The sequence below is a fragment of the Nocardia mikamii NBRC 108933 genome (genome assembly GCF_001613505.1).
GTDB lineage: Bacteria > Actinomycetota > Actinomycetes > Mycobacteriales > Mycobacteriaceae > Nocardia > Nocardia mikamii.
In genome coordinates this window covers 1-55785 of the sequence record NZ_BDCM01000022.1, presented here as the reverse complement: position 1 = coordinate 55785, position 55785 = coordinate 1, and the positions used below count along the sequence as shown (strand labels likewise).

At 68.2% G+C, this 55785-nt stretch carries 59 protein-coding genes and 1 pseudogene (1 of these 60 only partly in view); 22 read left to right on the top strand and 38 right to left on the bottom strand.

Going from position 1 to position 55785, the window contains the following annotated elements; genetic code table 11:
* A protein-coding gene (locus NMI01S_RS29400; protein ID WP_063001965.1) for a TetR/AcrR family transcriptional regulator crosses the window boundary here: on the top strand, positions 1-302 show its 3' end. It extends 322 nt beyond the left edge of the window; the window shows 302 of its 624 coding nt (coding positions 323-624); its start codon lies beyond the left edge, outside the window; the stop codon is at positions 300-302.
* A 14-nt stretch (positions 303-316) separates the two neighbouring features.
* Positions 317-805, top strand: coding sequence for a hypothetical protein (locus NMI01S_RS29395; protein WP_439956313.1), 489 nt, complete (start codon positions 317-319; stop codon positions 803-805).
* Here the strand turns inward: NMI01S_RS29395 and NMI01S_RS29390 are convergent.
* The 4 genes from NMI01S_RS29390 to NMI01S_RS29375 are packed head-to-tail and all read right to left on the bottom strand — an operon-like array spanning position 802 to position 4896.
* Positions 802-1782: an NADPH:quinone oxidoreductase family protein gene (locus NMI01S_RS29390; RefSeq protein ID WP_063002101.1), complete on the bottom strand. Its 981-nt coding sequence runs from the start codon at positions 1780-1782 to the stop codon at positions 802-804. The genes NMI01S_RS29395 and NMI01S_RS29390 overlap by 4 nt on opposite strands.
* 5 nt (positions 1783-1787) lie before the next feature.
* Positions 1788-2585, bottom strand: a complete 798-nt coding sequence (locus NMI01S_RS29385; protein ID WP_063001963.1) for an enoyl-CoA hydratase-related protein — start codon at positions 2583-2585, stop codon at positions 1788-1790.
* A complete protein-coding gene (locus tag NMI01S_RS29380; protein ID WP_063002099.1) occupies positions 2582-3568 on the bottom strand; it encodes a phosphotransferase family protein in 987 nt (328 codons plus the stop codon). Before NMI01S_RS29380 ends, NMI01S_RS29385 begins: the two co-directional genes overlap by 4 nt.
* Before the next feature lie 26 nt (positions 3569-3594).
* Complete coding sequence (locus NMI01S_RS29375) at positions 3595-4896, bottom strand: acyl-CoA dehydrogenase family protein (RefSeq protein ID WP_063001962.1); 1302 nt, start codon at positions 4894-4896, stop codon at positions 3595-3597.
* A gap of 106 nt (positions 4897-5002) precedes the next feature.
* Here NMI01S_RS29375 and NMI01S_RS29370 point away from each other — a divergent pair, with 106 nt between their 5' ends.
* From NMI01S_RS29370 to NMI01S_RS29365, 3 genes are read left to right on the top strand one after another with little or no spacing between them, the layout of a single operon-like run.
* On the top strand, positions 5003-5479 hold the full coding sequence (locus NMI01S_RS29370; protein WP_063001961.1) for a VOC family protein: 477 nt from the start codon (positions 5003-5005) through the stop codon (positions 5477-5479).
* Positions 5476-5640, top strand: coding sequence for an SDR family oxidoreductase (locus NMI01S_RS34495; protein ID WP_084513375.1), 165 nt, complete (start codon positions 5476-5478; stop codon positions 5638-5640). Before NMI01S_RS29370 ends, NMI01S_RS34495 begins: the two co-directional genes overlap by 4 nt.
* Positions 5637-6272 (top strand): TetR/AcrR family transcriptional regulator, encoded by a 636-nt coding sequence (locus tag NMI01S_RS29365; protein WP_063001960.1) that lies wholly within the window; start codon positions 5637-5639, stop codon positions 6270-6272. The genes NMI01S_RS34495 and NMI01S_RS29365 overlap by 4 nt, the downstream gene beginning before the upstream one ends.
* Before the next feature lie 43 nt (positions 6273-6315).
* Here NMI01S_RS29365 and NMI01S_RS29360 read toward each other — a convergent pair whose 3' ends face one another.
* Positions 6316-7110 (bottom strand): acyl-CoA thioesterase domain-containing protein, encoded by a 795-nt coding sequence (locus tag NMI01S_RS29360; protein WP_063001959.1) that lies wholly within the window; start codon positions 7108-7110, stop codon positions 6316-6318.
* A gap of 132 nt (positions 7111-7242) precedes the next feature.
* Between NMI01S_RS29360 and NMI01S_RS29355 the strand changes: the two genes are divergently transcribed.
* Positions 7243-7848 (top strand): TetR/AcrR family transcriptional regulator, encoded by a 606-nt coding sequence (locus tag NMI01S_RS29355; protein ID WP_063001958.1) that lies wholly within the window; start codon positions 7243-7245, stop codon positions 7846-7848.
* Positions 7849-7916: 68 nt separating this feature from the next.
* The gene (locus tag NMI01S_RS33810) at positions 7917-8063 is read left to right on the top strand and encodes a DUF1059 domain-containing protein (RefSeq protein WP_063820473.1); all 147 of its coding nucleotides are present in this window, start codon (positions 7917-7919) and stop codon (positions 8061-8063) included.
* A 145-nt stretch (positions 8064-8208) separates the two neighbouring features.
* Here the strand turns inward: NMI01S_RS33810 and NMI01S_RS29350 are convergent, their stop codons facing one another.
* Positions 8209-9006 (bottom strand): enoyl-CoA hydratase, encoded by a 798-nt coding sequence (locus NMI01S_RS29350; protein ID WP_063001957.1) that lies wholly within the window; start codon positions 9004-9006, stop codon positions 8209-8211.
* A gap of 263 nt (positions 9007-9269) precedes the next feature.
* The gene (locus NMI01S_RS29345) at positions 9270-10028 is read right to left on the bottom strand and encodes an SDR family NAD(P)-dependent oxidoreductase (protein WP_063002097.1); all 759 of its coding nucleotides are present in this window, start codon (positions 10026-10028) and stop codon (positions 9270-9272) included.
* A 94-nt stretch (positions 10029-10122) separates the two neighbouring features.
* Here NMI01S_RS29345 and NMI01S_RS29340 point away from each other — a divergent pair, with 94 nt between their 5' ends.
* Complete coding sequence (locus NMI01S_RS29340; RefSeq protein WP_063001956.1) at positions 10123-10677, top strand: TetR family transcriptional regulator; 555 nt, start codon at positions 10123-10125, stop codon at positions 10675-10677.
* A gap of 113 nt (positions 10678-10790) precedes the next feature.
* Here NMI01S_RS29340 and NMI01S_RS29335 read toward each other — a convergent pair whose 3' ends face one another.
* From NMI01S_RS29335 to NMI01S_RS29290, 10 genes are read right to left on the bottom strand one after another with little or no spacing between them, the layout of a single operon-like run.
* Entirely contained in the window at positions 10791-11624 is an 834-nt protein-coding gene (locus NMI01S_RS29335) for an NAD(P)-dependent oxidoreductase (RefSeq protein WP_063002095.1), read from the bottom strand.
* Positions 11625-11629: 5 nt separating this feature from the next.
* Positions 11630-12448 (bottom strand): NAD(P)-dependent oxidoreductase, encoded by an 819-nt coding sequence (locus NMI01S_RS29330; protein ID WP_063001955.1) that lies wholly within the window; start codon positions 12446-12448, stop codon positions 11630-11632.
* A gap of 29 nt (positions 12449-12477) precedes the next feature.
* Positions 12478-12999, bottom strand: a complete 522-nt coding sequence (locus NMI01S_RS29325) for a DoxX family protein (protein WP_063001954.1) — start codon at positions 12997-12999, stop codon at positions 12478-12480.
* Between the two features lie 7 nt (positions 13000-13006).
* Positions 13007-14053, bottom strand: coding sequence for an alpha/beta fold hydrolase (locus NMI01S_RS29320; protein ID WP_084513374.1), 1047 nt, complete (start codon positions 14051-14053; stop codon positions 13007-13009).
* Complete coding sequence (locus NMI01S_RS29315) at positions 14050-15711, bottom strand: thiolase C-terminal domain-containing protein (RefSeq protein ID WP_063001952.1); 1662 nt, start codon at positions 15709-15711, stop codon at positions 14050-14052. Before NMI01S_RS29315 ends, NMI01S_RS29320 begins: the two co-directional genes overlap by 4 nt.
* Positions 15712-15763: 52 nt before the next feature.
* A complete protein-coding gene (locus NMI01S_RS29310; RefSeq protein WP_063001951.1) occupies positions 15764-17140 on the bottom strand; it encodes a cytochrome P450 in 1377 nt (458 codons plus the stop codon).
* Between the two features lie 11 nt (positions 17141-17151).
* The gene (locus tag NMI01S_RS29305) at positions 17152-17343 is read right to left on the bottom strand and encodes a ferredoxin (RefSeq protein ID WP_030517538.1); all 192 of its coding nucleotides are present in this window, start codon (positions 17341-17343) and stop codon (positions 17152-17154) included.
* A gap of 11 nt (positions 17344-17354) precedes the next feature.
* Positions 17355-18215, bottom strand: coding sequence for a mycofactocin-coupled SDR family oxidoreductase (locus NMI01S_RS29300; protein WP_063001950.1), 861 nt, complete (start codon positions 18213-18215; stop codon positions 17355-17357).
* A 46-nt stretch (positions 18216-18261) separates the two neighbouring features.
* Positions 18262-18966, bottom strand: coding sequence for an SDR family NAD(P)-dependent oxidoreductase (locus NMI01S_RS29295; RefSeq protein WP_063002093.1), 705 nt, complete (start codon positions 18964-18966; stop codon positions 18262-18264).
* A complete protein-coding gene (locus NMI01S_RS29290; RefSeq protein WP_063001949.1) occupies positions 18963-19769 on the bottom strand; it encodes a TauD/TfdA dioxygenase family protein in 807 nt (268 codons plus the stop codon). The genes NMI01S_RS29295 and NMI01S_RS29290 overlap by 4 nt, the downstream gene beginning before the upstream one ends.
* A gap of 203 nt (positions 19770-19972) precedes the next feature.
* On the opposite strand from NMI01S_RS29290, the gene NMI01S_RS29285 reads away from it, so the two are divergent.
* From NMI01S_RS29285 to NMI01S_RS29260, 6 genes are all read left to right on the top strand, one after another.
* A complete protein-coding gene (locus tag NMI01S_RS29285) occupies positions 19973-21451 on the top strand; it encodes an aldehyde dehydrogenase family protein (protein ID WP_157126441.1) in 1479 nt (492 codons plus the stop codon).
* Entirely contained in the window at positions 21451-22668 is a 1218-nt protein-coding gene (locus NMI01S_RS29280) for a CaiB/BaiF CoA transferase family protein (protein ID WP_063001947.1), read from the top strand. Before NMI01S_RS29285 ends, NMI01S_RS29280 begins: the two co-directional genes overlap by 1 nt.
* 24 nt (positions 22669-22692) lie before the next feature.
* On the top strand, positions 22693-23880 hold the full coding sequence (locus NMI01S_RS29275; protein ID WP_063001946.1) for an OB-fold domain-containing protein: 1188 nt from the start codon (positions 22693-22695) through the stop codon (positions 23878-23880).
* A 138-nt stretch (positions 23881-24018) separates the two neighbouring features.
* Complete coding sequence (locus NMI01S_RS29270; protein ID WP_063001945.1) at positions 24019-25179, top strand: thiolase C-terminal domain-containing protein; 1161 nt, start codon at positions 24019-24021, stop codon at positions 25177-25179.
* 1 nt (position 25180) lies between these two features.
* Positions 25181-25564 (top strand): hypothetical protein, encoded by a 384-nt coding sequence (locus NMI01S_RS29265; protein WP_063001944.1) that lies wholly within the window; start codon positions 25181-25183, stop codon positions 25562-25564.
* A gap of 85 nt (positions 25565-25649) precedes the next feature.
* Entirely contained in the window at positions 25650-26588 is a 939-nt protein-coding gene (locus NMI01S_RS29260; protein ID WP_063001943.1) for an alpha/beta hydrolase, read from the top strand.
* A gap of 171 nt (positions 26589-26759) precedes the next feature.
* Here the strand turns inward: NMI01S_RS29260 and NMI01S_RS29255 are convergent, their stop codons facing one another.
* From NMI01S_RS29255 to NMI01S_RS29240, 5 genes and pseudogenes are all read right to left on the bottom strand, one after another.
* Positions 26760-27041, bottom strand: coding sequence for a hypothetical protein (locus NMI01S_RS29255; protein WP_063001942.1), 282 nt, complete (start codon positions 27039-27041; stop codon positions 26760-26762).
* A 797-nt stretch (positions 27042-27838) separates the two neighbouring features.
* Positions 27839-28390 (bottom strand): hypothetical protein, encoded by a 552-nt coding sequence (locus tag NMI01S_RS35155; protein ID WP_157126431.1) that lies wholly within the window; start codon positions 28388-28390, stop codon positions 27839-27841.
* Between the two features lie 162 nt (positions 28391-28552).
* Positions 28553-29419 carry a hypothetical protein gene (locus NMI01S_RS29245; protein ID WP_245717081.1) on the bottom strand — a complete coding sequence of 289 codons (867 nt, stop codon included), beginning with the start codon at positions 29417-29419 and terminating at the stop codon, positions 28553-28555.
* 111 nt (positions 29420-29530) lie between these two features.
* Positions 29531-29710: pseudogene (locus NMI01S_RS36455) on the bottom strand (helix-turn-helix domain-containing protein); the annotation flags it as partial.
* Positions 29711-29719: 9 nt separating this feature from the next.
* Entirely contained in the window at positions 29720-30280 is a 561-nt protein-coding gene (locus tag NMI01S_RS29240; protein WP_063001939.1) for a CGNR zinc finger domain-containing protein, read from the bottom strand.
* 103 nt (positions 30281-30383) lie between these two features.
* On the opposite strand from NMI01S_RS29240, the gene NMI01S_RS29235 reads away from it, so the two are divergent.
* From NMI01S_RS29235 to NMI01S_RS29220, 4 genes are all read left to right on the top strand, one after another.
* Positions 30384-31586, top strand: a complete 1203-nt coding sequence (locus NMI01S_RS29235; RefSeq protein WP_218021151.1) for an epoxide hydrolase family protein — start codon at positions 30384-30386, stop codon at positions 31584-31586.
* A 44-nt stretch (positions 31587-31630) separates the two neighbouring features.
* A complete protein-coding gene (locus tag NMI01S_RS29230; protein ID WP_218021150.1) occupies positions 31631-32086 on the top strand; it encodes an HIT family protein in 456 nt (151 codons plus the stop codon).
* A gap of 278 nt (positions 32087-32364) precedes the next feature.
* Positions 32365-33270, top strand: coding sequence for a hypothetical protein (locus NMI01S_RS29225; protein ID WP_063001938.1), 906 nt, complete (start codon positions 32365-32367; stop codon positions 33268-33270).
* A gap of 71 nt (positions 33271-33341) precedes the next feature.
* Positions 33342-35273, top strand: coding sequence for a M3 family metallopeptidase (locus NMI01S_RS29220; protein ID WP_063001937.1), 1932 nt, complete (start codon positions 33342-33344; stop codon positions 35271-35273).
* 57 nt (positions 35274-35330) lie between these two features.
* Here the strand turns inward: NMI01S_RS29220 and NMI01S_RS29215 are convergent, their stop codons facing one another.
* A complete protein-coding gene (locus NMI01S_RS29215; protein WP_063001936.1) occupies positions 35331-35942 on the bottom strand; it encodes an NUDIX hydrolase in 612 nt (203 codons plus the stop codon).
* Between the two features lie 71 nt (positions 35943-36013).
* Positions 36014-36943 (bottom strand): NmrA/HSCARG family protein, encoded by a 930-nt coding sequence (locus NMI01S_RS29210; RefSeq protein ID WP_063001935.1) that lies wholly within the window; start codon positions 36941-36943, stop codon positions 36014-36016.
* Positions 36944-37035: 92 nt separating this feature from the next.
* Between NMI01S_RS29210 and NMI01S_RS29205 the strand changes: the two genes are divergently transcribed.
* A complete protein-coding gene (locus tag NMI01S_RS29205) occupies positions 37036-37641 on the top strand; it encodes a TetR/AcrR family transcriptional regulator (protein ID WP_063001934.1) in 606 nt (201 codons plus the stop codon).
* Positions 37638-37805, top strand: coding sequence for a LysR family transcriptional regulator (locus NMI01S_RS34490; RefSeq protein ID WP_439956312.1), 168 nt, complete (start codon positions 37638-37640; stop codon positions 37803-37805). The genes NMI01S_RS29205 and NMI01S_RS34490 overlap by 4 nt, the downstream gene beginning before the upstream one ends.
* Here NMI01S_RS34490 and NMI01S_RS29200 read toward each other — a convergent pair.
* The 10 genes from NMI01S_RS29200 to NMI01S_RS29150 all read right to left on the bottom strand — a co-directional run bounded on the left by NMI01S_RS29200 (position 37784) and on the right by NMI01S_RS29150 (position 50430).
* Positions 37784-39034, bottom strand: coding sequence for an acyl-CoA dehydrogenase family protein (locus tag NMI01S_RS29200; protein WP_063001933.1), 1251 nt, complete (start codon positions 39032-39034; stop codon positions 37784-37786). The two genes, NMI01S_RS34490 and NMI01S_RS29200, sit on opposite strands and share 22 nt — an antisense overlap.
* Positions 39031-40164 (bottom strand): acyl-CoA dehydrogenase family protein, encoded by a 1134-nt coding sequence (locus NMI01S_RS29195; RefSeq protein ID WP_063001932.1) that lies wholly within the window; start codon positions 40162-40164, stop codon positions 39031-39033. The genes NMI01S_RS29200 and NMI01S_RS29195 overlap by 4 nt, the downstream gene beginning before the upstream one ends.
* Positions 40165-40320: 156 nt before the next feature.
* A complete protein-coding gene (locus NMI01S_RS29190; RefSeq protein ID WP_063001931.1) occupies positions 40321-40623 on the bottom strand; it encodes an EthD domain-containing protein in 303 nt (100 codons plus the stop codon).
* 47 nt (positions 40624-40670) lie between these two features.
* Positions 40671-41921, bottom strand: a complete 1251-nt coding sequence (locus NMI01S_RS29185; protein ID WP_063001930.1) for an amidohydrolase family protein — start codon at positions 41919-41921, stop codon at positions 40671-40673.
* 308 nt (positions 41922-42229) lie between these two features.
* Entirely contained in the window at positions 42230-43615 is a 1386-nt protein-coding gene (locus tag NMI01S_RS29175) for an amidohydrolase family protein (RefSeq protein WP_063001928.1), read from the bottom strand.
* On the bottom strand, positions 43609-44808 hold the full coding sequence (locus NMI01S_RS29170; RefSeq protein ID WP_063001927.1) for a CoA transferase: 1200 nt from the start codon (positions 44806-44808) through the stop codon (positions 43609-43611). Before NMI01S_RS29170 ends, NMI01S_RS29175 begins: the two co-directional genes overlap by 7 nt.
* Positions 44809-44974: 166 nt before the next feature.
* Positions 44975-46033 (bottom strand): enoyl-CoA hydratase/isomerase family protein, encoded by a 1059-nt coding sequence (locus NMI01S_RS29165; protein WP_063002088.1) that lies wholly within the window; start codon positions 46031-46033, stop codon positions 44975-44977.
* 158 nt (positions 46034-46191) lie between these two features.
* Positions 46192-47619, bottom strand: coding sequence for a FadD3 family acyl-CoA ligase (locus tag NMI01S_RS29160; protein ID WP_063001926.1), 1428 nt, complete (start codon positions 47617-47619; stop codon positions 46192-46194).
* Between the two features lie 40 nt (positions 47620-47659).
* A complete protein-coding gene (locus tag NMI01S_RS29155; protein WP_063001925.1) occupies positions 47660-48841 on the bottom strand; it encodes an amidohydrolase family protein in 1182 nt (393 codons plus the stop codon).
* 35 nt (positions 48842-48876) lie between these two features.
* Positions 48877-50430, bottom strand: a complete 1554-nt coding sequence (locus tag NMI01S_RS29150; RefSeq protein ID WP_063001924.1) for an AMP-binding protein — start codon at positions 50428-50430, stop codon at positions 48877-48879.
* Between the two features lie 111 nt (positions 50431-50541).
* Between NMI01S_RS29150 and NMI01S_RS29145 the strand changes: the two genes are divergently transcribed.
* Positions 50542-51282, top strand: a complete 741-nt coding sequence (locus NMI01S_RS29145) for an enoyl-CoA hydratase/isomerase family protein (protein WP_063001923.1) — start codon at positions 50542-50544, stop codon at positions 51280-51282.
* Between the two features lie 260 nt (positions 51283-51542).
* Here NMI01S_RS29145 and NMI01S_RS29140 read toward each other — a convergent pair whose 3' ends face one another.
* From NMI01S_RS29140 to NMI01S_RS35150, 4 genes are read right to left on the bottom strand one after another with little or no spacing between them, the layout of a single operon-like run.
* Positions 51543-51980 (bottom strand): NUDIX domain-containing protein, encoded by a 438-nt coding sequence (locus tag NMI01S_RS29140; protein ID WP_218021148.1) that lies wholly within the window; start codon positions 51978-51980, stop codon positions 51543-51545.
* Positions 51981-51985: 5 nt separating this feature from the next.
* Complete coding sequence (locus tag NMI01S_RS29135; RefSeq protein ID WP_063001921.1) at positions 51986-53239, bottom strand: DegT/DnrJ/EryC1/StrS family aminotransferase; 1254 nt, start codon at positions 53237-53239, stop codon at positions 51986-51988.
* Positions 53236-54318 (bottom strand): Gfo/Idh/MocA family protein, encoded by a 1083-nt coding sequence (locus NMI01S_RS29130; RefSeq protein WP_084513385.1) that lies wholly within the window; start codon positions 54316-54318, stop codon positions 53236-53238. Before NMI01S_RS29130 ends, NMI01S_RS29135 begins: the two co-directional genes overlap by 4 nt.
* 2 nt (positions 54319-54320) lie before the next feature.
* Positions 54321-54659, bottom strand: a complete 339-nt coding sequence (locus NMI01S_RS35150) for a hypothetical protein (RefSeq protein ID WP_157126430.1) — start codon at positions 54657-54659, stop codon at positions 54321-54323.
* 245 nt (positions 54660-54904) lie between these two features.
* On the opposite strand from NMI01S_RS35150, the gene NMI01S_RS29120 reads away from it, so the two are divergent.
* The coding region (locus tag NMI01S_RS29120; protein ID WP_157126429.1) for an NsdA family TPR-like regulatory protein at positions 54905-55785 on the top strand (881 nt) is incomplete at its 3' end.

The following is a 55785-nucleotide window of genomic DNA, read 5'->3' as shown; positions in this document are numbered from 1 at the left end:
TGATCGGCATGTACGCGGTGCTGCTGATCGAGAATCTGGAACCCGATGCGCCGCTGCACGATCGCCTGCTCGATCGCTATCGCGCGGCGAAAGATCAGGTCGCCGACAGTATCCGGCGCGGACAGCGCTGCGGGCGCTACAGCGCCGATGTGGACCCTGCCGTCAAGGCTGTGGAGATAGTCGCTTTTCTCAATGGAATGGAAACGTCATGGCTGCTCGATCCCTCGATTCCACTGACCAAGGTGTTCCAGGAGTACGCTCGGTCGCTCGAACGCGAGCTGACGCGCAGCGACGTCCATTGAGGTACCGGTTGGGTGTGGTGTCGCCGACGGTGACCGAAGTGGTGCGCTGTGCCGGCGGCTGGCTGTTCGATCGCGGGATGGCGGGCTGGGAGGTCACCGTCATCGTCGGCGATCCCACCCACGCCCGCGCGCTCGAGATTCTCGGTGCTGTCGTACTCGACATGGAGGATTCGCTGTCCTCGCCCGTCCACGGCCCGCATCCGCATGCGGTGGCGCTGGCAGGTGAGTTGTTCGAAACCGATCACCGCATCCGCTGCGGCGTCCTCGACACACTCGACCGCGGACTGTCCGAGGTCACGCTGCTCGGCGAGTTCTGTCCCAGCGAACTCGACTGCCGGGTGGATACGGTGCAGCACCGATTGAGTGTCGCCGCACGGGCTTTCAAGCGTCAGGCCCTCGCCGCCGCGGGGATACCGGCCACCGCGGTGGCTCCGCTGGAGACGTTCCGCAGCGGAGCACCGGTGTGGGCGCCGCCGGTGGATCTGGTGCCGGTGGCCGGTTAACCGCCCGCCCTGTCTTCGTCCATATCGATGACGACTTTTCCGACCGCGCGCCCGTCGGCGACCAGCCGGAGGGCCGCGGCGGAGTCGGACAGCGGGAAGCGGGCGCCGATATGCGGGCGCAGGCCGTCGGTCAGCAGCCGCCCGAGTTCGCGCTCGTTGCGGTCGAATTGGGCCCGGTCGATATCCTGGAACTGGAAGCCCAGTATGTGAATTCCCTTGACCAGCACCAGATTCAGCGGGATGCGGGCGACCGTGCCCGAGGCGAAGCCGACCGTGACGAAACGCCCGCCGCGGCGCAACGACCGCAGCGCCGGTTCGCTGAGCGCCCCGCCGACCGGGTCGACGACCGCATCGGCGCCCTCGGGCAGCGCGGCACGGAGGGCGTCACGCAGATCGCTGTCGCGGTGGTCGATCAGACGCGTGGCCCCCAGGGATGCCGCGACCTCGAGTTTGGCGGGGGAGGAGGCCACCGCGGTCACCGACAGCCCGAGCCGCGCACCGAGTGCCACCGCCGCCGACCCGACGCCGCCCCCGGCGCCGAGCACGATCAGCTCCCCGCCGGCCGGTACCTGCGCCACCGACCGAATGCAGTGGTAGGCAGTGCGATACGTGACACCGATGGCCGCCGCGGCGGCCGCATCGACATCGTCCGGAATGGGCGCGAGCGTGGTGGCCGGGACCACGACCTGTTCGGCGAAAGCGCCGTACAGCCCGGTACCGCGGACCCGGTCGCCGATCGCGACCTCCCCGCATCCGGGCCCGAGGGCGACGATCTCGCCGGCGAATTCGCTCCCGGGCACGAACGGTGGGGGCACGCTGATCTGATACTCGTTCGCGACGAGCAGCACATCGGGATAGTTGACCGCCGCGGCCCGCACCCGCACCCGGACCTGGCCCGCCCTCGGTTCCGGGACGGGGCGGTCGGCGACGCGCACCACCTCCGGCGGGCCGTAGCGCGGGCACACCGCGACCCGCATCGCGGTCACCTGCCCTGCCATCGGGGGGTGCGCCGTTCCAGGAATGCCCGCGCCCCCTCGGCGGCATCCGCGCTGCGGAAAACCTCACGCTGCCACTGCTTCAGCCGGCGCGTGGCCTCGGCGTCGTCGGTGACGGCGAGGCGTGCCAATTGCTTCGAGGCGGCCAGGGCCAGGGGAGCGTTCGCGGCGACGGTGGTGGCGAGGGCGACGGCGGTGTCGAGTACCCGATCCGGTTCGGCCACCATATTGACCAGCCCGATGCGGTGGGCGCGGCCGGCGTCGACCAGGTCGCCGGTGAGCAGCATCTCCAGGGCGATGCCGAGCGGGATCCGGGTGCCGACCGCGGTGCCGCCGCCCGCGGCGAACAGGCCGCGCTTGACCTCCGGGAACCCGAACGAGGCCGCGGCCGAGGCCACGATGATGTCGCAGGCGAGCAGGAGTTCCAGTCCGCCGCCGACGGCGGTGGCATTGGCCGCGCCGATGATCGGAATCGCGGTCCGCCCGGCGGACAGTCGCGCGTAGGCGTCCAGGGCCGCGCGCTGTTCGGGTGAATCCGGTTGCGCGCCCGCGCCGTCGGCGAACTCGCGCAGATCCATCCCGGCGCAGAAGGCGCGCTCGCCGGTCCCGGTGAGCACCAGGGCGCGGATGTCCGGATCGGCCTCCGCCGCCAGCAGCGCCTCGCCGATACCGCGAAGTACGTTGCCGTTGAGCGCGTTTCGCGCTTCCGGGCGATTGATCCGCACGACCAGGACCGCGTCGCGGCGCTCGACGACCACCTGGCCGGTCTCGGGTGTGGTGTTCATCGGTACTCCGTGCTCTCGGCGAGGTCGGCCGCCTCGCGCATCAACTTCGGCACGATCGGGCCGAAGGACTGCAATTTGACATCGTCTCCGGCGCGCTGGAATCCGCGTTCCAGCACGATGGCCAGCTTCCATTTCGCCAGGATCAGGTAGTAGTCCACATCGTCGACCTGCCGGCCGGACACGTCCGCGTAATGGGCGACCAGCCGGTCTCGCGGCGGCATGCCGCGCAGATCCACATAGCTCACCCCGGCGGCCTCCGGGGCGGAGGTGTCGTCCGGCCAGCTCTGCACCATCCAGGCGAGATCGAGTTTCGGGTCGCCGACCGTTCCCATCTCCCAGTCGACCAGCGCCGCCAGCCGGGCGGGCGCGCCGTGTTCGAACATGACGTTGGCGAACTGATAGTCACCGTGCATGAGGCCCGGGATGTAGTCGAGGGGCCGGTGCGCGCGCAGCCATGCGGTGGCCTCGGCCATCCCGTCGAGGTCGCGGCCGCGGTGACGGGCGAAGAAGTCGGTCCAGCGCTGGACCTGCCGTTCGTGGAATCCGTCGGGCCGGCCCAGATCCTGTAATCCCTTGGCGCGCCAGTCGACTCGCGACAGCAGCGCGATACCTTCGGCGAGCTGGTAGGCCAGACCGGCGCGGGCGTCGAGATCGGTGTCGAACGGCGCGGGCCAGCGTTTGCTGTCCATCGGCGACCAGCCGTCCACATAGCCCATCAGATAGAAGGTGCGGCCCAGGACGGAATGGTCGGTGCAGACCGCGACGGCGGGCGTATGCGGTACGTCGGTGCCCTCGAGAGCCGCGGTGAGCCGCCATTCCCGTGCGATCCCGGCGTCGCGTTCGGGAGGTGCGCCGGCGGGCGGGATACGCAGGACGCAGCGGTATTCGCCGCGGCTGATCAGGTAGATCTCGTTCTGGGTGCCGCCGGAGAGGAGCCGGGCCTGCGCCGGTTCGCCGCGGCCGGGCAGGTCGCGGGCGTCCATCCACTCCGCGAGGCGGGCGGTGTCGATCACTGGTTACCTACCTCGTGTTCGAGATGGTCGGCGAATTTCGCCCGGGCGGCGTCGAGCTTCTTCGGAATCCACTGGCTGGGCCACAGATCCTCGCTCGGGCGGTAGTCGCGCAGAACCTGTTTGGCGACGGTGCCCTTGTGCACCTCGGTCGGCCCGTCGGCCAAGCCGAGCACGCCGGCGCCGTGGATCATCGTGAAGAAGGGCATCTCGTTGGTGACCCCGAGCGCACCGTGCACCTGCATCGCGCGCCAGGCGATGTCGTGCAGCACGGTCGGCATCACGACCTTCACCGCGGCGATGTCCTTGCGCACCTTGCGGTAGTCGTTGTATTTGTCGATCTCCCAGGCGGTGTAGAGCACGAACAGCCGGAATTGCTGCAACTGGGCGTAGGAATCGGCGATATAGCCCTGCACGAACTGCTTGTCCGACAACCGGCTGCCCGCGGTTTCGCGGCTCAGCGCCCGCTCGCACATCATGTCCAGGGCGCTGCGGGCGAGTCCGATGGTGCGCATGGCGTGATGGATGCGGCCACCGCCGAGCCGGGTCTGCGCGATGGCGAACGCCTGTCCGGCTCCGCCGAGCAGTGCCGAATCCGGAACGCGCACATTGTCGTAGTGGATCAGCGCGTGCGCGCCGCCGTCGAGCGGTTCCCCGTAGAGTCCGACATTGCGTTCGATGCGCACGCCGGGGGTGTCGGTCGGTACCAGGAACATCGACATGCCTTGATGGGCACTGACATTCGGATCGGTCACCACCATGACGATGAGGAAGGCCGCGGTGGCCGCGTTGGAAGAGAAGAACTTCCAGCCGTTGATGATCCAGTCGTCACCGTCGCGCACCGCGGCGGTGGTGAACCGGGCCGGGTCGGCACCGGCCTGCGGTTCGGTCATCGAATAGCTGGAGAACAGCTCACCCTCGAGCAGCGGCCGCAGATAGCGCCGTTTCTGCTCCTCGGTACCGAAATGCGCGATGATCTCGGCGTTGCCGGTATCGGGGGCCTGGCATCCGAAGATCACCGGCGCCCACGACGATCGCCCCAGGATCTCGTTCAGCAGCGCCAGTTTCAGCTGTCCGTAGCCCTGTCCGCCGAGCTCCGGGCCCAGATGCGTGGCCCACAACCCTTGCTCGCGCACCTGCTGTTTGAGCGGATCGAGCACGGCGCGGCGAGTCGGGTCCGGTGGCACGAACTGCTCGTGCGGCCAGATCAGGTCGAGCGGTTCGACCTCCTCGCGGACGAACGCGTCGGCCCAGTCCAGCTTCTGCTGAAACTGCGGATCGGTCTCGAACTCCCACGCCATTGCGCCTCCTCCCATTCGATGGAAATATGATTCTCGTGACGAAGAATAACATTCTTGACGGAGCTGATGGGATTCCGGCCGAGGGGATTCCGCGGAGGCGCGGCGCATGAGGGCCGGCGACCAGTTCCACATCGGTATCGTCGCCGCGGATATGGCGGCGACGACCGCCACGCTGTCGCGGATACTGGGCTACGAGTGGGGACTCGAGACGGGTGGGCCGCTCACGGTGGTGTCGCCGTCCGGCGAGCAGGCCGTCGACATCCGCTGCGTCTACTCCACGACCGTCCCGCGAGTGGAGGTGATCCGGGCGGTGGCGGGCACAGTGTGGGAACCGGTGTCCGGCAGTGGCATTCACCACCTCGGCTACTGGTCCGACGACGTGCCCGCCGATATCGCGGAACTCGAGGACGCCGGGTACACGGTGGAGGCGGTGCGGCCGGGCCCCGGCGGTGTCCCGCTGTTCGCCTTCTTGAACGGACCGACGGGATTTCGCATCGAATTGCTGAGTCGCGCAGCCGAATCCGCCCTCGCCCGTTGCTGGGCGCCGGGTAACGAACGACGGAACGACGGTGATCGCGGATGACCGAACGCACGCCGCTGCGCCGCGAAGGGCGTGCGGAAGAGGTCGCGGCCGTGGTGGCGTTCGCGCTCTCCGATGTGGCGAGTTTCCTCAACGGCACCGATCTGGTCGTCGACGGCGGCGTGACGGCGGCGCTGCGGGCCGGGCCGGACGGCCGACGATGAACGACGACGTCGCGGCCCGGATCGCGCAGCGGGCCCTGGCCGAACGCGGCGCCGCCTACACCGCGGAGGTCCGGCGGCTGCTGGACGCCGGGCTGGCGGTGATGCGGCGCTGCGGAACCGAGTCGCGCCCGCGCGTCGCCGATATCGTCGCCGTCGCCGGGCTGTCCAACGATGCCTTCTACCGGCATTTCGCCTCCAAGGACGCGCTCGTCGCCGCCCTCCTCGAAGACGGAACCGCCCGGCTACTGGATTATCTGGAGCATCGGATGGGCACGCGGTCCGCACCCGGGGACGCGGTGCGCGAATGGGTGGACGGCGTGCTGTCCCAGGGGGTCGGTGAGGTCGCCGCGACCACCCGGGCGGTGATGTGGAATGCCGGCGGTCTGGCACAGGGTTTGGTGACCGGACCGCCGGAGGCCAGTACCCGGCTCGCCGAACTGCTGCGCGCGCCGTTCGCCGAATTGGGCTGCGAGCAACCGGATGTCGACGCGGCGCTGGCCGCGCACGCGGTGGTCGGCCGGCTCGCCGAACTGCTTTGGCGGCGAGCCGAACCGACCGCCGCGGACGTGCGGTGCGTCACCGAGTTCTGTCTTCGCGCGGCGCGGGCAGGCCGCCGAGATGCGCCGGCATGATCGTCGGCGCCTCCTCGCGCGACCGGGCGCGGGTGCCCGGCGCTCAGACCCTCGTCTCGGCCATATCCACCTGGCGGGCGGCGTTGGCCAGTGCGGTGACGACGCAGGTGCCGATCCGGCCGCCCCGGTCGTAGAGGGTGGCGGTGCCGACCGCGATGCCGTCGGCCGACATATGGTCCTGTGCATGCAATCCCAGCTCCCGTCCCTGGGGGAGCCTGGTCAGGGTGAGGGTCACGTCGCTGTTGATGTAGCCGACGCCCTCGGTGCCCCAGTTGCAGACCAGATTGGTGGTGTCGGCCAGGAACGCCGCGCGCTGGAACGGCGTGATCGGCTCGCCCTCGACCAGTGGCGGCAGATTCTGCCAGACCGATTTGCGTTCCTCGTTCTGCGCGGCGGCGAAGTCACCGGACCAGTCACCGTCACCGCATTTGAACAACGGTGGTTGACCGGTGGGCGCGTCCAGCCGCCGTTCGGGCACCGGCAGGTCCTGTTCGGCCTGCCAGATCCGGCCCGGAGGTTGCTGCGTGGCGGCCAGATACATCACCGACGCCCGCACCCGCACCTCGTCCTGCTGGGTGATCCACGCATCGGCGGCGCGCACCCGGGCACCGGAGCGCACCACCGCGCTGTGCACCGTGATCGGTTCGTTCCGCACCGGGCGGAACAGGTCGGCGGTGAGGCGTGCGGGAACGAAACCGGCTCCCGGGCAATGGGTTTCCAATTCTCGCGCCAGCAGCCCGCAGATGGCGGGTCCGGCCACGTGATCGGGCGACCATTTGCTCACCGCGAAGTCGCCCGCGACGAACCCCCGTTCGTCACGGCTGAAGAATGCCATCATCGCCTCGGCCCTTCCGTTCCCGGCCCCCTCGAATTAGAACACGTTATCGGACGGCATCCGGAGGGTGGCCACCGGTTCGCCCAGTGGCGCGATAGCTGAATGTCAGCAACTGTCGTCACCTAGGATCGGATCATGAGTCGATGGGAACCCAATGCGCGCGGCCGGCTGTCCGAAGCGGCCCTCGAGCTGTACTCCGAGCGCGGGTTCGACGAGACCACGGTGGCCGAGATCGCGGAGCGGGCGGGCCTCACCGAACGCACCTTCTTCCGCCATTTCGCCGATAAGCGGGAGGTGCTCTTCGGCGGCCAGGACCTGCTGAGCAGCGCGATCGCGGAAGCGGTGGCCGCAGCTCCCGCCGATGCGGACCCGATGGCGACGGCGATCGCCGCGATCCAGGCGGCCGGTGCGCGGATTCCCGCTCTGCCGCAGTGGCAGCGGCGGCGGCGGGCGGTGATCGCGGCCAACCCCGGACTCCAGGAGCGTGAGCTGCGGAAAATGGCCGTTCTGGGTGGCGAACTCGCGGACGCGCTGCGGAGCGCGGGCGCTTCGGAGGCCGTCGCGACCGTCTGCGCCCGGGTCGCGGTGACCGTCTTCGGCATCGCCTTCGATCGGTGGCTCGACGGTTCCTCCACGCGCGAATTGTCACACGTTACAGCCGAGGTATACGCCGAGCTCAGGGCCGCCGTCGGCGCCGGACGAGCGGTCTCGGACGAGGTACGGGCGGGTGACCCGGGGTGACGGGCGGCACAGAATGTGCTTAAGGTGACGGGGAACGACACGTCCAGCCCGACCGATGGAGAACAACGTTGAAGACCAGACTGGGCTGCCCCTGCGGTGAACAGATCGTCGGCACCGACGAAGACGACCTCGTCGAGAAGACGCAGAAGCATCTGGCCGAGAATCACCCCGGCCACGACTACTCGCGCGACGAAATCCTCTTCCTCGCCTACTGATCCTCCGTATCGGCGGCCAGATAGCTCGCCGCGTGCAAATGCCCGCGAAGCGTGGACTTCACCACCGAGTTGCCCCGGGATCCGAACGGCGAACTGTGCAAACGACTACTGCGGCAACGCTATTGGCCCGGCCACGAGAGCCGGGTCATCTGGGTTGCCCGCGCATCTGCTCGCGGCCTCGTTCGATCACCCGGGCCCCGTACTCGGCCATGCGGGCGGTGCCGGGCGACCAGGTTTCGGCCATGACACCTTCGAGCAGCTGTGCGCCGCGCCCGTCCTCCTCGGCCAGGGCGCGGTAGTGCCGCAACAGCCGCGTGCGGGCCTCGCTGTCGCCGGTCAGCAGGTCGGCGGCGAGGGAACGCGTGAACGGCAGCAAGTGGGCATGGGGCACAACATGATTGACCAACCCGTAGGCGAGTGCGTCGTCGGCGGTGAGGAAATTGCCGGTGAGCGACAGTTCGACCGCCCGGCGCCGGCCCACCGTCCGGGTGAGTCCGACCGTGACCCCGCCACCGGGCATCATGCCCATCCGGGCGTGGGTGTCGGCGAACCGGGCTCGTTCGGAGGCGACGAGGAAGGTGCACTGCAGCGCCAGTTCCAGCCCGCCCGCGACACATGCGCCGTTGATCGCGCCGATGACCGGAATGTCGACCACCGGCAAGAATCGGAACAGGCCGTCGGGTCCGCGCCCGGGCCCCGATCCGGGGGTGCGGACCGACGCCGGCCCGGACGCGGCGGCGCCGATATCGATCCCCGCGCAGAAGGCCGGATCGGCTCCGGTGAGAACGACCGCGCCGACATCGGGATTCGCGCCCGCTGCGGCGACCGCATCCCATACCGCATCCATCAGCGCGCGATTGAGCGCATTGCGGACCGCCGGACGGTGCAGTGTCACCGTCGCGACGCCGTCCGCGTGCTCCACCGTGACCACGGGTTCGGTCATCGCCCGCTCCGTTCGAATCGAAACAGCAGTATCAGTTTTGAAGAATAATATTCTCACCCCAAAAGGGGGTGATCTGTGCGAATCGACACCACGATCGGTGCGCTGGTGATCGCGGCCGGGTACGGCCGCACCACCGCACTGATGGGTTCGACCTGGAGCTAGCTGATGGCGATCTGCGTGATCAACGGCGGCGTCGGGCTGGCCTACGATGCGATGCCCGCGCTGCCGGCCGCGGCGCTGGCCTGAGACGCTGGTCGGCCGGGTCAACCGGCCGACCAGCCGCCGTCCACCGGGACCACCGCTCCGTTGATGAACGAGGCGGCGTCGGAGGCGAGGAAGACGGCGACCTCGGCCATCTGCTCGGGTTCGGCGACACCGCGCATCAGCGACATCACCGGCTGCAGCCGGGTCACCCCGTCGAGATCCCATTCCGGGGTGGGCTCGGCGATGCCGGTCATCGTCGGGCCCGGCAGGATCGCATTACATCGGATGCCGTCCCCGGCATGGATCCACGCCACATTGCGGGTCAGTCCCACCACTCCGTGTTTGGCGGCGGTGTAGGCGATTCCCGCTGCGCCGCCGCGGATTCCGGCCTCCGAGGCGGTGTTGACGATCGAACCGATGCCCTGGTCGAGCATATGAGGCAGCACCGCCCGGGTCATGAGGAAGGTGCCGGTGAGGTTGACCGCGACCGTGCGTTCCCAGGTGGTCACCGGGGTGTCGGCCGGCAATGCCATCTTGTCCATGATCCCGGCGTTGTTGCACAGCACGTCGATACGGCCGAAGGTGTCCATCGCGGTGCGGGTGGCGCGGGCGACGTCGATTTCGTCGGAGATGTCGACCACTACCGGAATCGCGGCCGCGCCGATCTCCGCGGCGGTACCCTGGGCGCCGTCGGAACTGATATCGGCCGCCACGACCATGGCGCCGCATTTGGCGAATGCGATGGCCATGGCCCGCCCGATTCCGGAGCCGGCGCCCGTGACGATGGCTACCCGGTTGTGAAAGTTACTGGTGCTCAACGGTGTTCCCTCCTCGGTGCGCTGCGGGCCCGCCGGCACGTGTCGACGTCGCCGTTCCAACCGGACATCACTGTCCGGTTGGTAGTGTAGGCCGGTGACCGAGCAGCGTCGAGGGAATCGTGGACCCGGTGCGGCCGCCGCCAATCGAGCGGCTCTGATCGCCGCCGCCCGCGAGGTGTTCGCCGAATCGGGTTTCGAGGCTCCGCTGAATCTGATCGCCCGGCGCGCGGGCGTCGGGCAGGGGAGTCTGTACCGGCACTTCGCCGACCGGGAATCGCTCGCGCTGGCGGTCTTCGAGGACAATGTGGTGGGGCTGGAAGCCTATGCGGCACAGTCGGATACCGGGCTGGACCAGCTCCTGGAACGCATCGTCGACCAGGTGGTGACCTCGATCGCGTTCGTCGAATTGATCGATCCGTCGCTGACCGACGGGCGGCTGGCGCGGATGAGCAGCAGGGTGGCGGCACTGCTGGGCGATCATCTCGACATCGCCCGGGCGTGCGGCCGGGTCCGCGCCGATCTGACGTGTCAAGACCTCATGCTCGCGCTGGCGATGCTGGCGGCGCTGCTGGCGCGGGCCGGGGCGCAGGATCGCCGGGTGCTGGCCGCCCGCGGGTGGTCGCTGATCGAGCAGGGATTGCGAGCATGATCGGCACCCGACGAGCCGGATCTCGGGCGCGGGCGGGCTGCGGGGAGGGTGCCGCGTCGTGGATACAGCGGCCCGGCGACGCGTGACAGGTGACGGCGCGGGGCGCAGCGCGGTCAATGGGCGGTGACGTGCGGGGCTGGCTTGTCGTCTCGACCGAAGGGGGCGGCGGAGATGGCGGCGTCGAGTACGCCGAGCGTGCCGCCGAGTTCGGTGGTGAGGGCGCGGACCACCGCGACGTCCTTGCGCAGGAATTCGCCGACCGCATCGCCGAATTCGGCCACCGATCTCTTCGCGGCCATGCTGGTGACGGCGCGTCCGGCGGAACTGGCGTGGGGGAGCGCCGACAGCAGTGCCGCTTCCGTGACTCCCAACTGGCCGGCCAGCCGCACCGCCGCGGCGACCAGTCCCGCCTGCGCCGCGAACAGGGCGTTGTTGACAAGCTTGACCCGCTGTCCCGCCCCGAGCGCGCCGACGTGCAGGATCGGATCGGCATAGCACGACAGCACCGGCCGCAGATCGGCGGCGGTGTCGTCGTCGGCGCCGACGAAGACGGTCAGCGCACCCGCGGCGATATCGTGCGGTCCGCCGCTGACAGGCGCGTCGGCCACTCGCACGGCATGCGGAACCGCCTGTGCGGCAACGGCTTGCGCGGTGCGCGGATCGCCGGTGGTGTGCAGGGCCAGGATCGATCCGGGTGCCATGGCCGCGGGCAGGTCACCGTCGAGACAGACCTCGCGCACCTGATCGTCGGAGAAAAGGCCCACCAGCACCGCGTAGGCACCTTCGGCGGCCTCAGCGGCGGTGTCCACCGCGCGAGCGCCCGCCTCGGTTACCGCGTCGCGAACGTCGTTGCGCCGCACCGCGACCCGGACGCCGTGCCCGGCCGCCGCGAGTCGGCGTACCATCGGCAGGCCCATCCGTCCGGCGCCGACGAATCCGATGCGCATCCCGGTCACCGCTGTCGATTCATCAGCGCCAGGGTGGCGTCCGCGGCGGTGAGGACGACGCCGGGGTCGGCCCCCGCCGCATCGGCCAGGCTCGCGACCAGGGAGACGTCCTTGCGCAGCAGCGCCCCTGCGTACTGGGCGAGCCGGTCGAGACTCACACCGGCGTCGACGATGCGCCCCAACGCGAAACTGTTCGCGGTGCCGTGCGCGATCACCTCGCCCAGCCGGGCCGGATCGACACCCAGTCCGGCGCCCAGGGTGAAGGTGCTCATCGCGGTCGCGATGTTGGCGGTGAACAGTAGATTGTTGAGCAGTTTGGTGACCTGACCGGAGCCGACGCCGCCCAGATGCACCACCGGGTCGGCGTAGCTGCCGAATACGGGGCGGCAGCGTTGTACCACCTCGGCGTCACCACCGGCCATCACCAGCAGCCGCCCGGCCTCCGCGGCGGGTCCGCCGCCACTGACCGGCGCGTCGACCAGGGAAATGCCCTGCACAGCAGCAGTTTTCGACAAGTCGCGGCAGGTGTCGGGGTGGACGGTGCTGTGGACGGCCACCACCCCGCCCGCGGACATGCCCGCCAGCACGCCGTGTTCGCCGGTGAGTACCTCGCGGACGTCGTCGTCGCCGACCACGCAGACACAGACCAGATCGCTGCAGGTGCCCAGTGCCGCCGGTGTGTCGGCGGTCGCCGCGCCGGTATCGGCGAACGCTTCCAGGGTGGCGGCCCGGCGCGCCCACAGCGTGGTCGGATATCCGGCCGCGATGATGCGCCGCGCCATGGGGCCGCCCTGGCTGCCCAATCCGATGAATCCGACTCGCATATCCGCACCTCTTCCGTCGAATGACCCTGTCATGCCGTGGGTTCCGGCTGCTGCGCGGGCGCCGGCGCGGGACGCCAGAAGGTCGCCAGCAGCCCGGCCGTCGCGACCACGGCCATCCCGGCCGCGATCACACCGCCGGCCCAGCCCACGACCTCGATATCGGTCGCGTGGTCGAGCGAGAGCCGTCCCGGGCCCAGCATGGCCGTGGCCAAGGCGGTGACCGCGAGCACCAGCACGTACTCGTAGCCTTCCTTGAAGACGAAGAATCCGTTCGAGCGATGGGCCAGCAGGCCCGCCACGAGCATCACCGAGATGATCGCCGCACACGCCAGCGGCGTGAACAGGCCCACGATCAACAATGCGCCCGCGCCGATTTCGGTGACCACGCTCAGCCAGGCCTGCAAAATTCCGTTGCGCAACCCGAGCCCGGCGAACCAGCGTGCGGTCCCGTCGATGCGGCCGCCGCCGCGCCAATGGTTGTAGCCGTGCGCGATCATGGTCGCGCCGACCACCAGGCGCAACAGCAGCAGCGCCACGTCGGCGACGTTCATCTTCGCCTCACCTTCCGGGCCGCATACCGTCGGCCCCGTCGAATTGGGTTGCGGAGCAGGGGAACCCGGCACCGGCGGCGAGCAGGCACTCCTCGGCGAAGGCCAGCACCCCCAGGTGGTAGGCGCGCGCGGAACGGCCCACGCTCAGGTTGTGGCCGCTGCCCGGCTGCCGGTTGAGTACCACTCGTGGCGCCACGGTGAACGCCGCGCCGGCATGCGCCATCCCGTCCGGGTCGTTGCGCCACACCCGTTCGTGATCACCGAGGGTGAAGCGCACCGGCACGCGGATCCGACCGGCCAGGGCCGGGAATTCGGTATCGGCCCAGTCGGCGACGGTCGCCGCTTCCAGGCGCGGCCCGTTCGCGGCGATCGGCGCGCCGCCGACCAGGTCGGGCGGATACAGCCGGGCCGGTTGCCAGAGCAGTTCGTCGAGTCCGCGTGGTCGCGCACCGGGTCCGCGCACCGCGGACAGCATCGTCGCGGCCGCGGTGCTGTATTCGCGTCCGGTACCGGCAACTTCGAGGCCCAGCAGGTCGCGGCCGCGATCGTCGGCGGCCATCCGCAGGGCCAGCTCGCACCCGGCCGAGTGGGCGATCAGCAGTGCGCCCGCGTCGCGGGCGTCGGGAAGCAGTTGTGCCACCGCCGAATACATCAGGTCGACGCGCCGCTGCGGATCCCACAGTCGATCGGCGTCCGGTGCCGACGCACCGTAACCCGGCCGGTCCAGTGCCAGCACGGTGAAGCCGAGGTCGCACGCGGTGCGCAGCAGCGACAACTCGGGGTGTCCCGGACAATCGAAGTAGACGGAGGTGGTAGCGCCGCCGTGCAGTGCGGCCAGTAGCGCACGCGGCTCTCGCGCCCGCATCAGGAGTCCCGACACCGCGATCCCGCCCACCTCGGTCACCACCGGCTCCGGTGGCGTGGACGAATGGTGTGCACTCGGTAGGTGCGGCGGTCCGTCGGACGCGGCAGCGATCGGTATGGTCTGCTTCGCTGCCGGCGTGAGGGGCTGGTCCGCTGCTGGGGCGGCGGGCCGCTCCGCTGCTGTGGTCATCGCTCGCTCCGCAGCAGCAGCACGCCGCTCGGAGTCAACCCACCACTGCTCGTGACCGCCACCCGCGCGCCGGGGACCTGCCGCGGCCCGCATTCACCGCGCAGCTGGGCGACCGCCTCGTGGATCAGGCCCATGCCGTGGGTGCGCCCGTGCGAGAGCTGCCCGCCGTGCGTGTTCAGCGGCAGAATGCCGTCTCGCGCAATGTTCTTCCCGCCGTCGAGGAAGTCCTTGGCCTCGCCGATCTTGCAGAATCCCAGCGCCTCGATCCAGGACAGGCAGTTGAAGCTGAAGCCGTCGTAGAGTTCGGCGACGTCGACGTTCTCGGGGCGGAAATCGGTGCGCGACCACAGATGTGCCGACTGACCGAGCACCTGCGGCTCGTGGGTGAGGGTGCTCTGATCCCATTCCACCCGCTCGAGGATCTGGGTGCCGATGGCTTCCACGTATACGGGTGGTTTGGCCAGGTCGGCGGCTGTCTCGACGGCCGAGACGAGCACCGCCACCGCGCCGTCACACGGTACGTCGCAGTCGTAGAGGCCGAACGGACTGGTCACCGGCCGCGCCGACAGATAATCCTCCATCGTGAGCGGATCCCGGTACACCGCGGTGGGATTCAGGGCGGCGTTGGCGCGCTGGTTCAGCGCGATCCAGCCCAGCGTCTCCTTGGTCGTGCCGTAGCGATGGAAGTGGCGTTGCGCGTTCTGGGCGAGGGTGTGCGCCGCCGAGGTCGCGCCGAACGGCAGTTGCCAGCTGGTGGTGCGACCACTGCCCAGCGGTGTCGCCGAGCCGGTCCGGATCAGCTCGTTGTAGGTGGCCTCCCATACCGTCCGGAAGCACAGTACGTGCCGTGCCAGCCCGCCCGCGACGGCCAGCATCGCCGCGATCACCGAGCCACCGGGACCGAAGGTTTCGATGCCGCCGTTGTACCAGGTCGGCCGCAATCCCAGCGCCGATTCGAGCGCGGTCACCCCGCCCTCACCGAATCCGCCCAGATTCCCCCCGCCCGGGTACGTGGAGAGCCCGTCGATATCGGCCATGGTGAGTCCGGCATCGGCGACGGCACGCTCGCATGCCTGCACGGTCAATGCCAGCGGTGGCGCCATCAGCCGCCGCCCGATATCGGAGATCCCGATGCCGGTCAGCGCCACCCGATCCTCGAATTTGGCCGTGCGGACGCGGGGCCGGACGTGCTCGGCGAAGCGGTCCGGGTCGATGTCGTCGGCGGGCAGCGGCGCCGGTTCCGGCTGCTCGGCCGTGGGCCGGAACAGGGGAAGCCACACGTCCTCGTGCGGTTCGAACACGACTTCCATCCGCATGCCCAGCACCAGATCGTCGGCGGCGCAGCCGATGACGGTGGTGGTCAGGCGAATTCGCGGATCCTCGACCAATGCGACCTGACCGACCACGTACGGCGGCGGCAACCCGGGCAATCCGAACCGCTGGTTGTGCGTGAATCCGATGAGCGTCGCCTCCCCGGAGACCTCACGCACACCCATATCGGTGCCGCGGCAATAGCGGCACACCGGCTGCGGCGGGTGGATCAGCTCGGCGCAGGTCCGGCACTGCTGGATGCGCAGCCGATCGTCGGCGCCGGCGGTCCAGAAGAATTCGTTCTGCGCGGTGAGCTGCGGTAGCGGCCGCCCGGACGCGGTGGTCACCTCACGCCTCCTGCTTGTCGGTGCGATCTGCGAATTCGGTTGTGCGCGCGGATCAGTGGATGTCGGCCTGTTCCTTGCGGGCGGTCACCGGCGCCGCGAGCTGCTGCTCGTCGCAGATCGCCTGCAACTTCTCCAGCGTCGCGTGAAGTCCCTCGCCCAGGCGCGGGCCGGGAGTGAAGGTCGCCGGCAGATGCCGCATGCCCTGGATGACCGCGATGGTGTCGTAGTGCACCGCGGTTTCGGGGTCGCAGCGGTAGTCCGGCATCCGGTCCAGCACCGCCAGCAGCATCCGCTTGAACACCGTGCGGGCCAGATTCGAGCCGATGCAGCGATGGATGCCGAGCCCGAAACTGTAGTGCCGGTTGCGGTGCCGATCGAGAATGATCTCGTTGGGATCTTCGAAGATCGACGGATCCCGGTTGGCCATCGCCCACGACAGCCAGAGCCGATCGCCCTCGGCGAACCGCGTGCCGACCACCTCGCAGTCCTCGGCGATGGTGCGGCCGTCACCGGGGGCCGGCGTGTAGTACCGCAGGAATTCCTCGGTGGCCGAATCGAGCAGGGTCTCGCGTTCGGTGCTGAGAATTGCGCGCTGATCCGGATGCTCCGACAACCATTCCAGTGAATGCGCGGTGAGCGCGGTGGTGGTGTCGAAACCGCCGCCGATGATCAGCGCCAGCATGCCGAGCATCTCGAGATCGGGCAGCTGGGTGCCGTTGACCTTCGCCCGCACCACCGCGTCGATCATGCCCGGCCGCGGATTCTCCTTGACCTCGATCAGGTTGTTGAGCAGATCCAGGCCCATTTCCCGGTGCATCGCGGTGATCCGCTCGATATCCGGGGAATCGGGCGGGGTGTAGACCGCGGCATGAACCGGTTCGTTGTAGACCGTCCATTTCTTCAGCGGGATGCCGAGCATCGCCAACGTGAGAACGGCGGGAACGATATTGGCCAGATCGTCGACGAAATCGATATGGCCCGATTCGATCTTCTCGTCGATCGCCGCCCGCACGACCTCGTCGATGAACGGAATCCAGCGGTTGACCGCCGCCGGGGACAGATACGGATTGAGCGCCGATCGCAGTTCGCGATGCTCGGGCTCGTCCATCTCCAGGATTCCGCCCCGGATGGCGGCGGCGCGTGGCGGTTTCGGGATCGAAATCCCTTGGTAGCCACGGCGTTCCCCGGCGGGGTCGTGATCGTTGGACACATGAGGGCAGCGGGCGAGCTCGAAGACCTCGCGATTGCCGGCGGCGACCCAGTGGCCGCCGTGGGTATCCGACCAGGCGATCGGGCAGTGCTGCTGCATGTCCTGGGTGATGGACAGGAAATTGTCGCGATATTCCGGGGCGTACCGGTCGAACGAGTATCGCGGTTGTTTCCGCTCGTCGTCCGCCGGTCCGGCCGCGGTGATGTTCTCGGCGGTCACGGCCGTTCCTCTCAGGTGATGGTGATCGCTCGTTCCGGGCACGACTGGGCGGCCTCGCGGACCTGTTCCTCCTGGTCGGGGGGTACGTCCTCGCTGACCGCCGAGGAGTGGCCGTCGATTTCACTGAGTACGAACGATTTCGGAGCGACCATGGCGCACAGGGTGTGTCCCTGGCAGCGTTCCGGATCTACGCGCACCTTCACGGTTTCTCCCCTTAGATGTGATAGTCGTACCACTTGAGATAGCCGCCGGCGTCCACCCGCATCTGCATGCCGGTGACGTAGCGGGATTCGTCGGAGGCCAGGAACAGCACCATGTTGCTGGTGTCCTCCGGTTCGATCCACGGCACCGGCATGGCCTGCTGCACATGGAAGGCGGGCTGCGCGTCCTGCAGGGTCGGCTTCTCGAGGTCGGGCCGGAAGGAGCGGTACATCGGCTCGCTCCGCAACATGTCCGTATTGCAGTTGGTCGGGTGGATGACATTGGCGCGGATATTGCGCGCGGCGATATGAGTCGCCAACTCGTGCATGTACATCGACAGTCCGCGCTTGGCGACCATATAGGCGATGCCGCCGGGATCCTTACCTGGCTGATCGACCTTGGCCACATCCATCAGCGCCGCGGTCGAGCCGGTGGCGATGATCGAGGCGCCGGTGTCCAGATACGGCAGTGCGGCGTGCACGGTGTTGATCACGCCGATCAGGTTGGTGTCGATGACGTCGGTCCAGGCCTGCCACTGCGGTTCGCCCTTCATTCCGGCGATACCGGCCTGGGCCACCACGACATCCAGATGCCCCAGTTCGCCGACACCGCGTTTCACCGCGTCGCGCAGTGCGGCGATATTGCGGACGTCGGCCTGGACGGCGACGATCCGGCGGCCGGTCTTCTCCACCAGTCGTTCGGTTTCCTCGAGGTCTTCCGGCCGTGCCATCGCATAGCCGATGGTCTCGATGTCCCGGCAGATGTCGACGGCGATGATGTCGGCGCCCTCGGACGCCAGTTTCACCGCATGACTGCGGCCCTGTCCTCGTGCGGCACCGGTGACGAGGGCGACTTTGCCTTCCACGCGTCCCACTGGTGGTCCTTTCGGTTGTGTTGTGCCACGGCGCGTTTCACGCCGGTTACGTGTTGCGGCCGCCGTTGACACCGAGGATCTGGCCGGTGATGTAGCCGGCCTCTTCGGAGACCAGGAACGCGCAGGCGGCGGCGATGTCCTCGGGCCGGCCGACCCGGCGGACCGGGGTGCGGGCGATGTGGTCGTCGATCGTTCCGCCGAGCAGTTGCGCCTGTTCGGTCTTGCGCAGCATCGGGGTATCGATGAACCCGGGTGGGACCGCGTTCACGGTGATGCCTTCGGGGCCGAGTTCCAGTGCCAGCGATTTCGTGAGCCCGTTGACCGCCGATTTCGCCGAGACGTAATGCGACATGAACGGTTGTCCGGAATGGGTGCTGGAGGAGGAGATGTTGACGATCCGGCCCCACTGCGTGGCGCGCATATCGGGCAGGACGGCCTGGATACTGTGGAAGACGCCGTGCAGGTTCACCGCGATGGTGCGCTCCCACTGTTCGAAGCTCAGATTCGCGAACCGGCGATAGCCCTCCGCACCGGCGGAGTTCACCAGCACCGTCACCGGGCCCAGCTGCTCGCGGATCGCGGTGAGCGCGGCGTCGATCTGGGCGCGGTCGGTGACGTCGGCGGCGTGGTCGAATTCGGAGTCGCCGGGTTCGATGTCGAGGGTGGCGACCTGAAAACCGTCGGCGCGCAACCGATTCGCCACCGCCAGGCCGATTCCGGATCCTCCGCCGGTGACCACCGCTGTTCTCACGCCCACGGTTCGGCTCCGGCGATCGTGGTGCGGTGCAGTTCGCGTTCGGAGGTCGCGTCGTAGGGCAGGGCGCGGTGCAGGATGCCGGTGTTGTCCCACACCACCAGATCGCCCACCGACCAGTCGTGGGTGTAGGAGAACCGCGGCTGGGTCGACCATTCCAGCAGTTCGTCGAGGAGTTTGCGGCTCTCGACCGGATCCATGCCCACGATGTGGTCGGCGGTGGCGCCGATGACCAGAGACCGGCGCCCGTCGCGGCGCTGCCACACCAATGATGTTTCGTGCGTGGGCAATTGACGCCAGTCGGCGACCTGCTCGGCGGTCGGGTCGGGGTGCACGAGCCGCTGGGAGGCCTCGAAGCTGTGCACCACCCGCAGGGGGTCGTAGCGCTTGCGTTCGGCTTCCGGCAGTCCTTCGTAGGCGGCGTAGGTGCTGGCGAACTGGGTGCCACCGCCTTCCATCGCCACGTGCCGCGCGGTGAGCACGGTCGCCTTGGCCGGCACGTCGTTGGTGGTGTCGTCGATATGCCAGAAGAAGGTGCCCTCGAGATATTTCGCGGCGCGGTTCTTCTCGGGATTCAGTGTGATGGTGAAGATGTCGCGGCCGCCGGGGGCGAGGACGGTGCCGAGGCGCCGGCAGAACGCCAGCTGTGCCTCGTCGTCGAGATGCAGTCCGCGGACCACCAGGACGCCGCGCCACTTCAGGGCCTCGAGGCACCGGCTGATCACCGTGTCGTCGTGCAGATCCTCGACCCCGGTGACCTCCACTCCGATGGTGGGGCTCAGCGCTGTCGTCTCAACCACAAGAATCTCCCTTCCGATTACGAGAACCGTACTCTCGCGGGATGTTTCTCCGCAAGGTTTGCCTGGATTCGTGCTCGTTCCGGGATCGGCGAGGCGGTCGAGTCGTCCGGTTCGGCGCGTTCGGCCATTGCTGGGGCCGAACACTCTCGGATACATTATTCTCCATTGATGAGAATGGAATTTCCATGAAACGAGGAGACGGGATGCCACAGGGCAACGCGACGGCCGGTGACGGGCGCGCCGTCACCAGACGAATGCTGATCGACGGTGAACTCGTCGCGGGGGAGCGCAGTTTCGCCTCCCTGAACCCGGCCACCGGACAGGTCTACGGTTACGCGCCCGAGGCGAGCATCGCCGATACCGAGGCGGCTATCGCGGCCGCGCGCCGGGCCTTCGACACCACGGACTGGTCCACGAACACGGAATTCCGTGCGCACTGCCTCGAGCAGTTCTACGCGGCACTGCGCGCCGACGTCGAGGGCCTGCGCGAGCTGACCATCGCCGAGGTCGGCGCGACCCGGATGATGACCCACGCCAATCAACTCGAGACGCCGTTCGAAATCGTGAACTACTTCGCCGGTCTCACTCGCACCTATCCGCGCACCGAGGAACTCGGTGAGGTGGAGGACCGCGGCCGGATGCATCGCCGCTGGGTCGAGCGCGAGGCCTCCGGGGTGGTCGCGGCCATCGCGGCCTACAACTATCCGCATCAGCTGGCGCTGGCGAAACTGGCGCCGGCGCTGGCGGCCGGCTGCACCGTGGTGCTCAAGGGCGCACCCGACACTCCGCTGGCCACACTCGCGCTCGGCGAGGTGATCGCTGCGCACACCGACATCCCCGCGGGCGTGGTGAACGTGCTGTCCGGATCGGATATCGAGGTGGGCAGGACGCTGACCACCCATCGTGATGTCGACGTCGTCAGCTTCACCGGATCCACCGCGGTCGGCCGCCAGATCATGTCGGCGGCAGGCGATTCGCTCAAACGGGTCTTCCTGGAACTGGGCGGCAAATCCGCGATGGTCGTACTCGACGACGCCGATTTCGGCACCGCCGCGATGTTCGGCGCCTTCAGCGTCTGCAGCCACGCCGGGCAGGGCTGTGCCATCACCACGCGCATGCTGGTGCCACGCGACCGCCACGACGAGGTGGCCGAGATGGTCGCCGGATTCATGTCCAAGGTCAGTTACGGCGATCCGGGCGACTCGAAAAACTATATGGGCCCGTTGATTTCGGAACGTCAGCGCGACAAGGTGCACGCCCTCGTGCAGCGCGCGGTGCAGGCCGGTGCGAAACTGGTGTGCGGCGGGGAGAAGGTCGGCCCCGGCTACTTCTACACCCCGACCCTGCTCGCGGGAGTCGATCCGGACAGCGAGATCGCTCAGGAAGAGGTCTTCGGGCCGGTGCTGGCCCTGATCCCGTTCGACGACGACGAGGACGCGGTCCGCATCGCCAACAACTCCGTCTACGGCCTCTCGGGCGGCGTGTTCTCCGCCGACGAGGACCGGGCGCTGGCGGTGGCGCGGCGCATCCGCACCGGAACCATGAGTATCAACGGCGGCAACTACTTTCACCCCGATGTGCCCTTCGGCGGCTACAAGCAGTCGGGCATCGGCCGGGAGATGGGCGTGGCCGGCATCGAGGAGTTCCTCGAACAGAAGTCCTTCGCCGCGGTGGTGGCCTGATGAGCGGCGGCGGCAAACCTCTGGCCGGCATCCGCGTCCTCGAGGTCGCGATGTACGGGTTCGTCCCCTCCGCCGGCGCGGTACTGGCCGAATGGGGGGCGGACGTGGTGAAGGTGGAACACGCCCGTACCGGTGATCCGCAGCGTGGGTTGCGCCAGATCGGCCGGTTGAAGGTCGAGGGCGATCCCAACCCCAATATCGAGCATGCCAATCGCGGCAAACGCAGTATCGGACTGGACATGTCGGTTCCCGAGGGGCGCGAGGTGATCTACGAGCTGGCGAAGACGGCCGATGTGTTCCTCACCAGTTTCCTGCCGCAGGCGCGTGCCAAATTCGGCATCGATGTCGACGACATTCGCGAGGTGAAGCCGGATATCGTCTACGCGCGCGGCAGCGCGCTGGGACCGCGCGGCGAGGAATCGACCAAGGGCGGCTTCGATATGACCGCCTTCTGGTGCCGGGGGTCGGTCGCCGCGACCATCACCCCGGAGGGAATGGACGGACTGATCTCCCCGCCCGGTCCGGCCTTCGGCGACACCATCTCCGGAACGAATCTCGCGGGCGGCATCGCGGCGGCGCTGCTGAAACGCGAACGGACCGGCGAACCGTCGGTGGTCGACGTCTCGCTGCTGGGCAGCGGCCTGTGGTCCATGGGCCACACCATCGCGCTGTCGGCACATCTGCAGCAACCGTTGATCGCACCCGCACCCGGTTCGCACGGGGCGCCGACCAATCCGCTGTCGGGTCTCTACGAAACCGCCGACGGCCGCTATCTCTCCTTGGTCATGTTGCAGCCCGCCAAGTTCTGGGCCGACGTCATGCGCCATATCGACCGCCCGGAGCTGGCCGGCGATCCGCGCTTCGCCACCGCGGAGTCGATCGCCGCCAATACCGAAGCGGGCGTGGCGATTCTGCGCGAGGCGATCCGACAGCGCACCCTGGCCGAATGGACCGAGAAGCTGGCGACCATGGCCGGGCCGTGGGCGCCGGTACAGGACAGCCTGCAGGTCGGGTCCGATCCGCAGATCCGCGCCAACGACTACCTGGTGCGGGTCGGCAGCCTCGAAATGGTCGCCAACCCGGTGCAATTCGATCTCACCGCACCCGAGACCGGACCCGGGCCGGAATTCGCGGCACACACCGAGGAAGTACTGCTGGAGCTGGGGTTGGACTGGGATCGCATCATCGCGCTCAAGACCGCCGGCGCCATCACGTAGTTTCCCCGCAGGAAGGCTGACGGCATGCCCTGTGTCGCATCGATCGGAACCTATCTGCCCTGCTGGGGCGGACCTCGCGGCCGCGTTCCCGGCACGGACGAGGATGCGGTGACCCTGGCGGTGGAGGCCGGGCGGGCCGCACTGGCCGGCGCCCCGCGCGCCACCGCCTACGTCGAGCGCGTCGTCGTGGTGAGCCGGGATCTGCCGCTGCTGGAGAGCAGCAATGCCGCGGTGTTGCTGGCCGGGCTGGGTTTGGATTCCGAACTCGAGGTGATCGAACGGCTCGGCGGCGCGCCCGCGACGCTCGACGCGCTGAGCTCCGCCCGCCCGCGCACGCTGATCATCGGCGTCGACCTGGATCCGGCCGGGGCGGCCGCGGCCCTGGTCGCCGAGCGCGGATTGGCGGTGCGGACCGCGGCCCGGGTGGCGCGCAGTCTGCCGGTACGCACCCGCAACGCCACCGGCGACGTCCACGACTACGGCGATCCGAGGCTGCTGCACGAGCGGGGCCTGCTGGCATCGCTGGCCGCGGCGTGGGTGGATACGCCGGTGATCGTATCGGGCGTCGACCACGCGCAGGCGGCTCACCTGTGCGTCGGTGATCCGCCGCGACTGCCGACGACGGGGGCCGGGTCGAGCCTGTTCGCCCTTGCGGCACTGGCCGACTGGGGGCAGACGGGTCTGCTGGTCGGGGTCGAGCAGGCCAGCCTTTCGGGGGTCACGGTGTCTGCTGGGCCCGCGCGGGTGTATCGGCGAGAACCGGCGGTGCGGGCCGAACCGGAGGCAATCGCGGTACCGGGTGCCGACATCCCGATCTCGCTGGCCGCCTACGAACGGGCCTTCGAGGCCAAGGTGCGCTGGGAGGCCGGGCGCCACCCGGGCCGCGACGAGCTGGATCTCCCGCCGCGCTACCGCCTCGGCGAGGACGGCCGGCTCAGCACCGACTACACGCTGATTCCGTTGCCGCGCACCGGAACCGTGTACACCGAGGTGACGGTCCACGTGCCGGTGCCCGGGCTGCGGACACCGTATTCGCTGGTGATCGTCGAACTCGACGAGGTGGACGTGCGGGCACTGGTGAAGGTCACGGGCGCCGATCCCGGCACGGTCCGCATCGGCGATCGCGGCCGGATGGTACTGCGCCGGGTCGCGGTGCGTTCGGGGGTGCCGGATTACGGGTACGCATTCGAGCCGGACACGGAGGCGGCATGAGACACAATCGCGCAGCGCCCGTGGCGCCGACCGGGGTGCGGGCGCTCCCGCAAGTTACGGAGGCGGCATGAGACACAATCGCGCAGCGCTCGTGGCGCCGACCGGGGTGCGGGCGCTCCCGCAAATTACGGAGGCGGCATGAGACGGGTGGCATTGGTCGGCGCCGGGATGACGCCGTTCGCCGAACATTTCGCGCTCGGCATCAAGGATCTGCTGCCGATGGCCTTCGCCGAATGCGCGGCGTCGGTGGACAAGGGCATCGCGAAAGCCGACCTGCAGGCGGCGTGGTTCGGCGCGATGGGCACCCCGGACGGATTCCCCTCGGGCATTCTCGCCGACGTGCTCGGCGTGCCGGACCTCCCGGTGACGCGGGTCGAAAACTCCTGCGCCACCGGCAACGACGCGGTGCGCAACGCCCTGTTCGGCATCGCCTCCGGTGCCTACGATGTGGCGCTGGTGATCGGCGCGGACAAACTCCGCGAAACCGCCTCCAAGGACATGCTCTGGGCGTGGGAGGCGATGACCCGCGATATGGCGTGGGACTATCCACTCGGGCTGATCGCCCCGGCCGGCTTCGCCCTGCACGTCGCCCGCTATCTGCACGAAGCACCGGCCGGCCGGGAACATCTGGGCATGATCGCGGTGAAGAACCACCGCCACGGCGTGTCGAATCCCAAGGCGCGCTTGCGTTTCGAAATCTCCTTGGAGCAGGCCCTCGCGGCCCCGACGGTGGTGGATCCGTTCGGCGTGTACGACTGCGCTCCGCAGAGCGACGGTGCCGCCGCGCTGATCCTCGCCGCCGAGGACGTGGTGCACCGCTACACGGATCGGCCGGTCTGGATCAGGGGAGTGGGCCTGGGCCTGGATTCGGTGATGCACCAGCACAAACGTGATATGACCACATTCCCGGCGACGGTCCGCGCGGCGAAACAGGCCTTCGCGATGGCGGGGCTGACCCCGGCCGATATCGATGTCGCGGAGGTGCACGACTTCTTCACCGGCATCGAGCTGATCAGCTACGAGGACCTCGGCTTCGCCGACCGCTTCGAGGCTTGCAAACTGGTCGACACGGGTGCGACCAGCGTGGGTGGGGCGGTGCCGGTGAATCCGAGCGGCGGATTGAAATCCAAGGGCCATCCGCCGGGGGCGACCGGTGTGGCGCAGTGCGTGGAGTTGTTCGAGCAGTTGCGCGGACACGCCGTCAACCAGGTCGACGGGGCGCGAATCGGGCTGGCGCACAACCTCGGCGGCCCGACGGCGGTGTCGGCGGTGACGATTCTGGAGGGTCCCCACGGCTGAAATGTCTCCGCGCTGCGAATCCGAGGTCGTCGCGCTCGTCACCGGGCGCGCGGCCCGGCGGCGTGTCGTATTGGATTGGGCCGCACACTATGTCGGCCGCGACGGGACTGTGCATGTCGTCTGTGACGGCACGCTGGCTCCGGCGCTGGTGAGTTCGATCATGGTCGGCATGTTCGTCGACGCCGAACAGGTCGAACATGCCGATTTCGCGCAGACCGCGATGCTGCTGTCGCCGCACGGCTGCAACTGGACGTGGCAGCACCTGCCTTTCGGCGCCGTCGGGCACGCGGTGGCGCTCGCGCGGCGCAAGAGTCTGCTCGCGGTGGTGCCGGCACGGTCGCAATTGCTCCGGCCGCCCTCGGTGCGGATCGTCTGCCCTCGGTGAATGCCACTGCACTACCCGGCGATCGGCCACTGCGAGACACCTGTCCGAACTATAGTTTCGTTTCGGGTGTGAGAAGGAGATCGCGATGGACCTGTCCCTCGTAGCGCCGGAACTGCGCGGACCCGCGCGCTGGTTGCCGCCGCTGACGATCGGCCGGCGCTGGGCATTACGCCTGGTGCGCCTGGCCGCCGCCCACCGGCCGGCCCGGCGCGTCGCGGGCGTGCGCATCGAGCATCTCGCGGCCGGCCGCGTACCGCTGCGGATCTATCGCCCCACCGGTGCGCAGTTGTTGTGGATACACGGCGGCGGCTACGTCCTCGGCAGCCCGGTGCAGGACGACACCTTCTGCTCGATCACCGCCCGCGACCTCGGCGTCACGATCGTCTCGGTCGACTACCGCCTCGCACCCGAACATCCCTTCCCGGCCCCCCTGCAGGACTGCTGGATCGCATGGATGTGGTTGCAGCGCAACGCCTCCCGATTCGGAATCGACCCCGCCCGGGTAGTGCTCGGCGGACAGAGCGCCGGCGGCGGACTGGCCGCCTGCCTGTGCCAGCGCCTCGTCGCCGACGGCGGCTCCCGCCCGGCCGCCCTCTGGCTGAGCGCGCCGATGCTCGACGACCGCACCGCCGCCCGCCGCGACCTGGACGCCCTCCGGCATCTCGGGTGGACCAACGACAACAACCTCTACGGCTGGAGCAGCTACCTCGCCGCCCCACCCGGCGCCACCGACGTACCCGAATTCTCCGTAGCCGCCCGCCGCGACGATCTCACCGGCACCCCGCCCGCCTGGATGGGCGTCGGCACCATCGACCTGTTCCACGACGAGAACGTGGCCTATGCGGAGCGTCTTCGCGCGGCGGGTGTGGAGGTGGAACTCGACATCGTGCCGGGCGCGCCCCACGGTTTCGACAGTTGGGCGCCCGGGGCGGGTCTCGCACGCGAATTCCATGCACGGGCGCGGCGCTGGTTGGCTATGACGATGGGGTTGACCGTTCACGAGGTGTCGCGCTCTGATCGCTGACCACCCGGGTGGTCAGAGTCTGTTTCGCGTGGTGAATTCTCACAATTTCGGCGCGCGTCCGAATTCAGGCGTAGGCAGTGGACGGCGATCCGGACCACAGGTACGGTCCGACAACGTATCCGGCCGCACCGTGGCGTGGGGTGTGCTCAGCGCCGCGTGAAACGACGCTGCTCAACCGGCTGGAGTTGTCGGCACGATCTGCAGTCCGTGGACGAAGGTGTCGATATCGGGTTGGTACATATCCCGCTCTGCGGCCGTGGCCTCGACCGACATTCGGATCGGGTACAGCACGTCGCCTGCGAGATAACCGAATCCGAGAAACTCGTGGTACCGGTCGACCCCATCGGCACCGGACGCGGGCGAAACTCCGGTGGACCGGGTTCCGTCCCAACCGCACACCTGGACGGCCTCGGATCGCCACTGCCGCCATATGCCGTCGATCGCACTGATCACGACTGTGTTGTCGATGGCGCTGCGTGGAGGGGGCACGCCGAGGGTGACGGTCGCGCTGGCCGTCCGCCCTGCGTGCCGATCGACACGACCTAACACCGGTCGTCGTTATCCACCGGCGTCACCTGCCAGCCCCTCAATTGCGGAAGCTGGAGCGTGAAGGGCATATCAGGGCGCACTCTGGAGGTGAAGACGGATCCGTTTGCCGCACTGGCTTCGCAGGCGGTGCGAATCGTCGGTGCCGCTGACGTTTTCGACAATTCCGGTCCCGACTCGCCGCACGCGATCACACTCGTCGCCACGACGCCGGCCAGAACGAGATGCCGCATTTCATCACGGTTGCCAGCCTATCCAGCCCGACCATCACGCGACACATGTCCGGCTCTCCTCGCCGGTTGACGGCTGCGCGCCAGATCAATTCGCCTCACCGTCATGTTTCGTCGTCCTCATCTTCGAGGGCTCGAGCGGCGTGTGTGACGAGACAATCGTGGTCGCAGTGGATGGCGATGAGTTGTCGTGCCCGGCCGACGGATAGCGGGCCCAACAGTTCGACATCGCAGAGCATCTCGGCCAGAGCTCCGTCGGCCGGCACGAAGATATGTGGACAGTTCAAGGCTCTCACCCGGCCTGACCACGAATGCTCGGATACCGCGATATCGGTTCCGCCGATGCGGACCACGCGAAAGAGCTCAACGCGTCCTCCAGAATCGATGTGATGCTCCGAAGCCGCAAACCATCGTGAGTTTCGGCTGGGTAGATGGCGATAGGCGTGAAGCCATTCACAGTGGCAATTCCCTGCGTCATAGCGATATTTCGTGAACCAGGACACGGGCGCGTCCAGCCAAAACACCAAGCAAACACGTGCGTGGAAGCTCGAGATTCGACAAGTGATCGCGGCCCGTGATGACAACGCAGGCCTCGGCGCGGCAGCATTCGCGAACCAGCTCCAGGTACGCGGGCGGGACGGTGGTCTGCGGTGTCGGCTCGCGGAAGATCGCGGCGAGTTCGCAGCCGAGCATCTTCGCAGCCATTGTGAGGCGGAGCTCGCTGCTGTGAAGATCGTCTGCGGAGACGAGATCGAGCCGAAGGTACCCGTATGCGAGTGGTGGAGGACAGTGAATCGGTGACCTGTCTTCGCTTCCGAGCAGGCCGGCGACGACCCGGTACAGCAGATCAGCGGGCGGCGGTTGGAGTGGGCCGTTCCGATCGGGAAAGAAGTGGGTGCATGCGCCCGGGACCCGTTCGGGCAGTTCGGCCGATAGCTGCTCGTCCCCTGTGCGAAGGGTTGAACCTGTTGTCCGCCACAGGGTGCCGAACGGCCTGGCCGAGCCTGTGGCGTCCGAGTCGCGCATGATTGCTTCCCCTCTCCGGTGTTGGCCCTGGTAGGCACCCACCGCCGAGGCGTCTTCACCCGGCGGCGAGGCCGCATCGAGCTTCACATCGTCCGAGGGGGTCAACAATGGCGCTTTGCCGGGGTGGTCGCCGGAAGTGACACTGCGAAGACGTTGCGCTGCTTAGTATTCCAGCTTCAGAAGTCCGGCCAGGCCGCGCATCTCCATGGTCAGAGTGCGTCGCTTCGCGATGATCCGACCGAGTAAGTCACGCGCCATTCTCTGCTCGACGAGCCAGGGCCGGGCCTCGCGCGACAGCGTCGTCAAGACCTCGAATGCCGCGTCGTAGTGCCGCAACTCCAGATGCGCCGAGGCGACATCGAGCAGATGGCGATTGCGGTTGTCCGAAGTGGGTCGTGGGTCGGGAGCGATATCGCGGGCGAGGCGCAGAGCGAGGTCCGGCTGGTCGGCGACGACGGCGTTCTCGACCCGTTTCATGGCGACGGTCGGTGGATCGAATGTCGTCCAGTATTGGTGATAGGGGGCTTTCTCACGCCTGACGGCCACGGCGCCCGCGGCGGCCAGGCGCATCATGTCATCGGCCTCATCCGGGCGATTGTCGCGGATCGCGGCGGCGGATCCGCGCAGCAAAAGCCATCCCCAGGTGGATATCTCGCGGGTGGTCGCGACCGAGAGGCGCGGCTCGACGCGGTCGGCCCATTCGGTGGCGAGCCGGCGGACGGCATCGAATTGTCGTTCGACGATCAGCAACCAGCACAGGGTAATTACCGCCGAGGCGGCGTCGAGGATATTCCCGGTCGACTCGGCATCGGCCAGCGACCGATCCAATGCCATGCGCGCGGCGGACAGTTGGCGGGTCTGCACCATCGCTGAGCCCGCGAGTTGCAGCACCCGTGACCGCACCAACGGCGACGCCACCTGGGCATCTTCGATCAGTCGCGGCAGCACGTGAGCCAGCGCCTCGTAACGGTTGTCGTGATAGAGGCGCGTCCCGTCGGCAAGAGCGGCTTCCACGCCTCCGACAGTCATCGACTCCTCTACGGTCGAGTCCCGCATGGCCGCGAGTGCGTCTCGCGTCGGTTCCCACAGTGCGGAGTCGCCTTCGGATTTCGGAGCGCTGGGCGCCGGGCCGAGAAGCGCTGTCAGAGAACAACCGAGGGTGACAGCGAACCGCCGGAGTGTGTCGATGCGAGCGTCGGTACGCTCACCCTGCTCGATCTTCCGGATGTACGACAACGAGACACCGGACAGCTCCGCGAGCTCCCGTTGCGTGAGCCCGCGCCGTTTGCGCAGAGATTGGAGCCGCTCCCCGAGGTCCATGCTCCAAGGCTAGCGGCGGCGGTGGGTGGCGTTGAAGCGTGCTTTCTTCTGGCGGTTACCGCAGGTGTTCATATCGCACCATTTGCGGGTGCGGCTCTGGCTGGTGTCGAAGAAGGCGGCTCGGCAGGTCGGCGAAGCGCACAGGGCCAATTTTCCGTCTCGTTCGCCGGAGATGATGTCGATCGCGTCGGCGGCGATGACGCCCAGGGCGTCTTCTACGCAGGAGGGCGCGCTGAGTCGCCATCGACGGGTCCCGTCGGGTGTCAGGATTGCTGCGGCCCGGCCCTGAATGCTGCGGTCGTTGATGATTCGGACGGCCGCCGCGGGGAGCTCGCCGCCGAGTGCGGCCGCTGTGGCGGCGGCGTGAATTGCTTCCCTCAGTTCCCGGGCAAGGTCGAGCTGGGCGGGGGTGCAGGAATCCACGGCCAGGCCGTTCACCTCCAGCCAATCGACGAGTCGCTGCGGTGTGGGGATGCGCTCCACAGGCTCGCCGTGCCGCTCCGACAGAGTCCCCGTGAAGCTGGTCGCCAGCACGGCGCCGAGGCGGAAATCAGGAAACCCAGCAGGCATGGAACCACCTTAGCTGGTTGCGGCCTGTCCCGCCGTCGTGTTAGAACCGTCTTAGCCGGTTCGCTACAGGCGGTAGCCGGTTCCGCGATGACCAGGAGGTCTCATGTCCGCACTCGGCCACCTCGATCCGATGTCCACGTCCGATTCCATCGACGTACAACCATTTGAAGCCCGCGCAACCGACGCCGACCTCGACGACCTGCGAGCTCGATTGGCCGCCGCTCGGCTACCGGAGGCCGAGACGGTCTCCGGCGCCGCGCCCGGCCCTCAGCGATGGGCACAGGGCGTTCCTCTTGCGGACCTCGTCGATGTCGTGAACTACTGGCGCACCGAGTACGACTGGCGGTCATTCGAAGAGCGCCTCGATCGAATCGGCCAGTACCGCACCACAATCGAAGGCCTGGGAATCCACTTCCTGCATCGGCGATCCGCACGGGCGGATGCCACTCCTCTGATCCTGACGCACGGTTGGCCGGGCAGCATCGCCGAATTCATCGATGTAGCAGACGAATTGGCGGATCCGAAAGACGCGGCCGCGCCCGCGTTCCACATCGTGGTCCCATCGCTACCGGGCTTCGGGTACAGCGATAAGCCGGCCACCACCGGGTGGGGCACCGAAAAGATCGCGGCCGCATGGGTGGAACTGATGGAAGGGCTCGGCTACCGGAAGTTCCTGGCCCACGGCGGCGACTGGGGCGGCAACATCACCACGGTTCTCGGCGGTAGGTTCCCGGAACACGTTCTTGGCATCCACTCGCTGTTCGCGGAAGCGCCGCCCGGGATGCCAACGGACGGTCTGACCGCGACCGAACGCCAGTGGGCCGAGGAAACCCGTCATTTCTGGCGCCACCGCGCCGCATACGCGAAACAGCAGGCCACCCGGCCGCAGACCATCGGCTACTCGCTCGTCGACTCACCGGTCGGACTCCTCGCCTGGATCCTCGACAAATTCGCCGAATGGAGCGACACCGAAGACAGCCCGTTCGAAACGATCTCCAGAGACCGCATTCTCGACGACGTCACCCTGTACTGGCTGACACGCACCGGCGCATCCGCAGCCCGTATCTACTACGAAAGCCACAACTCGCTCGACCCCGACCTCCGCGTCGACGTCCCCTCCGCAATCACCATGTATCCCCACGACATCGAAAAGTCCCCGCGCCCTTGGGCGGAAAAGCGGTACCGCCAGATCGTCCGATGGAACGCACCCGAATTCGGAGGACATTTCCCCTCGCTGGAAGTTCCCGAATATTTCGTCGACGACCTGCGAGAAGGCCTCGCCGCAGTACTGGCCGCCCAGCGGTGAACGTGCCTGGCAAGACGTCGTGGCTTGCCGGGTACAGTCGGGGAGTGGGGAGTGAATGTCTGATTTGCAATAAGCACCGTGGTGTCGGCCGCCTGGTCGGTCCGGTGATCCATGCCGGCGATCTGGTGGTCGTGACACACCGTCCGCTGTCGGAGGGTGCACCGATGCCCGGCTACCTGTTCATCGAAACCAGGCGTCATGTACCAACTTTGGCCGATATGACCGACGATGAAGGTGCCGCTGTCGGGTGGGCGGTCCGTCGGTCCGCCTACGCGCTGCGGACCGAGCTTGCTCCTGAGTTCGTCTTCTCTGCAATCACCGGCCGTAGTGTCGCCCACTTTCATCAGCATGTATTCGTTCGCCCTGAAGGTACGCCCGATGTCGTGAACTGGTTCGACATCGACTCGTGGGACGGCGGCCCGCGCATCGGGCAATCCGCCCTGACCGTGCTGTGCGAACGTCTTTCCGCACATTTCGTGCGGGGGTACGAGCAGAAGTAGTCTTCCGGCCCGGTGAATCAATCCTGGTGACACTGAGAGAAATCACTGCGATGGGTCGTCCGAAAGTGTGGCCGGCTCCGCTCTCGAACCAGTACGCCGGCAATCCAGCAGCACCCGCATAGGTGCCGGTACCGTTCTCGATCGGCACTGATGAGCCGCAACACCGCAGACTGGTCGGGGCCGGCCATCCGCCGGGCCCTTGACACGGCGTCGGGCGTGGCGTTTGACTGGTGCACTACCTTGTGTTACCTCGCACGATGATTCGGAGAGGTTGACGTATGCACCGCATCGGGTTGGCGCGGCTCGGGCGCCGACGGGGATCGAGGAGCCGTGGAATCAGTGTGGTGGCGGTACTGATCGGGCTCTGCATCGCTACGCTGGGGGTGGCTCAGACGGCGGCGGGCGAACCTGTGGCAACCGCTGCCGGCACCGGGTTCGCTATTCCCTTCTCCGGTGCGCCGGGATATGAGCAGGTGGCGCCGACGCAGATGGTGAGTACGGATCAGTTGAATCAGCCGCTCGGTGAGGCGGCGGCGGATCGGGTCGCCGCGCAGATCGGGCTGGACCGCGCGGATGCGTTGACCGATCAGCAGTATCAGGACCTCAGCTCCGGTGGGGGCGTCGGCGGTGACCGTGACGCGGCGGATGTGATCAACGCGTGCGTCGACATCCTCACCAATACGGTCGGCCGCCCGATCTATTCCGATGTCGCGGGGCAACGCACGCCCTCGACTCTGGGCAGCTACGGGCTGTATGTGAACCCGAGCGGCATGTTGGAGAGCCCGGCCAACGCGGATGCGCCGACGCGGCAGGTGAACACCTTGATCGCGCCCGGAGGGTATGTGGGTAACTGGTTGCGGGACAACGGTGCGACTCGGAGTCTGGTCGCGCTGTACCGGTCGGCCTATACGGTGCAGGCCGCCTATGGATTTGTGGCGCAACAGATTTCGGGCGCGGCCCAGCTTGTCACCAATACCGAGGGAAATGTGAGCACCGTGGTCGGCATGTCGATGGCGCCGCCGCTGTGGATCGTGAACTTCGCGTTGATCTACATTTTGAAGCCCTCGCTGGCGGCCGCGATGCCCGCTTACTGGGCGCCCATCCCGGGACCCGTGGTCGACGCCGTCGAGGCGAGCCCCACCGGGCAGGTACCGTTCGCGGAATACGCCTCCTATTTCCGGTGATTCGCGAACGCGGTTCGGCACGTGGTGATTCCCCGCGGACCACGAATCCCGGCCGCGGTTAGAGTCGGGGCATGAGTAGCGAACCGCTTGCACTGCCCGCGTCCGGGTGGCCGGACTGGCTCGGCGATCACGTCCGCGACCGGCTGCGGACGGCGGCGGACACGGTCGAGCAGTTGAAGGCCGCTACCCCGGGCGACACCGCGGCTGTGCTCGGATTGTGGAACGACGCCGATATCGCGCTGCGCGGCGCCGATTCGGCCGCGCACCTGTTCGCCGAAGTCCACCCCGATTCCGAGGTGCGCCGCCTGGCCGAGGAACTGGTACAAGACATCGATCGAGCCAGGATCGAGCGAGATCTCGACCGCGCCCTCTACGACGTCGTCGCCGCCACCGACTCCTCGAACCTGGACGAGGTGTCGGCGCGGATGCGCGAGCACGTCCTGCGCGATTTCCGGCGCAGCGGTGTGGACCGCGACGAGGGAACCCGGGATCGGCTGCGGGAGATCTCCGAGCGGCTCACCGTGCTCGAACAGGAATTCGGCCGGGCCATCCGTGAAGACGTCCGTTCGATCCGGGTCGCACCCGACACACTCGACGGACTGCCCGCGGATTTCGTCGCCGCGCATCCGCCCGCGGCGGACGGGCTCGTCACGGTCACCACCGACTATCCGGACTATCTGCCGTTTCGCACCTACGCCCGCGATGCCGATGCCCGTCGCGCCCTCACCGTGGAGTTCGAAAGCCGCGGATGGCCCGCCAACGACGCTGTGCTGCACGAGATCCTGGATCTTCGGGCCGAGAAGGCCCGGCTGCTCGGCTTCGACAGCTGGCCCGATTACGACGCCGATGTGAAGATGATCGGCAGCGGCCACGCCATCGCCGAATTCATCGAGCGCATCGCGAGCGCCGCCGAGGCCGCGGGCCGGCGCGACCTCGAGACGCTGCTGGCCCGCCGCCGCGCGGACGAGCCCACCGCGACCGGCATCGACCGATCCGAAGTCGGCTATTACACCGAACTCGTGCGCCGCGAACAGTACGACGTCGACGCCCGCGAGGTGCGCCGGTATTTCGATTTCCCGCGTGTGCGGGCGGGCTTGCTCGAGGTCACCGGCCGCCTCTTCGGACTGGAGTACCGGCCCGTGGAGGTACCGCGCTGGCACGAGGACGTCGCCGTCTACGACGTCTACGCCGACGGTGAACGACGCGGGCGGATCTATCTGGACCTGCACCCCCGCGAGGGCAAATACAAGCACGCCGCGCAATTCGACCTCGTCGGCGGCGTCGCCGGCAAGCTCCTGCCCGAGGGCGTGCTGGTGTGCAACTTCTCTCGCGGATTGATGGAACACCAGCACGTCGTCACGCTGTTCCACGAATTCGGGCATCTGATCCACCACGTCGTGGGCGGGCATCAGAACTGGGCGCGCTTCTCCGGTGTCGCCACGGAATGGGATTTCGTCGAGGCCCCGTCGCAGATGCTGGAGGAATGGGCCTGGGACGCAACCATTCTCGCCACCTTCGCCGTCGACGAGACCGGTGCCCCCATCCCGGCCGAACTGGTGCAGCGCATGCGGGCCGCGAAGGAATTCGGTAAGGGCATTTCGGTCCTCACGCAGGTCGGCTACACCGAGATCTCGTATCTGCTGCACCAGGACCGGCCCGCCGACCACGACCCGGTCGTCATCGATGCCGTGACACGGCACAGCGGCATAGCCGAGGTGCCGCGGACCCATTTCCAAGCGTCGTTCGGGCATCTGGCCGGCTATACCTCGGCGTACTACACCTACCTGTGGAGTCTGGTGATCGCGAAGGATCTGTTCTCCGTGTTCGACGCCGGCGATCTCTTCGATTCCGTTGTGGCGCAACGCTATCGCGACAGCATCCTCGCGCCGGGTGGTTCCCGGGACGCGGGCGATTCGGTGGCCGAGTTCCTCGGCCGCCCGTTCACCTTCGACGCGTTCGCGGCCTGGCTGGACCGGGCGCCCACCCCGCATACGCCGGCGTAACCGGGATTTACGCGAGGGCCCGGCCGCAGCACGTCGGTGACTCGGCGGCGGTCGGTCCTAGCTGTGCGTCCAGTCGGGTTGCAGCAGATCCGCCACCCGGGTTTCGCGGCCGAGAAGCACGACATCGCGGAATTGCAGCAGGATGGCGCCGGTCGGTGCGTGGATCGTCATCGAGTCGCCGATCCTGAGCTGCAGCAGCCGGGAGCCGTCCGGCCGGTCGACCCAGTGCGGCACATCGTCGGCCGCGAGCCGGTCGAGCCGCACGAAATGCACGGCGTGTACCTCGTCGTCGTTGGGATAGAGGGCGCCGGGATCGTCGAGCGCGACGACGAGGGGGGTGATCGCGAAACCGGACGCTGCCGGGAAGTCGTCGAGCCTGCCCAGGACACTCGTCGGCGGGGCGACCAGGCCGATCTCCTCGTGCAGTTCGCGTAATCCCGCCGCGACCGCCGTCTCGTCGCCGTCGACCCGGCCCCCGGGCAATGCCCATTGCCCTGCGTTGCGTCCCCGATAGGCGCGTTTGATCACGACCACGCACGGCTGCCCATCGTGTTCCAGCACACACAGCACAACGCTCGCACGTCGCATCCCGGGCACGTCGGCGACCGTTCGACACTCGAACTCGCGCAAGCGGGCCGCGGCGAGTTCCCGGAAATCCTGCACACTCATACCTCGATGGTGGCAGTACCGGCCCCGGCATGATCCGCCCGCCCCGCACGGACGGCAACCGATGCGCGGGACTACCCCTTCGCGGACTCGGTGCGCAGGTGCGTGCGCGCCCACTGCTCGAAGCTGGTGAGGGGGATGCCGAGGGCGGTGGCGTAGGCGGGTCGGCCGGGCTGGCCGGCCACGTTCAGCCATTCGAGTGCGGCGCCCATGGGCGGCATGCCGGCGGCGACCGCCTGTGCCACCGTCATGTTCGGAGCCTCCAACGGGATGCCGAGCACGCGGGACAGGGTGGCGGCGATCTCGGTCATCGATAGATAATCGCTCGCCAGCTCGAGCTCGACGCGGTCGAATCGTTCGGGCTCGGTGATCGCCGCCGCCGCCGCACGGCCGATGTCGTCGACCGCGACCAGCGACAGCCGGGTCTCCGGTGCCAGGACGCTCACCAGACCGCCGTCGACACCGCGGGGAAACATGTACCGCATGGACGGCAGGAAGTTCTCCATGAATGTGCCCGGCTTCAGTAAGGTCCAGCGCGGAAATCCGGCCGCGCGCAACGCATCCTGAATTGTGGCCTTGGCCGTCAGGGAGTCCTCGACGGCCCACCGGCCGGCGGCCCAGCCGGGAACGCCGGTGTGCTGACCGGCTCCGGTCACCGAGGTGTGCACGAACTGATCGACCCCCGCGATCCGTGCGCCGTCGATCAGAGTGACGCCTTGGGTGACCTCGCCGTCGAAATCGAAGCCGGCGTCGGTGAGGGCGGGCATCTGCACGGAGAACACCGCGCGGGCGCCGTCGGCCGCGCGGATCACCGACTCGCGGTCGTGCAGATCGCCGGTGACCAGCTCGGCTCCCAGTGATTCGACTTCCTTGGCGCGGTTGGTGTTTCGGTCGCGTACCAGGGCGCGGACGCGGACGCCCGCCGCGAGTAGCGCGCGGGCGGTGGCGCCGCCCTGCCGGCCGGTGGCGCCGGTGACCAGGACGGGTGCCGAAGCTGTGGACATGGTGTGCCTCTCGCTAAACGGCGGGGTCCGCCGTTTCTGTTTCGGCTACGATATGGCGGGGCCCGCCGTTTAGCAACCCGGGAGGTGACGCGATGCCCGAACGCCGACGTGCTGATGCTCGCCGCAACTACGCGCTGGTGCTGGCCGTAGCCGAGAAAGAAGTCGCGGCGCACGGGCCCGGGGCGTCGCTCGAGCAGATCGCGCGCGTGGCGGGAGTCGGGTCGGCGACGGTGCGGCGGCACTTTCCGACTCGTCGCGCGCTGCTGGAAGCGGTGTCGCGCACCCGGATCGACGCGCTGTGTGCCCGCGCGTACGAACTCGCCGACGCGCAGGACAGTCGCGGCGCACTGCTGGAGTGGTTGCGCGAAGTCGTCGCCTACTGTGTCGGCGCGCGCGGGCTGGCGGCCGCGTTGTCCTACGACAGCGCCGGATCGGATCCGGTGCACGACAACAGCTGTGGGGCCGCGCTGGAAGAGGCGGGCGAGCCGTTGCTGCGCCGCGCCGCGCGGGAGGGCGCGGTCGCGACCACGTTCACGGTGGCGGACCTGATCACCCTGATCGTGGGGATCGCGCTGGCGACCGAACACGGCGCCGACCCCGCCGCACAGGCGGACCGGCTGTTCGGGTTGGTCGTCGCGGGCTTGAGCCCGCAGCGGGCCTCGGCAGACGCCTCCCTGGTGCGGGCAGGGAAACGATGAGCCTGCGGCAATTCGAATACGCCCTCGCCGTCGCCGAGGAGGGCTCGGTCACTGCCGCGGCGGAACGACTGCACCTCGCGCAGCCGTCGATGTCGCAGCAGATCCGCACCGTGGAGCGCGAGCTCGGCGTGACGCTGTTCGACTACCGTCCCCGCCGCACCTGATCGAACGGGACGTCCCGGTCGGCGGCGTACTCGCGAGGCATGCCCAGCACCCGTTCGCTGATGATGTTGCGGGCCATCTCGGTGCTGCCGCCCGCGAGGCTCCAGGCCTGGCGGTAGAGGTACTCCTGGCCGGCTCGGCCGAGGCCGGGTTCGCCGTCGGCGCCGCCGGTCGCGGCGGCGGCGCCGGCGATGCGCACGGCGGCGTCGGCTTGCAACCACGAGTTGCGGGCGCTGAACAGGCGCACGATCGAACCGGCCGCGGGCGGCAGCTCGCCGGCGGCGATACGGGCGCCGACGTGGGCGATGAGCTGGTCGTGGACCAGATTCATCGCGTGCGCCTCGCCGATATCCTCCCGGACGCGGGCGTCGGCGAATTGCCCGGTGCGGCGGGCGATGTCGAGCAGGCCGCGCACGTCGCGGCCGCTGTGCCGGCCGACTCCGCTGGCATAGGGTGAGCCGCCGCCGACGGCGCTGCGTTCGTGCTGCAGCAGCCGGCTCGCCACCGCCCAGCCGCCGTCGACCTCGCCGACGACGGCATCGGCCGGGATCCGCACGTCGTCGAAGAACTCCTGGCAGAATTCGGTGGATCCGTCGACCTGAGTGATCCGGCGAATGGTCAATCCGGGGGTGTTCACCGGCACCAGGAACATCGTCAGCCCGGCGTGTTTGGGCACCTGCCAGTCGGTACGCGCCAGGCACAGCGCGTAATCGGCGGCGTAGGCGCCCGAACTCCAGATCTTGGAACCGTTGAGCACCCAGTCGTCGCCGTCACGATCGGCTCGAGTGGTGAGCCCGGCCAGATCGGATCCGCCGCGCGGTTCGGACAGGAACTGCACCAGCAACTCCGCACCGCGCAGCGCCGCGGCGATGTGGGTGCGCTTCTGCTCCTCGCTGCCCATGTCGAGAAGTGTTGCGGCGCAGATGGTCAGGGTCGGAATGTTGAGAGCCAGCGGCATCTCGTACGGGCGCGACTCCTCGGTGAAGGCCCGCTGATGGGCCGGGCTCAACCCCAGTCCGCCGTATTCGACGGGAAAGCAGATGCCGGCGAAGCCGCCGTCGTGGAGGATGCGTTGCAGTTCGCGTGCACGGGCCCACACCTGTGGTGACTTCTGCTCGCCCGAGCGGACCGGCGGCGCGGGCGGCAACGTGTCCCGCAACCAGCGCCGGGCGCGGTCACGGAAGCTGTCGACCGATTCGGTTGCGGCAGTGACGGATTCGGTGGTGCTCATGCGGGGATCGTCTCCAGCAGATCGGTGAGCCGGCGCCGGTGTTCGGCCGGGGTGCCGTAGAGGGCCCGGCCGAGCGTGACCCGGCGCAGATACAGGTGCAGATCGTGTTCCCAGGTGACGCCGAGCCCGCCGTGGATCTGCACGCATTCCTGCACGATCTCACCGGCCGTGGCACCGATGAAGGATTTCGCGACGCTGACGGCCTCGGCGGTGTTCGCGGTGTCGTCGCCGAAGCTCGCGGCCGCGGCCCAGGAGGTGGCCCGACACGCCTCGAGTGTGGTGGCGATATCGGCGGCTCGATGTTTGAGCGCCTGGTAGGAGGCGAGCGGACGGCCGAAAGTGTAGCGGTCGAACATCCACCGCACCGTGGCCTCGAAGGTCCGCTGCGCTGCTCCGGCCATTTCCGCGGCGCTCAGTGTGGCGGCGACGAGCAGCTGCTCCTCGGCGGCGGCCGCGGCGGCTTCGGGATCGCGGTGCACGACGGCGTCCGCGGCGACGGAGACGTCGTCGAAAACGACCGTGGCCGTGCGGCGCACGACGTCCAGCGTCCAGACCGGGGTGACCGTGACACCGGGGGCGTCCGTGGCGACGAGTAGTTGCACCGGGCCCTCGGGCCCCTGGGCGTCGACGACCAGCAGATCGGCTCGAGCGCCGTATTCGACGCGATCCTTCGCCCCGGACAGCCGGAATCCGGCACCGTCCGGCGTGGCCGCGGTCTCGAACGGAGCGAAGCGCAGACCGGCTCCGGGTTCGTAGTGGGCCCAGGTCGCGATCGCGGCTCCAGCGACGACGTCTGTGATCACCGTCTCGACATCGCCTGTGCTGCGGAGCAATCCGGCCAGTGCGGTATTCACCGCCAGCAGCGGCCCCGGCGCGCAGGCGCGCCCGAATTCCTCGGCGATCAGCGCCAGGTCGGCCATCGGAGTGCCCGATACCGCCCCGCCGCCGAGCCGTTCGGGGACCAGCGGTGCGGTCCAGCCCAGTTCGGCGCCGCGCCGCCACCAGTCCCGGTCGAAGCCGCCGGGGGAGTCGGCGAGGCGGCGCACCGTGTCCACGGGCACGGTGGCGGCGAGGAAGTCGCGGGTGGTGGTCCGCAACAGTCGTTGGTCGGCGGTGGGAGCGGCAGTCACGAATGTGGTCCTTACGCAGGGCCTCCCGCGAACCCGGTGAGGTGTGCGGATATCGAGTTCGCGGGAGGCGGGGCACCCATCGGCGGCGTCGAGAGGCCGGCGCGCCGCCGATGGGAGTGGTGGCCGGTCGACACCCCGGGGTGGCGACCGGAGTTTCTACAGCGGTTCCCAGAATGTGATCTGGGTGGCCCTCGGATCGATCGCGGGGCTGAGGGTGGATCTGCCCTCGGCCGAGTTGGCGCGCAACTGTTCGAAGACCGCCTCGGCGTCGCCGTCGATCTCGTAGACCGCGAGATACCGGTGGGTGGCGCCCTGCCCCTCGAGCTGCGGGGCCCGATAGCGCGAACACGAGCGGATGCCCTCGATCCGCAGCAGTTCGGGAATGTGCACCTCGGTGTACCAGGTGTTGTATTCGTCGTCCATCCCCTCGCGCGGGGTGGAGAAGACCAGCATCTGCATGGTGTGGACCTAACGATAAGAGCTGGGGGACAACCGGATTCGTGCGCTCACGCGCGCTGGGCGTACAGTTCGGCCCATTCCTTGCGCGGCCGGACGGTGAGGTCGACATCGGCGGCCTGGGCGCGCAGCGCGCCGACGGTCGCCTGCTCACGCGGGATGTGCGCGAACGGGTCCCAGTTCAGGAAGCGGCAGGCGTTCTGCCAGGTGATCTTGTCGATATCGGCGTCGTCGGCGCCCGCGGCCTCGAGTTCGGCCAGGACGAATTCCGGGGCGTCGGGCCACAGCGAATCCGAATGCGGGTAGTCGCATTCCCACGCGATGATGTCGATGCCGATGTCGTGGCGCAGCTTCAACGAGGTCTTGTCGGTGACGTAGCAGGCCATGACGTGCTCGCGGAACACGTCCGAGGGCATCTTGCCGCCGAAGTCGCGGCGCAGCCACTTCTGGTTGGTGTAGTGGCGGTCCGAGCGGTCGAGGAAATACGGGATCCAGCCGATGCCGCCTTCGGACAGCGCCACCTTCAGTCCCGGATAGCTGCGCAACGCCGGACCCCACAGCAGATCCTGGATCGCGATCTGGGACACGCTGGGCGCCAGCACCATCAGATTGTCGATCGGCGCGTCCGGGGCCATGCGCAGGGCACCGAAACCGGGGCCGATGTGCAGGTTCATCACCAGCCCGGTGTCGGCGAGCGCCGCGAACACCGGACCCCAGTGCTCGATGTCGTGATAGGAGGGGTGGCCCTCCACGTGCGGGATCTCCGACATGGTGACGCCGTGAAATCCCTTGGCGGCCACCCGCTCGATCTCCGCCACCGCCAGTTGCGGATCCCACAGCGGCAGAATGGCATTCGGGATGAACCGGCCCGGGTAGGTGGCGCACCACTCGTCGATGTGCCAGTTGTTGTAGGCCTGGATCATCGCGACGGTGATCTCGTCCTTGAACTGGCTCAGGTGGCCCGCGCTGAAGCCGGCGAAGGTCGGGAAGCACATCGAGGCGAACACCCCGTTGGCGTTCATGTCCCGCACCCGGTCGTGAATGTCGTAGACGCCCGGCCGCATCTCGGCGTAGCGGGTGGGATTCTTGTCCCATTCCTCCTTGGGCCAGCCGACGACCGCGTTCAGGCCGGTGACACCGACCGGCCGGCCGCGATAGGTCCACTGATCGATGCCCTGGTCGTTGGTGAGCAGTCGCGGCACGTACTCGGCGTACTTCGTCGGCGTATGCCGGTCGAACATGTCGGCCGGCTCGACCACATGGTCGTCGATGCTGACCAGGATCATGTCATCGGTATTCATGAGGTTCCTCGTGCTGGTGCGGACGGCGGCGGCCCACTGCGGCGGGCGAAGGAGGAGATGCGCAATCTCTGTTATGGAGAATCATACTCTCCGATTCGTCTGGGACGATACACCCGATTCGGCGCTGGTACGGCAAACTTCGGCGATGGGCCCGAACTGTCGATCGGCGGCGCACGTCCCGACTCCTGGCACCTGGTCGACCACGCCCTCGACCGCCGCGGCGCGATCCGAGCCGCCCCTCCGGACGGCTCCGATCCCGCGGCCGGGCGCATCGACGTGGGCGCCGGCGGTAGCGCACGCTCCTCGTGCTAGGGCGCGCGGTAGACGACCTGCCCGGCGACGATCGTGGCGGCCACGGGCGGCGAGTCGAGCGCATCGCCGAGTTCGGCGGGCGGGACCTGGAGCAACGTCAGGTCGGCGTTGTGGCCCGGGGCGAGCGTGCGGGGAATGTGCGGCCCGGCGGCGGTGCCGAAGAACAACGACAGCGCGGTGGCCGGCGACAGCGCCTCGGCGGCCGCGCGGCCGAGCCCGCGATCGGTGGCGGCGCGCACCACCGCCCACGGATCCGGATCGCCGAACGGCGCGTCGGTGCCCGCCGCCACCCCGACGCCCGCGGCGAGTAGCGAACCGAGCCGCCACAGATCGGGCCGGTCCTCGACGGGGACCTCGCGCGCGTACTGGGCGGCGCGCTCGATCAGGAAATGCGGCTGGGTGATCACCGGAATGCCGTTGCGGCGCAACCAGGTCAGCACCTCGGCCGGCACGACGGCGCCGTGTTCGATGCGGTCGCCGGGCACCACGCCCGCCAGGTCGAAGGCGGCCATGGTCAGAATCAGCTGCACCCGCGTGACACAGTGCACCGCCGCGGCCCGGCCCGCACCGTGCAGCCGGCGCAGCCGCACGACGAAATCGTCGAGGTCGGGCAGGGCGGTGTCGTCGAGCAGAATTTTGGTGGGGCCCAGACGGAATCGCTCGACGTGCGGATCCTCGATGTCGGGCTCGGCCATGCAGTAGACACGTTGCACGATGCGCCCGTCCAGCACGGCGGCGGCGAGAGTGCCGACCTCGGGACGAGTGAGATCCGGTGTGGCATCGGTGAATCCGGTGATTCCCCGCCTCGCTGCCGCCGCCGAGATCGGTGCCGGATCGGGCGCCAGGCAACCGAGCCGGTCGCCGAGCCAGGTGTCCATCCGCCACAACCGGCCCGTGGCCCGGCCCCGCGAATCACGTTCCACTCCCGGCAGCGGACAGTTGTCGACATCGAGTAGGGCGCAGGCGCTGGAGTCGAGGATCCACAGCGCGCCGGAACGATGCTGCACCCGCACCGGCCGGCCCACCTCCATGCGGTCCAGCGCCCACCGGTCGATGGCCCCGGCGACGTCGTCGTGGTAGTCCACGGCCCGGAGCCAGGCGTGTCCCGGCGTTCGGCGCGCGGCGTCGCGCAAACGGTCGGCCAGTGCACGGGCCCCGCGAATCCGGTCCGGCCCCACCGGAATCGACTCCGAGCGAGCGGCCAGTGCGCGCAGATGGATGTGGTGGTCGTGCAGGCCCGGCACCAGCCACCGGCCGCGTGCGTCGATATCCTCCTCGTCGGCCCGGGGCCGCAGGGCGCGCCCGCATTCGGTGATGGTGCCGCGTTCGCAGCGGATATCGGTGTGGGCACTACCGAAGACGACGGCATTGCGGATCAGCATGCGATACCACCCGGAAATGGGGAGGCGGCGCGGGCCCGCGCGGAGCGCGGGGACAGGATGGCCTGAGTGGTCGCGGTGTGCGCGCACCGGACCTGCCAGCGCCCGTCGTGAGTGAAGACCCGGTGCGGGCCCGGGCAGCGTGGTGGCGCGGCGGCGAAGGCGGCCGTGACCGCGCGCATCGAGACGTCGGCCAGGACTCCGCCCCCGGCTCGCGCGGCCGCGCAGACCGCCAGCGCCGCGGCGATTCCCGACAACGGGTCGCCGATCGCATCCGCACAGAACACCGGCATGCCGTGTCCGGTGCCGACCAGCCCGCCGGCGACGGCGGCGTCGTCGCCGAAAGCCACCCGCATCGGCTCGGACCGGCCGTATCCGGTGAGGCCGACCCAGATCTGGCCGGGCCGCAGCCCGCGCCGGTCGGGCCCGAGCCCCAGTTGCGCCAGCGCGCGCGGCCGCGACGCTTCGATCACGATATCCGCGGCCGCCAGCAGTGCCGCCAATTCCGTTCGGCCGGAATCGGTTCGGAAGTCGACCGTGCGAAATTCGTGTCCGGCGTGCAGCGTGTCGAAGAAGTGGTGATCCGCGCGCGCACCGTCGGGCCGGTGCGGACTCTCCACTTTGATCACCCGCGCCCCGGCGCGGCCGAGGATGTGGGCGCACAGCGGGCCCGCCCACATCGAGGACAGGTCCACCACCAGCCGGCCGGTCAGTTCGCGCCGGGGCGTCGGCGCCGCCAGCCGGGACAGCCGCCACGGCGGAGTGCACGGATCGGCCGTCGCGTCGGCCGGCGGAAGGGCGGCGGCCGGGACGCCGAGCAGCTGGACCCGGTCGGCGAGAGCGGCCGCGGTGACGTGAACGGCGAACTGCGCCAGCGATTTCCAGTGGTCGTCGGCACGATGGGTGCCGATGATCGCGGGCACGGCCGCGATATCGTCGGCGCGGGACAGCGTCAGGGCGCACCAGCCGTCGGCGGTGCGCAGCAGGCGGGTGGACCCGCCCGCCGACCGCGTGCCGGCGCGCCGGAACCCGTGGTCGACGGCGCGCGCGGTGAGCAGCGGACCGGGGGCCAGGACGACGGCACGGCCCAGCGCGGCGGTGGCGCGCGCGAGCAGGCCCAGAGCGTCACCCAGCCGTGCGAAGGCGGGAGCGGGGGAGATGTCGGGCGGCCCGCCCGCGGGACCGGTGAGGTCCATGGCCCCCGACGCCGCCCAACCGCGGACCTCGCACCCGGACGGGGGCGTGTCGGCCGCGCGTGGCGGCCAGCATTGGGATACCCGATGCGGCGGCGGGACCGGTGGGGACTGTGCGGCTGGGTGATTCATCTCGGACCTCCTCGGCGAGCGGTGTGCGCGGCCGTCGCTACGACGGCCCGCCGGTGGGCTCGATGCGATCCACCAGACCCCAGCGCAGGGCGGTGTCGACGTCGATGGTGGCGCCGGTGAGCATCGCCCAGGCGGCACGCCAGCGCCCGATCCGGCGCGGCACGCTCACCGTGCCTCCCGCACCCGGGACCAGACCCATACCGACCTCCGGGAAGCGAAACCAGGTGCCCGGCGCCGCGGTGACGATGCCGCCGAACGCGGCGATCTCGGCGCCCGCGCCGACACAGGCGCCGTGGGTGTCGATGCGCAACCGGGCGGACAGGCGGTCCAGCACTCGCCACGGCGCTCGGTCCAGGCGCACCAGATAGGCCGCCACCGGGTCTGTCGCACAACCGAATTCGTCGAGATCACCGCCGCTGCAGAAGGCCGGTCCCGCGCCCGCGAGGCGCACGGAGGTGATGGTGGGGTCGGCCTCGGCCACCTGTGCGGCCGCGAGCAATCCCTCGCGCAGGCCTGCGCTGAGCGCGTTGCGGCGACGCGGACGATTCAGCACGATGGCGAGTTCGCCACCCGAGCGGTCGATCCGCACCAGTTCGCCGGACTCGCCGTCCGGAACGCGGGCGGGTCCGCGAGCGGCCAGCCACGCGCGGAATTCCGTGCCGCCCAGCAGCATCGAGTAGACCGCCGCTTCGGCGGCCAGCGCCGGGAGGGTGGGCAGCGCGGGCGTCCGACGCAGCAGGTGACCGCAGGCCAGCGCCGCCCGGGGCGCGTGATCGACGGCCGCGGCGAGTATCTCGACCGCGGCGGTGCGATCGGTCACGGTGACCACGCGCCGATCGCGATGCGGGGACTCGCTGACCGCGACGGTCGCCGCATCGAGGATCGGATGCAAGCGGGCGGGGACCGTGTCGCCGACGACGGCGACGGTGAGTGCCGCTGCGGCGGCGATCGAGGCGGCGACATCGGCGATGTGGCCGCGACTCGAGTGCCGTAGTCCGTCGACGTCGACGACCGTGAGCGGCTGGTGTGGTTTCCCGTCGCGGTCCAGGCTCAGGTCGGCGAATCGCAGGTCTGTGTCACCAGCGCTGGTGGTCATCGTCACCGCCGTTCTGTGAGGCCGCGAGCATTCGCGGGCAACCGGATTCGCACACGGGAACCGCATCAGCCGTCCCGATTCCCGTGCGCTTGCGCTGCGGCGCCCCGCGCCGGCTCCCGGGGGCGTCCGGATCCCGGGGGCTCCGTGCGTGGAACGTGTTACCGCAGTTGGTCTTTCATCACCTTTCCGGTCGCGTTGAGGGGTAATTCGTCCAGGAACACCACCGCGCGCGGCGCCTTGTACCCGGCCATGTTCTCGCGACTCCAAGCGATGAGCTCGGCCTCGGTCAGCGGCGCCCGCGTGACGACGAACGCCTTGCCGACCTGACCCAACCGCTCGTCGGGGATACCGATCACCGCCGCCTGCACGACCGCCGGATGCCCCAGCAGAAGGCCCTCGATCTCGGCGGGGTAGGCGTTGAAGCCGCCGACGATGAACATGTCCTTCTTCCGTCCGATGATCCGCAACCGGCCGCCCTCGTCCACGGTGCCCAGATCGCCGGTGTGCAGCCAGCCCTCGGCGTCGATCGCCTCCGCGGTGGCCGCTGGATCGTCGAGATAACCCTGCATGACGGTGTAGCCACGCAGCAGCACCTCGCTGTCGGCGGCGATGCGGATTTCCACGCCGTCGCATGGTGTTCCGGCGGTCGTCGCGATCTGCTCGAAGGTGTCGCCCGGGCGCGACGCGGTCGCGGTCCCCGCCTCGGTCAGCCCGTATCCGGTCATGATCGACCGGAACGGCAGTTCGGTCTTCACCCGGCGGATCAGCTCCACCGGGATGTCGGCCGCGCCGGTGACCGCGGACCGCAGCGACGACAGGTCGTAGCGTCCGCGCGCCTCCAGCAGCGAGTGGTAGAGGGTGGGCGGACCGGGCAGCATCGTGATCCGTTCGCGCGCAACGAGTTCGCAGACGCGGTCCACATCGAACACCGGTACCGGCAGGATCGTGGCCCCGCGGATGAACGACGCCAGCACGCCGGCCTTGTAGCCGAAGGTGTGGAAGAACGGATTGACCGCCAGATAGCGGTCGCCCGCACGCAGATCCGCCAGCTCACACCATTCGGTGTAGAGCCGTAAATTCTGGCGATGGTTCATCATCACGCCCTTGGGGCGGCCGGTGGTCCCGGAGGTGTAGATGATGTCGGAGATGTCGGTCCCGGCAACCTCGCGTTCGAAAGGTGAACCGCTGGACAGGAATTCGGAGGCGAGGTCGATCGCCGGCACACCCGCGGGCCCGCTGAGCTCGCGCCCGAGGAATCCCTGCTGGACCAGCAGGAGCTTGGCGCCGCTGCGGCCGATCACATCGGCCGCCTCGGCCGCCTGGAAGCGCGTGTTCACCGGGACGAGCACCCCGCCCGCGGTGAGCAGGCCGAAGGCGGCCACGATCCAGTCGGCGGAATTGGGCGCCCAGATCGCCACCCGGTCGCCCTTGCCGACCCCGGCCTCCGCGAAAGCGCCCGCGGCGCGGCGCACCCGGTCGACGAGTTCGGTGTAGCTCAGCCGCAGGTCGCCGTCGACGACCGCCTCGGCGTCACCGAAGCGGTCGGCGGAGGCGGCGACCATCTGCGGGATGGTTTCCCAGCTCATGCTGCGTCCTCTGCGGTATGCCGCCCGCGCGCCGCACCGCTCATACCTTCAGCAGCCTGGCCAGGTTGCCACCCATGATCTTCTCCTGATCGGCCAGCGGCATATCTTTGATCTCGTTGATGTAGCGGGCGGGTTCGGCCAGGCCTTCGGGGTGCGGGTAGTCCGAGCCGAACAGCACGTTCTCCACACCGATCAGGTCGGCGATGGCCTGCAGATCCTCTTCCCAGAACGGGCTGACGTGGATGCTGCGCTTGACCGCCTCGACCGGATCCTGAAAACCGAAGCCCTCCGGCGCCTTCTTGTAGGTGTCGTGCAGGTTCTCGAGCAGCGGGGCCAGCCAGGAGGCGCCGTTCTCGATGACGGCCACCTTCAGCTCGGGGTGGCGGAACAGCGCGCCGTGGCACACCCACGACGCCACGGCGTCCTGGATCGGACGCCATTCGGTGGTCATCCGGAAGGTATTCGTCTGGAACGGCAGCATCTCCAGGCTGCTGCCCTCCCATTCGGCGTTGAACCGCGAATAGCCGCTGTCGGAGGAGTGCATCGTGACGAGGACGTCGTGCTCGACCACGCGCTTCCAGAACGGATCGAATTCCGGCAGGGCGAACGAGCGCGGCCCGCGCAGACCCGGAACCGGCGCCGGGCGCACCAGAATCGCCTTGGCGCCGTGTTCGACACACCAGTCGAGCTCCTCGATCGCCTTGTCCACGATCGGCAGGCTCACCACCGGCACGGTGAAGATGCGGTCCTGGTAGGTGAAACCCCACTCCTCGAGCAGCCACTGATTGAGCGAATGCACCACGGCGTGAATGAGATCGGGGTGATGGCGCATGCGCTCCTCGATGAGGCTGGCCAGCGTCGGGAACATCAGCGTGCGGTCGAGCTGGAGTTCGTTCATGAGCTCGAGGCGCGGGCCCGGCTCGTGGAACGCGGGAATCGAACGCATCGGCTTACCGAAGATCTCCCGGCGGCTCTTACCCTCGGGATTGCCGTTCTTGAAGTACTCCTCCATCGCGCCGGGCCGCGCGACCACCTCGAAGGTGGGGTTGGGGATGTACTCGCTGATCTGGCCGAGAACCGCGATCTTGGTGCGGCCGCCCAGTTCCACGTACTGGATGGCGCCCTCGAATTCCTTCGGCAGGTACCGGGTGAGGGCCTCTTTGGTTTCGTACAGGTGGTTATCGGCGTCGAAGAGCTGATACGGCAGCTCGATCTTCGTCATAAGAGTCTCCTTAGTTCGTTATGAGAATCATATTCTCAGTTTTTGCGCGTGGCAACGGCCTGCCCGGCGACGGCGGCCCGCACGCGGTACTTCTGGACCTTGCCGCTCGGAGTGCGGGGAAAGTCGTCGACGACGTGCAGTTCCTCGGGCCACTTCTGCTTGGCCAGCCCGGCCGCTGCCAGATGCGCCCGCACGTCGGCCAGCGTCGGAGGGGTGCCGCCGGGCCGCACCCGCACCACCGCGGCGGCATGTTCTACGAGTCGCGCATCGGGTGCGGCGACGACCACCGCTTCGGCGACCGCGGGCATGCGATGCAGAACGTCTTCGACCTCGACCGCGCTGATGTTCTCGCCGCCCCGGATGATCAGGTCGGTGGTGCGGTCGGTGATGGTGAGATAGCCGTCCTCATCGAGGTGGCCGACATCGCCGGTGCGGTACCAGCCCTCGTCGTCGAATGCGGCGGCGGTCAGTTCCGGATCGGTGTAACCCAGGCACAGATCCGGTCCGCGACTGTAGATCTCACCGTCGTCGGACAGCCGGATCTCCACGCCGGGTAGCGGGCAGCCGTCGGTGTAGAGGCGCTTGTCCTGCGGATCGGTGCAGTCGGAGCCGGTGATGGACGGATGTTCGGTACTGCCGTAGGCGCGGTAGGCGATGATGCCGAGATCGGTGAGGCGGGTGGTCACCGCGGCCGGCACCGAACTTCCGCCCAGCCCCGCGTATTTCATCTGCCGCAGATGCGCGTCGGTGAACGACGGATGATCGAGCAGGCTGGTCAGGTAGTAGGGCACACCGCCCGCCACGGTGGCGCCGACATCCGACATCAGCGCCAGGATCCGGCCGGGATCCCATACGTCGACCAGGTTGATCTCCGTTCCGTCGAGCACCGGGATGAGCAGGGCGTTGACCATGCCGATGAAATGCCCGACCGGTGCGGCGGTGAGCTGGGCGCCCAGGTCGGGCGGGTAATGCGCACTGAGCTGGCGCGTTTCGAAGCCGAGGGTGCGATGGCTGTGGACCACGCCCTTCGGGTCGCGGGTGGTGCCGGAGGTGAAGGCGATCAGCGCGGGGGAGTCCGGTGCGACCGTGACGATTCCGGGCATCGGCGCGTTGTCGAGCAGGGTGTCGAAGTCGCGCCCCACCACGCCGACGATCGGCACCTGATCGCACAGATCGGGCTGAAATGCCATGGCGCCGAAGCGTTCCGCGGTGACGAACACCTTCGGGCGCACGGCGTCGAGGATGTAACCGAGTTCCTTGCGGCCGTAGAAGTGCACGATCGGCACCAGGGTGGCCCCGAGGAACGAGGCGGCCCAGAACGTGGCCGCGGCCTCCATCCAGTTGGGGAGCTGGAAGGCGACCACATCGCCCGGGCCCACACCGCGGCGGCGCAATCCGGCAGCGAGCCGGCGGGCGATGTGCTCGACCTCACGCACCGTGCCCGACCAGGGACGCAGCTGGGAATGCACCCGGAACGGGACCTCGGGTGCCCCGGCCAGGCCCCGCGCCAGCATCTCCCCCAGGGATTCGCGCGTCCACCATCCGCGCGCCTCGTACCGATCGACCAACTGCTGCGGGATCTTTCGCATGGCTCAGCTCCAATGCCCGACGACGTGGGGAAGGCCGGGTGTCCGGACCCGAATACGGAGATGATATTCTCAGATTCGGAGAAGCAACATATCCAGAATGGAGAACGTAGGATGGTCGACCTCGAAGTGGACGGCGGGATCGCGGTACTGACCATCAACCGTCCGCAGGCGCGCAATGCCATCGCACCGGAGACGATGGACCAGCTCGACGCCGCGATCGACGCCGCGGCCGGAGCCCGGGTGCTGGTCGTGCGCGGTGCGGGAGAGCGCGCGTTCGTCTCCGGCGGAGATCTCAAGCAGCTGGCCGCGATTCGCACCGAGGAAGGTGCGGCCCGGATGGCATGGCGGATGCGCGGCATCTGCGATCGGCTGGCCGCGTTCCCGGCGCCGGTGATCGCGGCGCTCAACGGTCACGCCCTCGGCGGCGGCGCGGAATTCGCGGTGGCGGCCGATATCCGGATCGCCGCCGACGACATCACCATCGGGTTCAATCAAGTGGCGCTGGCGATCATGCCGGCCTGGGGCGGGGCCGAACGGCTCACCCTCTTGGTCGGGCGCAGCCGTGCCCTGCTGCTGGCCGGAACGGGCACCGTGCTGTCCGCCGCGGAAGCCGAGTGGTACGGCCTCATCGACCGGGTGGTGCCGCGAGCGGATTTCGAGCAGGAGTGGCGCGCCCTGGCCGCCGGGCTGGCGCATCCGGCATCGGCGCCGATCAAGCGGGTGGTGTCCGGCGTTACACCCTCGGAGGCAGTGGAATCCTTTGCCCGGCTGTGGGTTTCGGATGCGCACTGGGAAGCCGCGGATCGGGTGCTGAACCGCGGTTCTGCCAACGGCGCGACGACGCGGAGTTAGGGCCGAAACGGCGGTCAGGTGAGTGGTCGTCCTCGTCGGCGCGGTAGTGGCCGAGTCGGGCTTGGTGTTGTCGGCGGCGCCAGCTCGGTCATGCTGGATGTGATCGGCGGGGCGTCTGTGATGGAAGACCAGATGAGCGAGCAGGCGCCGGATCTCCGGTAGCGCGAAAGTGAACATGCCTTCGTCATGAACTCCGAGTCCCCTTTTGTGGCAACGGCTTTGGATACGTCGACCCCGGCCGGAGCGGTCGGCGTGCAGCCTCACCCACCCGCGACGACGGTGGCCAGGGTCTTCTTGACGGCCTCAGTGACCGGTAGTTCCTCGGTCAGGGCAGCCCAGGTGTAGGCATCGTGTTCTGTGAGCCGAACGGGGTCGGACGCGACGCAGTCGACCGCGAAATTGAACTGGCGGCTGGGTTTTCCGCTTGCCGAGGTGTAGTCGAACGAATCGAGGTAGCGGCCTATCGCTGTCATGGTCAGGCCGGTCTCTTCGGCGACCTCCCGGGTAAGAGCGTCGCCAAGGTTTTCGCCCGGTTCGACCTTCCCACTGGGCAGTTCCCAAATACCGCCCATGAAGTCATCACCGGGGCGGCGGAGTAGCAGTACACGGTCCTCGCGTTGGATGACTGCGCCGACGACCAGCTGCACGACTCCGTCTCGTTCGGCGGTAGTGATGAGGTCCTCGATGAGGTTGGTCACGGTGGTCATCCTCTCAGGTGGCAGGCGTGCTGGGCTACCTTGGTAATCGCGTCGATGTAGTCGTCCACCACGGGCAGGTCCTGCTCTCGGTGCCAGACGGGCAGCTTCACGGTGTTCTGATGGATTCGTTCCGCGTTCGGGAATTCACCGGGCCTGTAGGAGAATTCGCCGCCGTATCCAGGGAAGAGTGGACCAGGGTTTTGAAAAAGCTCCAGCAGGTTGAGCGGACAGGTCGAACCTGGACGATCGATCTCACGGCATCCCTCGGCGAGTACCGCCCGGTGGAACTGTTCGATCGGAAGACCGTCGAGTTCCTCCGCACGATAGTGAAGGGCAAGCCCGTACCAGGCCGACCGGACATCTGCACCAGGTTGGGGTACAGCGATTCCCGGTACTTCTTCGAGCCGGTTGCAGATGTGGGTGGCGATCCGTTGGCGGCCCAGGAGATAGTCATCGAGGCGCGACAGCTGGTCGAGAGCGATCGCGGCAGCCAAAGGGTGGATGCGGTGTTTGAGGCCCATCCCAGTCACCGCGTAGCGGTGTAAAGAGTGGTGTTCGGGTATCTCGGTCCGGCATCTTTTGTTGTACTGACCGTGCAGGAGCAGTCGATAGTACAGATGCTCGTCGTCGGTGAGCACGAATCCACCTTCCCCGGCAGATAGAGGTTTGGGCCCGTTCATACTGAACGCCGCGGCGCGACCGAATGCACCGACCTTCCGCCCGCTGACGGTCGCGCCGTGAGCGTGGGAGCCGTCTTCGAGTACAGACAGCCCGTAGGTTTCGGCGAGGCCAAGGATACTGCGAATCTGCGCTGGCATACCCCACATGTGTGTGACGGCAATGGCTTTCGTCTTCTCAGTGATCTGTCGCGGAAGTTCGCGCGGATCGAGGTTTCCCATGTCGTCGCAGTCCGCCAGAATAGGGACGGCTCCGAGGTGCAGCAGTGGTGTGGCGGTGGCGAAGAAGGTGTAGGCGGGAACGATTACTTCATCACCGGGAGCGATCCCGCATGCCGCGTACATGGAGTACAGCGCCGCTGTCCCCGAGCTTGTCGATACCGCGTATCGCACCCCGAAGTATTCAGCAAGCATGTCTTCAAGTTTCGCGATGACGCCGGAGCGGTCGTAGATGGAGATGGAGCAGTCCAGCTGAGAAAGAACCGATTTCCGCGTTGCGTCATCGAGGGGCGGCCACTGGAAATGTGGACTCTGATCGTCGATGACGGGGGCGCCGCCGAGTATCGCCAGAGTTGGGTTCATCGGATGTCCTTCGGGTTGACTGGAATTCTGGTGCGCGCCGCCTCGTAGCACGCGGTAATGAACCGCATGTGCGCGAGGTGTTCGCGAGGCCCACTGAGATTCGGACGCTCGCCGGCAACAACCCGCTGGAAATAGTCGATCTGCGTCGCGGCCGCCGAGGGCCATGCCTGTTCCCGGACAAGGGATTCGACGGGTGTGCCGTCGTTGGTCAGGCGGCTGACTCGCCCGCGTTCGAGGTGAACGATTCCCCCGGAGCCAACCAGACGTAGTTCTTCTGTCTTCGGACCGATGAACCGTGACAGCAGCATCGACCCGTAGAGGCCGCTGTCGTAGGAGAAGTGGATCATGGCGGTGTCCTCGGCGTCGTAATGCCGATCGAGGCGAGCCGCGACCGATAAGTCTGCAGTGACGAGATCAGGCAGGCCGAAGTACCACAGCACCAGGTCGATCAAGTGGTAGCCCATGTCGATGACGCATCCGCCGCCGGCAGCAGCGACATCTCCTCGCCAGCCTTCGGAAGGATCGTCGACATGGATCGTGTAGCGAGCGTCGACGACGAAAGGCGTTCCCACACGGTCCGCCAGTTGCGGGAAGCTGGCATAGATCGGGTTGAACCTGCGCTGCAGGGTAACCATCAATTCGATACCAGCCTCATCGCACAGCTGCGCCAAATCGCGAGCTTCGGAAAGCGTTGTGGCGAAGGGCTTTTCCTTCAGCACGTGCACGCGGTTCGCTGCGGCCGCCTCGATGACACTTCGACCGGCCGCGTGCGGTACACACACCACGACAATGTCCAGGTCCTCAGATCGCATCATCGCACCCGCATCGGTATACCCCGGGACCTTCTGCAGGTATTGTTGTTCTCGCGCAATTTCCGGAACGTCGTCGCAGACTGCAACCAGATCTGCCGTAGCACACGCCAATATCCCAGGAATGTGATCGTCGCGCGCCTGCGCGCCCAATCCGACAACTCCCGCACGTAGCCTCGTGGGCGAGAACGCGGTGTGACTGGGCTGGCCGCACAGATCAGTGGTCTTCGGTCTGGGCGGACTTTCGTACCGGCGACCGTAACCGAGCATCTTCATCGACCTGCCCTATCCAACTGACCGATGCCTGTCGCCGCCGCGGCGATGAGTACCCCTGCCCCGGCCTCACACCACAACCTCGCCTCCGCTGCTTGCCTCACGGCTTCAGGCACGGTCAGATGGTCGACAGTCGGCACGACGACATGGCGACATTCAGCGCGCCGCAACTCGGCGATAAGCGCATCCAACGCTGCTCTGCCCCAGCGGCGTTCGTGAAACACCATGCCCAGGTCGTATTCTTCACGGTGTGCGAACGACCGGATACGTCTCTCGCACTCGCCGATGCGCTCACCGGCTACATCCAACCGTAGATAGCCGTACAGAAGTGGTTTCACTGTTCTTCTTTCCTTTCAACGGAAATCCGCTGCGAATCGGATTGATGAATGCACCCAGCGTCGCTCGCAAGCAAGGATTCCCAGAGGGCAGATTGCCGGGCAGATTGCGGCGAGCGGTTCCGCGATCGACGGCGCAGTGGTTGTCTTGGATCAGTCGACCGAAGGGGGGCCGTATGCCGAGTCCGAATCTCAAACTGCAGCAGCGCCGGGAAGCCACCGCCTCGCCGTCTGTCCCAAGGCGTTCGATGAGCCGCCGGGAATTGGCCGAGGCGGTCAACTCCTTTCTGTGGCGCAGCCAGGGATTGCGGCGAGAGATAGACGCCCACACGATCGCCCGCTATGAACGTGGCGCGGTGCGGTGGCCCGGCAAGGACTACCGCACCGCGCTCTGCGCGGTACTCGGTGCCACCGCGGCGGAGCTCGGATTCGTCGCCGACAGGCGGCGGAACCAGGTCGCCGCCCACCGCGATGTTCTCGCGGTTGATCTGATGAGCCCATTCGATCTGGAGACCATCCCGGACGATTACCTGCCCGTACCGGGAAGTGCGGTGCGGGTGGGATGGTCCGACGTCGAGAAGGTTCGAGAGATCGCCCGCAGCGCGGCGTCTCTGGAGAACGTTCGTGGGGGCGGCCCGGCGGCCGATACCGCGACCCGGCACCTGCGTGCCCTCACTCCTCTACTCCACGGCGTCGCAGCCCCGGCGGCCCGCCAAGCTCTGCTCGAGGCGATCGGCAACCTAGCCGGTATCAGCGCATACTCCGCATTCGACATCGCCGATCACACCGCGGCCGAACGGCAGTTCCGCTTCGCCCTGTGGTGCGCAGACGCGGCCGGGTCGTGGGAACTCCGGGCGGCGACCTTGGCCGACATGGCCCGCAAGACGGCGTACATCGGCAACGCCGACGGTGCCTTGTCGCTTATCGAACTGGCGCAGGTCCGATCTGACCGTCTCGCGTACACCACCCGTGCCATGCTGGGCACCATGCGCGCGCAAATTCTGTCGACGCTCGGCCGCACGGATGAAGCACTGTCCGAGGTCTCGCGCGCGGACGAATATTTCGCCGCTCGAACGCCTGAGTTCGACAGGCCCTGGATGTGCTACTACGACGAAGCCGAACATCTAGG

What these genes read in the sequence shown, in the direction of transcription:
- NMI01S_RS29390 (WP_063002101.1), bottom strand. Translation starts at nt 1,782, where the DNA reads ATGCGGGTCGCGGTGTGCCCGCGCTACGGCCCGCCGGAGGTGGTGCGC.
- NMI01S_RS29385 (WP_063001963.1), bottom strand. Translation starts at nt 2,585, where the DNA reads ATGAACACCACACCCGAGACCGGCCAGGTGGTCGTCGAGCGCCGCGAC.
- NMI01S_RS29380 (WP_063002099.1), bottom strand. Translation starts at nt 3,568, where the DNA reads ATGGACGCCCGCGACCTGCCCGGCCGCGGCGAACCGGCGCAGGCCCGG.
- NMI01S_RS29375 (WP_063001962.1), bottom strand. Translation starts at nt 4,896, where the DNA reads ATGGCGTGGGAGTTCGAGACCGATCCGCAGTTTCAGCAGAAGCTGGAC.
- NMI01S_RS29370 (WP_063001961.1), top strand. Translation starts at nt 5,003, where the DNA reads ATGAGGGCCGGCGACCAGTTCCACATCGGTATCGTCGCCGCGGATATG.
- NMI01S_RS34495 (WP_084513375.1), top strand. Translation starts at nt 5,476, where the DNA reads ATGACCGAACGCACGCCGCTGCGCCGCGAAGGGCGTGCGGAAGAGGTC.
- NMI01S_RS29365 (WP_063001960.1), top strand. Translation starts at nt 5,637, where the DNA reads ATGAACGACGACGTCGCGGCCCGGATCGCGCAGCGGGCCCTGGCCGAA.
- NMI01S_RS29360 (WP_063001959.1), bottom strand. Translation starts at nt 7,110, where the DNA reads ATGATGGCATTCTTCAGCCGTGACGAACGGGGGTTCGTCGCGGGCGAC.
- NMI01S_RS29355 (WP_063001958.1), top strand. Translation starts at nt 7,243, where the DNA reads ATGAGTCGATGGGAACCCAATGCGCGCGGCCGGCTGTCCGAAGCGGCC.
- NMI01S_RS29350 (WP_063001957.1), bottom strand. Translation starts at nt 9,006, where the DNA reads ATGACCGAACCCGTGGTCACGGTGGAGCACGCGGACGGCGTCGCGACG.
- NMI01S_RS29335 (WP_063002095.1), bottom strand. Translation starts at nt 11,624, where the DNA reads ATGCGCATCGGATTCGTCGGCGCCGGACGGATGGGCCTGCCGATGGTA.
- NMI01S_RS29330 (WP_063001955.1), bottom strand. Translation starts at nt 12,448, where the DNA reads ATGCGAGTCGGATTCATCGGATTGGGCAGCCAGGGCGGCCCCATGGCG.
- NMI01S_RS29325 (WP_063001954.1), bottom strand. Translation starts at nt 12,999, where the DNA reads ATGAACGTCGCCGACGTGGCGCTGCTGCTGTTGCGCCTGGTGGTCGGC.
- NMI01S_RS29320 (WP_084513374.1), bottom strand. Translation starts at nt 14,053, where the DNA reads ATGACCACAGCAGCGGAGCGGCCCGCCGCCCCAGCAGCGGACCAGCCC.
- NMI01S_RS29285 (WP_157126441.1), top strand. Translation starts at nt 19,973, where the DNA reads ATGCCACAGGGCAACGCGACGGCCGGTGACGGGCGCGCCGTCACCAGA.
- NMI01S_RS29280 (WP_063001947.1), top strand. Translation starts at nt 21,451, where the DNA reads ATGAGCGGCGGCGGCAAACCTCTGGCCGGCATCCGCGTCCTCGAGGTC.
- NMI01S_RS29275 (WP_063001946.1), top strand. Translation starts at nt 22,693, where the DNA reads ATGCCCTGTGTCGCATCGATCGGAACCTATCTGCCCTGCTGGGGCGGA.
- NMI01S_RS29270 (WP_063001945.1), top strand. Translation starts at nt 24,019, where the DNA reads ATGAGACGGGTGGCATTGGTCGGCGCCGGGATGACGCCGTTCGCCGAA.
- NMI01S_RS29265 (WP_063001944.1), top strand. Translation starts at nt 25,181, where the DNA reads ATGTCTCCGCGCTGCGAATCCGAGGTCGTCGCGCTCGTCACCGGGCGC.
- NMI01S_RS29260 (WP_063001943.1), top strand. Translation starts at nt 25,650, where the DNA reads ATGGACCTGTCCCTCGTAGCGCCGGAACTGCGCGGACCCGCGCGCTGG.
- NMI01S_RS35155 (WP_157126431.1), bottom strand. Translation starts at nt 28,390, where the DNA reads ATGCGCGACTCGGACGCCACAGGCTCGGCCAGGCCGTTCGGCACCCTG.
- NMI01S_RS29245 (WP_245717081.1), bottom strand. Translation starts at nt 29,419, where the DNA reads ATGACTGTCGGAGGCGTGGAAGCCGCTCTTGCCGACGGGACGCGCCTC.
- NMI01S_RS29240 (WP_063001939.1), bottom strand. Translation starts at nt 30,280, where the DNA reads ATGCCTGCTGGGTTTCCTGATTTCCGCCTCGGCGCCGTGCTGGCGACC.
- NMI01S_RS29235 (WP_218021151.1), top strand. Translation starts at nt 30,384, where the DNA reads ATGTCCGCACTCGGCCACCTCGATCCGATGTCCACGTCCGATTCCATC.
- NMI01S_RS29225 (WP_063001938.1), top strand. Translation starts at nt 32,365, where the DNA reads ATGCACCGCATCGGGTTGGCGCGGCTCGGGCGCCGACGGGGATCGAGG.
- NMI01S_RS29220 (WP_063001937.1), top strand. Translation starts at nt 33,342, where the DNA reads ATGAGTAGCGAACCGCTTGCACTGCCCGCGTCCGGGTGGCCGGACTGG.
- NMI01S_RS29215 (WP_063001936.1), bottom strand. Translation starts at nt 35,942, where the DNA reads ATGAGTGTGCAGGATTTCCGGGAACTCGCCGCGGCCCGCTTGCGCGAG.
- NMI01S_RS29210 (WP_063001935.1), bottom strand. Translation starts at nt 36,943, where the DNA reads ATGTCCACAGCTTCGGCACCCGTCCTGGTCACCGGCGCCACCGGCCGG.
- NMI01S_RS29205 (WP_063001934.1), top strand. Translation starts at nt 37,036, where the DNA reads ATGCCCGAACGCCGACGTGCTGATGCTCGCCGCAACTACGCGCTGGTG.
- NMI01S_RS34490 (WP_439956312.1), top strand. Translation starts at nt 37,638, where the DNA reads ATGAGCCTGCGGCAATTCGAATACGCCCTCGCCGTCGCCGAGGAGGGC.
- NMI01S_RS29200 (WP_063001933.1), bottom strand. Translation starts at nt 39,034, where the DNA reads ATGAGCACCACCGAATCCGTCACTGCCGCAACCGAATCGGTCGACAGC.
- NMI01S_RS29190 (WP_063001931.1), bottom strand. Translation starts at nt 40,623, where the DNA reads ATGCAGATGCTGGTCTTCTCCACCCCGCGCGAGGGGATGGACGACGAA.
- NMI01S_RS29185 (WP_063001930.1), bottom strand. Translation starts at nt 41,921, where the DNA reads ATGAATACCGATGACATGATCCTGGTCAGCATCGACGACCATGTGGTC.
- NMI01S_RS29175 (WP_063001928.1), bottom strand. Translation starts at nt 43,615, where the DNA reads ATGCTGATCCGCAATGCCGTCGTCTTCGGTAGTGCCCACACCGATATC.
- NMI01S_RS29170 (WP_063001927.1), bottom strand. Translation starts at nt 44,808, where the DNA reads ATGGACCTCACCGGTCCCGCGGGCGGGCCGCCCGACATCTCCCCCGCT.
- NMI01S_RS29165 (WP_063002088.1), bottom strand. Translation starts at nt 46,033, where the DNA reads ATGACCACCAGCGCTGGTGACACAGACCTGCGATTCGCCGACCTGAGC.
- NMI01S_RS29160 (WP_063001926.1), bottom strand. Translation starts at nt 47,619, where the DNA reads ATGAGCTGGGAAACCATCCCGCAGATGGTCGCCGCCTCCGCCGACCGC.
- NMI01S_RS29155 (WP_063001925.1), bottom strand. Translation starts at nt 48,841, where the DNA reads ATGACGAAGATCGAGCTGCCGTATCAGCTCTTCGACGCCGATAACCAC.
- NMI01S_RS29150 (WP_063001924.1), bottom strand. Translation starts at nt 50,430, where the DNA reads ATGCGAAAGATCCCGCAGCAGTTGGTCGATCGGTACGAGGCGCGCGGA.
- NMI01S_RS29145 (WP_063001923.1), top strand. Translation starts at nt 50,542, where the DNA reads ATGGTCGACCTCGAAGTGGACGGCGGGATCGCGGTACTGACCATCAAC.
- NMI01S_RS29135 (WP_063001921.1), bottom strand. Translation starts at nt 53,239, where the DNA reads ATGAACCCAACTCTGGCGATACTCGGCGGCGCCCCCGTCATCGACGAT.
- NMI01S_RS29130 (WP_084513385.1), bottom strand. Translation starts at nt 54,318, where the DNA reads ATGCTCGGTTACGGTCGCCGGTACGAAAGTCCGCCCAGACCGAAGACC.